The organism is Actinoplanes sichuanensis, from assembly GCF_033097365.1.
GTDB lineage: Bacteria > Actinomycetota > Actinomycetes > Mycobacteriales > Micromonosporaceae > Actinoplanes > Actinoplanes sichuanensis.
The window spans coordinates 5181959-5239629 of record NZ_AP028461.1 but is presented as its reverse complement, the minus strand read 5'-3'; the positions used below and the strand labels follow the sequence as shown (position 1 = coordinate 5239629).

General features: G+C 70.8%; 50 protein-coding genes (2 of these 50 running past the window's edge). 19 read left to right on the top strand and 31 right to left on the bottom strand.

Annotated elements, in window-relative coordinates:
• Positions 1-69, top strand: the 3' end of a protein-coding gene (locus tag Q0Z83_RS24100) for a helix-turn-helix transcriptional regulator (protein WP_317796248.1). 777 nt of this gene lie to the left of the window's left edge; only the last 69 of its 846 coding nucleotides appear in the window; its start codon lies beyond the left edge, outside the window; its stop codon occupies positions 67-69.
• Here the strand turns inward: Q0Z83_RS24100 and Q0Z83_RS24095 are convergent.
• Positions 59-2650: an ATP-binding protein gene (locus tag Q0Z83_RS24095; protein WP_317796247.1), complete on the bottom strand. Its 2592-nt coding sequence runs from the start codon at positions 2648-2650 to the stop codon at positions 59-61. The two genes, Q0Z83_RS24100 and Q0Z83_RS24095, sit on opposite strands and share 11 nt — an antisense overlap.
• A gap of 63 nt (positions 2651-2713) precedes the next feature.
• On the opposite strand from Q0Z83_RS24095, the gene Q0Z83_RS24090 reads away from it, so the two are divergent.
• Positions 2714-2971 carry a CBU_0592 family membrane protein gene (locus Q0Z83_RS24090; protein WP_317796246.1) on the top strand — a complete coding sequence of 86 codons (258 nt, stop codon included), beginning with the start codon at positions 2714-2716 and terminating at the stop codon, positions 2969-2971.
• 86 nt (positions 2972-3057) lie between these two features.
• Complete coding sequence (locus Q0Z83_RS24085; protein WP_317797124.1) at positions 3058-4590, top strand: PstS family phosphate ABC transporter substrate-binding protein; 1533 nt, start codon at positions 3058-3060, stop codon at positions 4588-4590.
• Here the strand turns inward: Q0Z83_RS24085 and Q0Z83_RS24080 are convergent, their stop codons facing one another.
• Positions 4591-5427, bottom strand: a complete 837-nt coding sequence (locus tag Q0Z83_RS24080; protein ID WP_317796245.1) for a YihY/virulence factor BrkB family protein — start codon at positions 5425-5427, stop codon at positions 4591-4593.
• 86 nt (positions 5428-5513) lie between these two features.
• Here Q0Z83_RS24080 and Q0Z83_RS24075 point away from each other — a divergent pair, with 86 nt between their 5' ends.
• Positions 5514-6182, top strand: coding sequence for a M15 family metallopeptidase (locus tag Q0Z83_RS24075; RefSeq protein ID WP_317796244.1), 669 nt, complete (start codon positions 5514-5516; stop codon positions 6180-6182).
• Positions 6183-6205: 23 nt separating this feature from the next.
• Here the strand turns inward: Q0Z83_RS24075 and Q0Z83_RS24070 are convergent, their stop codons facing one another.
• The 14 genes from Q0Z83_RS24070 to Q0Z83_RS24005 form a co-directional block, all read right to left on the bottom strand.
• Positions 6206-7015: an SAM-dependent methyltransferase gene (locus Q0Z83_RS24070; RefSeq protein ID WP_317796243.1), complete on the bottom strand. Its 810-nt coding sequence runs from the start codon at positions 7013-7015 to the stop codon at positions 6206-6208.
• Between the two features lie 51 nt (positions 7016-7066).
• Positions 7067-7648, bottom strand: coding sequence for a hypothetical protein (locus Q0Z83_RS24065; protein WP_317796242.1), 582 nt, complete (start codon positions 7646-7648; stop codon positions 7067-7069).
• Positions 7649-7716: 68 nt separating this feature from the next.
• Positions 7717-8184, bottom strand: a complete 468-nt coding sequence (locus Q0Z83_RS24060; RefSeq protein ID WP_317796241.1) for a DUF3592 domain-containing protein — start codon at positions 8182-8184, stop codon at positions 7717-7719.
• Positions 8185-8201: 17 nt separating this feature from the next.
• A complete protein-coding gene (locus tag Q0Z83_RS24055) occupies positions 8202-9290 on the bottom strand; it encodes an acyltransferase family protein (RefSeq protein ID WP_317796240.1) in 1089 nt (362 codons plus the stop codon).
• Entirely contained in the window at positions 9287-9772 is a 486-nt protein-coding gene (locus Q0Z83_RS24050; protein WP_317796239.1) for an SRPBCC family protein, read from the bottom strand. The genes Q0Z83_RS24055 and Q0Z83_RS24050 overlap by 4 nt, the downstream gene beginning before the upstream one ends.
• A gap of 93 nt (positions 9773-9865) precedes the next feature.
• On the bottom strand, positions 9866-11083 hold the full coding sequence (locus Q0Z83_RS24045; protein WP_317796238.1) for a hypothetical protein: 1218 nt from the start codon (positions 11081-11083) through the stop codon (positions 9866-9868).
• A complete protein-coding gene (locus tag Q0Z83_RS24040) occupies positions 11076-11618 on the bottom strand; it encodes a SigE family RNA polymerase sigma factor (protein WP_317796237.1) in 543 nt (180 codons plus the stop codon). The genes Q0Z83_RS24045 and Q0Z83_RS24040 overlap by 8 nt, the downstream gene beginning before the upstream one ends.
• A gap of 180 nt (positions 11619-11798) precedes the next feature.
• Positions 11799-13397, bottom strand: a complete 1599-nt coding sequence (locus Q0Z83_RS24035; RefSeq protein WP_317796235.1) for a carboxylesterase/lipase family protein — start codon at positions 13395-13397, stop codon at positions 11799-11801.
• 113 nt (positions 13398-13510) lie between these two features.
• Positions 13511-14674, bottom strand: a complete 1164-nt coding sequence (locus Q0Z83_RS24030) for a glycoside hydrolase family 1 protein (protein ID WP_317796234.1) — start codon at positions 14672-14674, stop codon at positions 13511-13513.
• A gap of 57 nt (positions 14675-14731) precedes the next feature.
• Positions 14732-17812 carry an alpha-L-rhamnosidase gene (locus tag Q0Z83_RS24025; RefSeq protein ID WP_317796233.1) on the bottom strand — a complete coding sequence of 1027 codons (3081 nt, stop codon included), beginning with the start codon at positions 17810-17812 and terminating at the stop codon, positions 14732-14734.
• Positions 17809-19059 (bottom strand): ABC transporter substrate-binding protein, encoded by a 1251-nt coding sequence (locus Q0Z83_RS24020; protein WP_317796232.1) that lies wholly within the window; start codon positions 19057-19059, stop codon positions 17809-17811. Before Q0Z83_RS24020 ends, Q0Z83_RS24025 begins: the two co-directional genes overlap by 4 nt.
• 26 nt (positions 19060-19085) lie before the next feature.
• Entirely contained in the window at positions 19086-21707 is a 2622-nt protein-coding gene (locus Q0Z83_RS24015; protein ID WP_317796231.1) for an alpha-L-rhamnosidase, read from the bottom strand.
• Entirely contained in the window at positions 21704-22525 is an 822-nt protein-coding gene (locus Q0Z83_RS24010) for a carbohydrate ABC transporter permease (RefSeq protein WP_317796230.1), read from the bottom strand. Before Q0Z83_RS24010 ends, Q0Z83_RS24015 begins: the two co-directional genes overlap by 4 nt.
• Complete coding sequence (locus Q0Z83_RS24005; RefSeq protein WP_317796229.1) at positions 22522-23415, bottom strand: carbohydrate ABC transporter permease; 894 nt, start codon at positions 23413-23415, stop codon at positions 22522-22524. Before Q0Z83_RS24005 ends, Q0Z83_RS24010 begins: the two co-directional genes overlap by 4 nt.
• Positions 23416-23685: 270 nt before the next feature.
• Here Q0Z83_RS24005 and Q0Z83_RS24000 point away from each other — a divergent pair, with 270 nt between their 5' ends.
• From Q0Z83_RS24000 to Q0Z83_RS23980, 5 genes are all read left to right on the top strand, one after another.
• Positions 23686-24723, top strand: coding sequence for a LacI family DNA-binding transcriptional regulator (locus Q0Z83_RS24000; RefSeq protein ID WP_317796228.1), 1038 nt, complete (start codon positions 23686-23688; stop codon positions 24721-24723).
• A 40-nt stretch (positions 24724-24763) separates the two neighbouring features.
• The gene (locus tag Q0Z83_RS23995; RefSeq protein WP_317796227.1) at positions 24764-25792 is read left to right on the top strand and encodes a LacI family DNA-binding transcriptional regulator; all 1029 of its coding nucleotides are present in this window, start codon (positions 24764-24766) and stop codon (positions 25790-25792) included.
• A gap of 148 nt (positions 25793-25940) precedes the next feature.
• Positions 25941-26033, top strand: coding sequence for a hypothetical protein (locus Q0Z83_RS23990; RefSeq protein ID WP_317796226.1), 93 nt, complete (start codon positions 25941-25943; stop codon positions 26031-26033).
• 373 nt (positions 26034-26406) lie between these two features.
• Positions 26407-28650 carry a right-handed parallel beta-helix repeat-containing protein gene (locus Q0Z83_RS23985; protein WP_317796225.1) on the top strand — a complete coding sequence of 748 codons (2244 nt, stop codon included), beginning with the start codon at positions 26407-26409 and terminating at the stop codon, positions 28648-28650.
• An 85-nt stretch (positions 28651-28735) separates the two neighbouring features.
• Complete coding sequence (locus Q0Z83_RS23980; protein WP_317796224.1) at positions 28736-29488, top strand: hypothetical protein; 753 nt, start codon at positions 28736-28738, stop codon at positions 29486-29488.
• Between the two features lie 3 nt (positions 29489-29491).
• On the opposite strand, the gene Q0Z83_RS23975 is transcribed toward Q0Z83_RS23980, so the two are convergent.
• Positions 29492-30523, bottom strand: a complete 1032-nt coding sequence (locus Q0Z83_RS23975) for a TolB family protein (RefSeq protein WP_317796223.1) — start codon at positions 30521-30523, stop codon at positions 29492-29494.
• 142 nt (positions 30524-30665) lie between these two features.
• On the opposite strand from Q0Z83_RS23975, the gene Q0Z83_RS23970 reads away from it, so the two are divergent.
• Positions 30666-31754: a metallophosphoesterase family protein gene (locus tag Q0Z83_RS23970; protein ID WP_317796222.1), complete on the top strand. Its 1089-nt coding sequence runs from the start codon at positions 30666-30668 to the stop codon at positions 31752-31754.
• Complete coding sequence (locus Q0Z83_RS23965) at positions 31745-35746, top strand: hypothetical protein (RefSeq protein WP_317796221.1); 4002 nt, start codon at positions 31745-31747, stop codon at positions 35744-35746. The genes Q0Z83_RS23970 and Q0Z83_RS23965 overlap by 10 nt, the downstream gene beginning before the upstream one ends.
• Before the next feature lie 4 nt (positions 35747-35750).
• On the opposite strand, the gene Q0Z83_RS23960 is transcribed toward Q0Z83_RS23965, so the two are convergent.
• A complete protein-coding gene (locus tag Q0Z83_RS23960) occupies positions 35751-36767 on the bottom strand; it encodes a hypothetical protein (RefSeq protein WP_317796220.1) in 1017 nt (338 codons plus the stop codon).
• A gap of 235 nt (positions 36768-37002) precedes the next feature.
• Between Q0Z83_RS23960 and Q0Z83_RS23955 the strand changes: the two genes are divergently transcribed.
• A complete protein-coding gene (locus tag Q0Z83_RS23955) occupies positions 37003-37488 on the top strand; it encodes a GNAT family N-acetyltransferase (RefSeq protein WP_317796219.1) in 486 nt (161 codons plus the stop codon).
• Between the two features lie 109 nt (positions 37489-37597).
• Here Q0Z83_RS23955 and Q0Z83_RS23950 read toward each other — a convergent pair whose 3' ends face one another.
• Positions 37598-38161, bottom strand: a complete 564-nt coding sequence (locus Q0Z83_RS23950) for a hypothetical protein (protein ID WP_317796218.1) — start codon at positions 38159-38161, stop codon at positions 37598-37600.
• A gap of 129 nt (positions 38162-38290) precedes the next feature.
• On the opposite strand from Q0Z83_RS23950, the gene Q0Z83_RS23945 reads away from it, so the two are divergent.
• Positions 38291-39196 (top strand): CHAP domain-containing protein, encoded by a 906-nt coding sequence (locus Q0Z83_RS23945; protein WP_317796217.1) that lies wholly within the window; start codon positions 38291-38293, stop codon positions 39194-39196.
• 1309 nt (positions 39197-40505) lie between these two features.
• On the opposite strand, the gene Q0Z83_RS23940 is transcribed toward Q0Z83_RS23945, so the two are convergent.
• The gene (locus tag Q0Z83_RS23940) at positions 40506-41171 is read right to left on the bottom strand and encodes a tetratricopeptide repeat protein (RefSeq protein ID WP_317796216.1); all 666 of its coding nucleotides are present in this window, start codon (positions 41169-41171) and stop codon (positions 40506-40508) included.
• Between the two features lie 216 nt (positions 41172-41387).
• Between Q0Z83_RS23940 and Q0Z83_RS23935 the strand changes: the two genes are divergently transcribed.
• Complete coding sequence (locus tag Q0Z83_RS23935; RefSeq protein ID WP_317796215.1) at positions 41388-42578, top strand: MFS transporter; 1191 nt, start codon at positions 41388-41390, stop codon at positions 42576-42578.
• Between the two features lie 99 nt (positions 42579-42677).
• Positions 42678-45281: a LuxR C-terminal-related transcriptional regulator gene (locus tag Q0Z83_RS23930; RefSeq protein ID WP_317796214.1), complete on the top strand. Its 2604-nt coding sequence runs from the start codon at positions 42678-42680 to the stop codon at positions 45279-45281.
• 68 nt (positions 45282-45349) lie between these two features.
• Here the strand turns inward: Q0Z83_RS23930 and Q0Z83_RS23925 are convergent, their stop codons facing one another.
• Positions 45350-45583 carry a nuclear transport factor 2 family protein gene (locus Q0Z83_RS23925; RefSeq protein WP_317796213.1) on the bottom strand — a complete coding sequence of 78 codons (234 nt, stop codon included), beginning with the start codon at positions 45581-45583 and terminating at the stop codon, positions 45350-45352.
• An 11-nt stretch (positions 45584-45594) separates the two neighbouring features.
• Positions 45595-46170, bottom strand: a complete 576-nt coding sequence (locus Q0Z83_RS23920) for an AAA family ATPase (RefSeq protein ID WP_317796212.1) — start codon at positions 46168-46170, stop codon at positions 45595-45597.
• Positions 46171-46409: 239 nt separating this feature from the next.
• Between Q0Z83_RS23920 and Q0Z83_RS23915 the strand changes: the two genes are divergently transcribed.
• Positions 46410-47210: a DUF2071 domain-containing protein gene (locus tag Q0Z83_RS23915; RefSeq protein WP_317796211.1), complete on the top strand. Its 801-nt coding sequence runs from the start codon at positions 46410-46412 to the stop codon at positions 47208-47210.
• On the opposite strand, the gene Q0Z83_RS23910 is transcribed toward Q0Z83_RS23915, so the two are convergent.
• Entirely contained in the window at positions 47150-48199 is a 1050-nt protein-coding gene (locus Q0Z83_RS23910; RefSeq protein ID WP_317796210.1) for an MBL fold metallo-hydrolase, read from the bottom strand. The two genes, Q0Z83_RS23915 and Q0Z83_RS23910, sit on opposite strands and share 61 nt — an antisense overlap.
• A gap of 144 nt (positions 48200-48343) precedes the next feature.
• On the opposite strand from Q0Z83_RS23910, the gene Q0Z83_RS23905 reads away from it, so the two are divergent.
• Complete coding sequence (locus Q0Z83_RS23905; protein WP_317796209.1) at positions 48344-48934, top strand: TetR/AcrR family transcriptional regulator; 591 nt, start codon at positions 48344-48346, stop codon at positions 48932-48934.
• Positions 48935-49115: 181 nt separating this feature from the next.
• Here Q0Z83_RS23905 and Q0Z83_RS23900 read toward each other — a convergent pair whose 3' ends face one another.
• Together Q0Z83_RS23900 and Q0Z83_RS23895 are read right to left on the bottom strand one after the other, a co-directional pair.
• Entirely contained in the window at positions 49116-49442 is a 327-nt protein-coding gene (locus tag Q0Z83_RS23900) for a branched-chain amino acid transporter permease (protein WP_317796208.1), read from the bottom strand.
• On the bottom strand, positions 49435-50082 hold the full coding sequence (locus tag Q0Z83_RS23895; RefSeq protein WP_317796207.1) for an AzlC family ABC transporter permease: 648 nt from the start codon (positions 50080-50082) through the stop codon (positions 49435-49437). Before Q0Z83_RS23895 ends, Q0Z83_RS23900 begins: the two co-directional genes overlap by 8 nt.
• A 74-nt stretch (positions 50083-50156) precedes the next feature.
• Here Q0Z83_RS23895 and Q0Z83_RS23890 point away from each other — a divergent pair, with 74 nt between their 5' ends.
• Entirely contained in the window at positions 50157-50603 is a 447-nt protein-coding gene (locus tag Q0Z83_RS23890; protein WP_317796206.1) for an Lrp/AsnC family transcriptional regulator, read from the top strand.
• A gap of 18 nt (positions 50604-50621) precedes the next feature.
• Here Q0Z83_RS23890 and Q0Z83_RS23885 read toward each other — a convergent pair whose 3' ends face one another.
• Positions 50622-51071, bottom strand: coding sequence for a hypothetical protein (locus Q0Z83_RS23885; RefSeq protein WP_317796205.1), 450 nt, complete (start codon positions 51069-51071; stop codon positions 50622-50624).
• Positions 51072-51135: 64 nt separating this feature from the next.
• On the opposite strand from Q0Z83_RS23885, the gene Q0Z83_RS23880 reads away from it, so the two are divergent.
• Positions 51136-51975, top strand: coding sequence for an alpha/beta fold hydrolase (locus Q0Z83_RS23880; protein WP_317796204.1), 840 nt, complete (start codon positions 51136-51138; stop codon positions 51973-51975).
• On the opposite strand, the gene Q0Z83_RS23875 is transcribed toward Q0Z83_RS23880, so the two are convergent.
• The 5 genes in view from Q0Z83_RS23875 to Q0Z83_RS23855 are tightly spaced (at most 53 nt apart) and all read right to left on the bottom strand, a layout consistent with a single transcriptional unit that may run on beyond the window.
• Positions 51945-54002, bottom strand: a complete 2058-nt coding sequence (locus Q0Z83_RS23875) for an iron ABC transporter permease (protein WP_317796203.1) — start codon at positions 54000-54002, stop codon at positions 51945-51947. The two genes, Q0Z83_RS23880 and Q0Z83_RS23875, sit on opposite strands and share 31 nt — an antisense overlap.
• A complete protein-coding gene (locus Q0Z83_RS23870; RefSeq protein ID WP_317796202.1) occupies positions 53999-55057 on the bottom strand; it encodes an iron-siderophore ABC transporter substrate-binding protein in 1059 nt (352 codons plus the stop codon). Before Q0Z83_RS23870 ends, Q0Z83_RS23875 begins: the two co-directional genes overlap by 4 nt.
• The gene (locus Q0Z83_RS23865; protein WP_317796201.1) at positions 55057-55881 is read right to left on the bottom strand and encodes an ABC transporter ATP-binding protein; all 825 of its coding nucleotides are present in this window, start codon (positions 55879-55881) and stop codon (positions 55057-55059) included. Before Q0Z83_RS23865 ends, Q0Z83_RS23870 begins: the two co-directional genes overlap by 1 nt.
• Positions 55882-55934: 53 nt before the next feature.
• Positions 55935-56804 carry a helix-turn-helix domain-containing protein gene (locus tag Q0Z83_RS23860; protein ID WP_317796200.1) on the bottom strand — a complete coding sequence of 290 codons (870 nt, stop codon included), beginning with the start codon at positions 56802-56804 and terminating at the stop codon, positions 55935-55937.
• 13 nt (positions 56805-56817) lie between these two features.
• Positions 56818-57671, bottom strand: partial view of a hypothetical protein gene (locus Q0Z83_RS23855; RefSeq protein ID WP_317796199.1) — the 3' portion only. 214 nt of this gene lie beyond the right edge of the window; only the last 854 of its 1068 coding nucleotides appear in the window; the start codon falls outside the window, past its right edge; it ends in the stop codon at positions 56818-56820.

Genomic DNA, 57671 nt, shown 5'->3' with positions numbered 1-57671 from the left:
GAGGCCCGGGAACGCCTCGATCTGCTGCGGGTGCTCGGCGTCGAGGAGTTCCCCGCGTTCACACCGTGACCGGGGCGGGCAGCGGTCGGCCGGCGTACGGCATCTCGATGATCATGCAGGTGCCGCCGCCCGGATTGTCGGCGGCTCGGATCGTGCCGTCGTGCCGTTGCAGCACCCGCTTGCAGATCGCCAGGCCCAGCCCGGTGCCGTGGTAGGACTTGGTGTGTGCGGCGACCCGATGGAACTGGTCGAACACGTGCGGCTGCTCCTCGGCCGGGATGCCGATGCCACGGTCGGCGATGGTGATCCGGATCGTCGCCGGGTCACCGTCCGGATGGCTCGCGGCGATGTCGATCCGGGCCGGCTCGCCGGGCCTGGTGTATTTCAGGGCGTTGCCGATCAGGTTGTCGAACACCTGCCGGATCATGCTGGCGTCGGCGTCGATCACCGGCAGCGGGCCGACCGTGATCTCCGGGGGCGGGCCGCCGCCGTCGGCGACGTGCAGGTGCAGGGTCCGTTCGGTGACGATGTCGGCCACCACCTCCTGCAGGTCGACATGCTGCAGGCTGATCCGCGCGTCCCGGGCCGTCGCGTAGGCGAGCAGATCGTCGATCAGCTGCTGCATCCGGCGCACCCCGGCCCCGATCCGGGCCACCGTCGGGTGCATCGACTCCGGGTCGGCCCCGTCCTCCAGATCCTCCTCCAACAGGGCCGTGTACCCGGCGATCACCATCAGCGGAGCCCGCAGATCGTGCGCGGCGACCCCGGCGAACGCGGCCAGATCCGCTTCCCGCTCACGCAGGGCGGTGATGTCGTACGACGAACCGACCGCGCCGATCCGGGCGCCGGTCCGGTCCACCAGAGGTTGGGCGTTGAGCACCACGGCCCGGGTGTGACCGCTGCCGAACCGGACCATCGCCTCCAGCCGGATCGCGTCGGCACCCCGCAACACCCGCGGAATGGGCATGTCGGCGAGAGCGATCACCTGCCCGTCCATGTCGGTGACAGTGATCCCCGAGCTGACCTCGTCGATGTGCCGCCCGGTCATCGGCGCGCCGACCCGGGCGCCCCCGGTGGCGTTGGTGTGCACCAGCATCCCGTCGGTGTCACACGTGACCACCGTGATCTGCAACGCGTCGAGCACCTGGGTCAGATAGTCCTTCTGCGCCGCCAGCTGGTCGCGGGCCGCCTCGATCGCGGCCATGTCGGCCTTGCGGGCGGTGATGTCGTGGAAGACGGCGACCGCGGCCGCCCGGCCACCCTGCAGCCGCAGCGGACGGGCCGACACACTGATGGTGAGCCCGTCCGGGTGGGTGACGTTACGGATCAGCATGTCGACGAGATCGCACTGCTCCCCGGCCAACGCCCGGACCAGCGGCAGCTCCTCGGTCGGGAACGGGCCGCTGCCGTCTACCCGGAAGATGCCGTAGTGCTCCTGCCAGTTCTGCGGGCCGCTGCGGTCCTCGGCGATCCCGAGCATCGACTTGGCGGCCGGATTGTGCAGCAGGAACTCGCCGCTGTCGTCGACCACCCCGACCCCGTCGCTCATCGCGTCCAGGATCGTGGTCAGCAGGAACGCCTGCTCCCGGGCCCGGGACTCGGCCGCCGCCAACTCGGTGGTGGCCTGCTCGACCGCCCGCCGGGCCCGGGCCCGGCCGGTGGCCAGCACGTGCACCAGCGCGGCCAGCACCAGACCGAGCGCCAACACCGAGACCGCGACCACCCGGGGCAGGGCTCTGGAGCCGATCAGTTCCCGGCGGGCGCCGCCGATCCGTAGATACCAGGTGCGGTCGGCCACCGTCACCGTCCCGGAATCGGACATGTCCGGCTCGTGGGCGTCGGCTCTCGGATAGGCGGCGACCAGCGGTCCGTACTCCTCCGGTGACGTGGACAGGGAGACCTCGCGCAGCCCGTCGCCGAGCGCGGGCAGCACCGTGCCGAGGAAGTTGCGGCTGCGCAGGCTCATCGTCACCCAGCCCTGGAACTCGCGGCTGCCGTCCGGGGCGGCCAGCCCGTAGACGGGTGCGGCGAGGGTGAACGACAACTGCCGCTGGGCGGGCGGCAGATTCTGATCGACGACCAGACCGTACGGCTCGGAGATCGCCGGCCGGCCGGTGTCGCGGGCCGCGCGCAGCGTGTCCCACAGCGGCCGGGACTGGGTGGCGTCCAGGCCGGCCCGGGGCACCAGCAGCGCGTCCAGCACACGCACCATCACGGTGAAGATGTGCTCCCCGGAACCGACCGGCCGGAGCAGCAGATCGGTGACACCCCGGTCCCGCCACAGCCGCTGGGTCTCGGCGATTCGGTCGTCGGGGACCGGCAGCAGGAACCCGACAGCCGTCGCCCCGGACAGCCGCATCCCCGACAGCGGGGCGCTGAGCTGCAGAAACTTCGCGTTCGTGAGGGTGTCGTGGGCGCCCGCCGCGGCCGCTGTCGTGCTGAGCGCGTCCAGATACCGGTTGACCTCGCTCTGCACGGCCGCGGTGACCTGACTGGCTCGCCGCTGCAGCAGCCGCCGCGCGGTCTCGTCGTCACCCCGGGTCATCGCCGCGAACGTGGCCCCGGCGATCATCAGGGTCACTACGATGACCGCAACGGTCAGCGTCCCGGCCGAGCGCAGCCGTGCCCCCACCGCGCTCGTTGCTGTCACTGAGTACCCATCGTCAGTTTCACCCGCGCGCTGAGCGCCGCCGGCCAGGGTTACCGTCGCCCGATGATCCAGACACTGTCGCTGATCGGCGCGTTTCTCGTGCTCACCGCGTTCGTGGGGCTCCAACTCGGGCGGCTCGGCGTGGACACCGTCACCTACCAGCTACTCAACCTGGTCGGCGCGGCGCTGCTCACCACCGTCGGTCTGCTCTCCACCACGTGGGGGTTCGTCATCCTCAACGGCGTCTGGTCGATCGTCGCGGTCGCCAAACTGTGGCAGCTCGCCCGCCGCGGCCGCCGGACAGGTGCCGCCGATGTGTGATTCCCCGTTAACCTGACGCATCCCCGCAGCTCACATCCACCGAGGAGAGTCGATGGATTGACGTGCCGAGGGGAGTGCCGGTGGCGATGTCGGTCCTGGTCGACTGGCTCAGTGCCCAGCAGGGTGTCAGCAGTCTCATCGCCGCGCTGATACTGGCGGTCGGGCTCACCCTGTTCAACCAGTTCCAGGCCCGGCGCAGGCGGGTGCTGTCGTTCCGGGTGCGGTTCAACTCACCGCTCGGGTTCAGCCCGGCCTACGCCCGGCTGGTGGCCCGGGTGATGGACCAGGAGAACACCCACATCGAGCAGCCGGCGCTGGTCGTGGCCCGGGTCAAGAACGTCGGGCGGACCTCGATCTCCAAGCACGACTACAAGACGTTCGAGCTGGACTTCCCGGACCGCCGCACGATCGCGGCCGGCCTCACCGAGGAGAAACCGGAGGCGCTGGCCGGCGAGTTCAAGGGTTTCCGCTGGCAGCTCGGCCAGTCGACGCTGGAACTGCCACGCGTCGACCTGAACCCGAACGAGGAGTACAAGGTCGTCGTCCTGCTCTCCAACGACGGTGCGGGCCCGAACCCGGCGGCCAAGGCGATCGGTCGGCTCGCCGAGGGCGGTGTGGTCACCCAGGCCGACACGCCACGCACCCGCCGTACCACCATCGCCGGTGCCGCGGTGAGCATCCTGCTGGCCGGTGCGCTGGTCGCGACGCTGCTGTTCGCCAGTTCCGACCGCAAGGCGGGCACCGGGGCCGGCGCGCCGGTCTGCGCCTCCGGCGAGCTGACCGTGGAGGGGTCGAGCGCGTTCGCCGGGATCGCCGCGCACCTGGCCGAGCAGTACATGACCTACTGCGACGACGCGAAGATCACCGTGGTCGCGGCGGGCAGTTTCGAAGGGCTCGACCACCTGCAGAACGTCGCCCCCGAACAGCGCCCCAAACGGCTCGCCCTGGCGGACGGCAAGTTCATCGGGTTCGCTGATCTGGTGCCCAGCCGAGGGTTGGCCGTCGTCCCGTACAGCATCGTGGTCAACAACGGGGTGACGGTGACTGACCTGCCTGCCGAGACCCTGCGCCGGATCTTCCGGGGTGAGGTCGCCGACTGGCGGGACGTCGATCCGGCGCTGAACCCGGGCCCGATCCGGGTGGTCGCCCGCGACGACCGGTCCGGCAGCCGCCGCGCGTTGGAGACGTTCGTGCTGAAGGGCCGTCAGGCCGGCGCCACCAGCGACTCGTGCGACGTGCTGCGTGAGGGCGTGCCGCGTGACCAGCCGGTGATCTGTGAGCAGACCACCACCAGCGACGTGCTCACCAAGGTCCGCACCCGGGCCGGCGCCATCGGCTACGTCGACACCCCGAACGCGCTGCTCACCGCCGGAGTCGACCAGGTGCGGCTGGGCGGTCAGGCGGCCACCGTCGACGACATCCGGGCCGGCTACCCGTTCTGGACCGTCGAGTACCTGTACAGCTACGGCGACCTGGACCGGACCGACCCGCTGACCCGTTCGTTCGCGAACTACCTGGTCGGGGTGGAGGCCCGGTCGATGATCGCGGCCCAGCAGTACGCCCCGTGCGTGCGCACCGACGGCACCCCGGAACCGCTGTGCACCACCCCGCGCGAGTGATCAGCTTCGGACGGCCAGGTCGGTGGCACGGCCCACGGTGCTCGTCGCGGTCAGCGCGGCGGCGAACAGCATCACCTGGTTGACCAGGTTCAGGAAGACCAGTAACCCGACCGAGCCGGCGACCAGCCCGTACACCGGATTGGCCTCGACCGCCCGCACGTAGAACCCGCCGAGGGTCTTCAGCAGTTCGATGACCACGCCGGTCAGCAGCGCCGGGCCGATCAGCCGCCGCCACGACATCCGCACCCGCGGCAGCCCGGCCAGCGCGCCGCAGGCCAGCGCGGTGTTGACGCCGGTGCCGGCCAGGAACCCGACCACCTCCAGCAGCACCCGCGACAGCGTGTCGCCCGCGTCGGCGACCTCGGCGATCCGGCCTGCCACGACCGTTGTCGCATACGCGCCCGCCACCGATGCGACCAGCAGCACCGCGAGGCCGGCCAGCACGGCCAGGTCGGCCAGGATCCGCCCGACCAGCCGGCCCGGATATTCCGGCAGCTCCCAGATCCGGCGGATCGACGACCGGAACGCGTCGGTCCAGAACCATCCGGTGACCGGCAACCCCACGAAAGCGACGACCCCCACGGTGGTACGGGCATCGCGGATCGCCTCCACGTCGACGCTCGGCAGGTCCTGCGCCAGATAGTGCTCGACCTCGCGCAGTACCTGCGGGTCGTCCAGCACGAATCCGAACACCGCGAAGCCCAGCAGCCAGGCCGCGAACGTGCCGAAGAAGGCGTAGTACGTCACGGCGGCGGCCAGGCGCCCACCGTCGGCCTGGTCGTACCGTCGCGCCGCCCGCACCAGGTGATCGACCCATTCACGATCCCGCAACCACACGCGTCGTCCCTTACCCGGCAGCGAGTTGCGCCGAACAGATCAGGTACCGCAAGGTACTGCAGGAACCCGCCCACGGATGGAGTTAAATGCCGCCCGAGCCGTACGTCCTGCTGTCCGACAGTCGCATCGACGCCATCGCGCTGGGGGAGTCCGAGGAGCCCCTGGTCGACCTGCGGGACATACCGGAACTACGGCTCGACGGGCGGTACGCCGACGCCGACGGTGCGTACGGCCACCTCCGCGAGGGTGTGGTGGCGCGGCTACTGGACGCACAGGCGAGCCTGCCCGACGGGCTGCGGTTCCTGATCACCGAAGGGTACCGGCCGCTGGACCGCCAACAGGAGATCTTCGACGGCTACCTCGACGAGCTGGCCGCCCGGCACCCGGAGTGGGACACCGAACGGGTCTACGTCGAGGCCACCAAGTTCGTCTCGCCGGTGCACGTGGCCCCGCACAGCACCGGCGGCGCCGTCGACCTGACCCTGTGCGACGCCGACGGTGCCGAGGTCGACATGGGTACACCGCTGGACGCGACCCCGGTGGACAGTGCCAACGCCTGTTTCACGGCCGCCGAGAACATCCCGGACCGGGCCCGTCGCCATCGGCGGACCCTGATCACCGCGCTGACCTCGGTCGGACTGGTGAACTATCCGACCGAGTGGTGGCACTGGTCGTTCGGCGAGCGGTACTGGGCGTTCACGACCGGTGCCGGCCGCACCCGGTACGCCCCGGTACGGCTGGCCCTGCCCGCCTGACGTCGTTCTACGGTTTGCGGCTTCTACGGTTTGCGGCCGACCAGCGCGTTGCACATGACGTCGGCGGCGGCCGCACGGGCCGGGTTGTCGTTGTGCCAGTCGGCGACCGAGACGACGCCCGGCTCGACGATCTCGATCCGGCCCGCGAACAGGTCGGCGAACCGGTGGCCGTCACGCGGCACGAACCGGCCGTCCCGGTTCGACTTCTGCAGCTCGGCGACCACGTGCTCGGGGGTGTGCTCCCAGGTGGCGTGACTGGCCGCGACCCAGCTGCCGGCCGGTAAGCGGTCCAGCAGTTGCGCCACGACACCGTCAGCGTCCTCGTCGTCGCGCACGAAATGCAGCACCGCGATCAGCAGCAGCCCGACCGGCTCGCTCAGGTCGAGCAGTTTGTGCAGGTCGGGGTGGTCCAGGATCGACGCCGGGTCGCGCAGGTCGGCGTCCAGGTAGGCGATCGTCCCGGGCGTGCCGGCCATCAGCGCGCGGGCATGCGTCAGCACGAGCGGGTCGTTGTCGGCGTACACGATCCGGGCCTGCGGGTCGACGGCCTGGACGATCTCGTGGGTGTTGCCGGGCGCCGGGATGCCGGTGCCGATGTCCAGGAACTGCCGCACGCCCTGCCGCGCGATGTGTCCGGCGGCCCGGCCGAGGAATGCCCGGTTCTCCAGCGCGGCGGTCCGGATCGACGGCATCACCGCGGCGATCTGGTCTCCGGACTCCCGGTCCGCGGCGAAGTGGTCCTTACCGCCGAGCCAGTAGTTGTAGCGGCGGGCGGGGTGCGGCCGGCTCGAGTCGATTGCGGGTGGTCTCGACCCGGCTGCGTGTTCCGTCACCACTTCGTCCTTCCCATCCCATTGATGCCCAGGGATGGTAGCCGGTGTGGGTCAGGCGGCGGGTGCCTCCTCCTGGATCTTGGCGGTGATCAGCCCGATGTGACGCAGCCACCGGTTCGCCAGCCGGACCATGCGGTGACCGTCGGCGTCGCGGTGTTCGGACAGGTGGGTGTGCGTCAGGTGGCTGTCGTCGCCGCTGGAGCGCCGGCCGAGCCGGTCCCAGCGGCGGACCGTGCGGCCGTCCGGGCTGTAGATGACCTCACGCAGGTCGCGGGTGTCCGGGTGGTCCGCCTTGCACAGTTCGACCAGCCAGGCGTTGAAGTCGTACAGATCGAAGGTGCCGCGCGGCGTACGGACCTTGAAGAACCCGATGTCCATCGCCGACGCGTGATCGTCGAGCCCGTCCCGGTCCCGTCGCGACTCGTCGACCGAGTACCGGTCCCGGCCGGCCCGCGCCCGGATGCGGTCTTTGCCGAGGTGGTAGGAGTCGCCGCCGGCCTTGTGTGCGGCGTCCCCGACGATCCCGGCCTCATGCGGATCAAGATCGTTCTTGACGGTACGGTCCGGATGCCGATCGAGATGGTCGAGCAGCAGCCGCCGCGCCTTCAGGTGATTCGGTTTAGCGGCCGTCATCGAGCATCCTTCTTCCGCCGGTCGGTACTGCCTTGAACAACGGGGCCGCCGGCGGTTGGTGATGTTCCCTATCGGCGTATCCGGCGGTCCCGCCGCCGCCGGCTCAAACGGTCCAGGGTGAGCAGCGCCATGGACACGAACAGCACGAACCCGACCACCCCGATACCGCCCTGGACGCGCCCGCGATGCCCGCTCAGCACCCCGAAGTCGGTGACGAAGTCGCTCGGATCGGCGGGGCTGACCCAGATCGCCACCGGCGTGCCCGCCGGATGACAGACCTGCTCACAGGGAACCTCGGTCCAGTGCCGGGCGCCGCCCGCGTCGTACCGCAGATGCATGGTGTTGCTGTTGCGGGGTTGATGTTCGAGGTCGTAGACGACCGCTTGAGCCGGCGCACCCTCCTGGCGGAGCCGTTCGCCCCAGGCCACGTTGTCGAGATGGGTCTGATAGGGCAGCCAGACCATCAGCAGCCCGGCCACCGCCCCGAGCCCGTAGAACGGGAGACGCAGCTCCCACCAGCTCCGCACGAAGTCCACAGTGGGTCATCATGCCCTCATCCGCGTGGTGCCTGAAGCCGGGCGGCGATCGGCTGTTCGGCGTAGCGGTTCACCAGGACGGCGACGGTGATCAGGACGGTGAGGATCAGGGCCAGCAGGGTGATCGGGCCGATCGGGGTGTGGTGACGCAGGAAGTGGACGGCGGCGAAACCGGCCACGTAGTGCAGCAGATAGAACGGGTAGGTGGCCGTGCCCAGGACGGCCAGCGGACGCCACCGGATCCAGTCGAGGCGGTGCGTGGCCAGCAGCGCCAGAATGACGAAACAGAGCGTCACCAGAACACTCGACGGGGTGTAGGACGCGCCGTGACTCGCCTGCCACGGGTTGCCCTCGTAGTAGTGGATCGACAAGGCCCAGCTGAACGCCACCAGCAGCCACGGTTCCAGCCGCGAACCATGACGGTAGAGCAGGTAGAACGCGATTCCCGCGACGAAGTAGTGCGAGTTCCCGCGCATCACCAACGCGTCCAGCCACGGGCGTTGCAGCTCGGCGGCCACGATCGAGGCCGCACTCCAACAGAGACAGAAGGCGACGACGTTGCGGTACGTGAGACCGATCCACACCACGGCCAGGAACAGCAGGTAGAACTTGAGTTCCAGCCACAGCGTCCAGTACACGTCGTCGACGCGGGGCACCCCGAGCGGGTCGGCCAGCAGGAACAGGTTCGCCGGTAGGGCGCGGAACGGCACCGGGCCGAACACCCTGGGGTACGCGGCGGCGACCATCGTGGTGATCGCGATGCACACCCACAGTGCCGGGAACAGACGGACGAACCGTGACCGCAGGTACTGCCCGGGGGTGCGGCCCCAGGCCGTCATGCAGATGACGAACCCGCTGATCATGAAGAAGAACGGCACGCCGACCCAGCCGTACGACGCGACCGTGTAGAGGCTGCCGAACACCGCTTCGGGTGGGTCGCCCCAGATCCGTACGCCTCCGGTGCCGGCGACCGCGACCAGGTGGAAGACGGCGACGCCGAGGGCCGCGGTGAACCGGAAGAGGTCGAGCGCCGGCAGGCGCGTACCGCGGCGGTGAGGTGGTTCGGCCGGGCGGCTCGCGGCGATGGCCGGCATGGTCATCGTCATCGGGCGGTCTCCGCGGGCCGGGTCGGTCTGATCGCGTGCAACAGCTGCACCCACAGCGATCGGCGGGCCGGGCGGCGGACCGTGCCGGTGGCGGCGCGTTCGGCGTTGTCCAGCAGGTCGGCGACGAGCGCCTGGTGGAGCCGGCGTTCGGCGAGTGGCCAGAGCAGCAGCATCGCGCCCCGGGACTGGGCGACCAGGATGTGCACCATCTCGGCCCGGTCGTGGGTGATGGCGCGGACCCACAGCTCGTGGTACCCGGCCAGCGGCGAGTCGGCCGGGAACTCGAACCGCACCCGCAGACCCGGCTGGTAGGCGGTCACGGTGTAGCGCCACGTCCCGTGGCCGCCGTTCGCGCCGGTGTCGAGAGGGCGGTCCAGCCACAGCGGTTCGTCGTGAGGCCAGAGGGTGTCGTTCGGGCCGGCCAGGCGGTCGAGCATCTCGCCGAGGACGGCCACGGGTGCGGCGATGACACGTCGTTGCATGTTGATCATGAGAGCTCCGTACGGGCATGGCGAAGCGATTCGCCACCGAGGGTGGGAATGGGGGTGTCGTTCGGGCGGGCCGGGGCCCGGGTGTCAGCCGCTGGTGGCGGGCAGCGCCTCGCCGAGGACGGACCAGGTGGAGGTGTCGTCGGGATCGGCGATCCGCATGCCGCGCAGCACTTTCAGCAGCTCGGTGCCGTCCGGCTCGGCGGTGGCCGTCGCCTCGACGACGTACGCCCCGTCCGCGGTGACCCGGTAGCAGACGCTCTGATCCGGCACGCAGAACGGCTCGACATCGGTTGCCGACGGCGGTGTGTGCGAGGGCTCGTAGGTCGGCCAGTGGGACGGCTCGAAGGACGGCTCGTAGGACGGCTCATACGAGGGCCAGTCCGAGACGCCGGGGGAGGGGTCGAAGGACGGGCCGCCGGACGGGTCGGCCTGCGCCCCCGCCCACAGGAAACCCGTCAACTGGGACTCGGCGACCCAGCGCGGGTAGACGGTCACCCGCAGGTTCGACAGGCCGTCGCCGGTCAGCGGCTGCGTCAGGGAGGCGTACTCCTCCGGCTCCTTGGTGAAACGGGCGGCACCCCGCTGCAGCTGGTCGCCGGTCACCGCGAAGTCGGGATTGGTCCCCATCGAGCTGAGGTGGTAACCGGCCGGCAGGTAGGTCATCCGCCACGGCAGGGTGGCCGGACGGTCCGGCGTGGTCCGCATCGCCGCGGCCAGCCGGAGCATGTCGGCCTTGCTCAGATGACCCTGCCCGGAGTGGATCACGGCCCAGGCGCCCGGCGCATACTGCCAGGCCAGCGAGCGCTCGTCGGCGGAGTACCGGCCGGCTTCCGAACCGACGGCCACCGACTCGGCGTCGCCGAACCGGGCCGGATCGAAGACCCCCGGACGGTAGACGGTGAGAACCGACTCGCTTTTCGGAACCTGCTCGGTCAGGCCGTCGCCCCGCTCGTATCGGGTCGCCTCGCCGACCCGGCGGATGGCCGACTGCTGATAGCCGGGCGTGACGTTCACCGGATCGCTGACCTCGATGTCGCTCACCTCGAAGGCGCTGATGCTCTGGTTGAACGCCGTCACCGCGTAGAACATGACCGGCCGACCGCTCGCCGGGACCGTCCGGTTGCCGACGATCATCTGCGGTACGAACGTCACCGCGGCCATCGCCAACACCGTCCCCGCCGCACTGCCGACCCAGGTCATCCGCCTGCGGGTGCGCCGCCGCCGGCCGCCCGTCACGAAGTCGTCGGTGCTGTGCCGCATCGGCGGCTCGCCCTCGTGCGCCGACGCCAGCAACTCATGCATGTCGAGAGGCATAGCGCTCCATCCCGTTCGAATCGTCGGCGGACAGGTCGGCGTCGACCCCGAGAACGTCACGCAGCGTGCGCAGGCCGCGGACGGTGTGGCTCTTCACGGTCGCCTCGGGGCAGTTCAGTGCCTCGGCGGTCTCCTGTACCGAGAGCCCCTCGAAGTAGCGGAGCACCAGCACCGCCCGACGACGGGCGGGCAGTTGGGCCAGCGCCGCCCGGATCCGCAGACGCTCGTCGACGTCCGGGGCGGTGTCCGCGCCGACCTGCTCGGGAATCGCGTGCCCGGCCGGATGCTCCCGGCGCCACCAGGGCCGGCGGACCTCGTCGATGGCGGCCCGGACCACCATGCTGCGGGCATAACTCTCCGGCCGGTCCACCCGCCGCCACCTGTCGTAGAGCTTGGCCAGGGCGGTGAAGACCGCGTCCTCCGCGAGTTGCCAGTCACCGCAGGTGAGGTAGGCGAGTCTGCGCAGGGCATGTGCCTGCGCGTCGACGAAACTTCGGTAGTTCGCCTCTTCATCACTGTTCACCAGCCGGGGCTCCTGTCTGTCCGAGGACTAGACGGCCGCCGGACCGCACAGCGGATGCAAAGTGACCGAACTTTTTTCAAAAACTTTCCGCTCCCGCGTCACGAGCGCCGCACTCTACCGCCTCGGCTCCGTGACGCGGCGTGCCGCCGGCTCCGGGGATCCCGGAACCGGCGGCATCGGTCACGCCCGCCTTTCCCAGTACAGCCGTTCGCTCCGGTCCGGGTCGTTGACGATCTTGCAGGTGGCGTCGATCCACATGGTGGCGCGGTCCCGGCGGTGGTAGGCGGGCCAGTGCGGCACCCCGGGGGCGTTCGGGTGGCCGTCGCGGGCGAAGCCGGCCCAGAGCGCGCTCATGTGCCGTGCGGTGGCCCGCTCGCCCGCGGGCTTGTCCGAAGCGGTGTTGGCGAACTTGAGCGGGATGTCGGAGGCGTGCGGCGAGCCGAGGGGGAAGTCGGTGCCGGGCACCAGGGTCGGGTCGGGGTAGGCGAGCTGGTACATGTACACCGGCGCACGGCGCTGTGCCGCCTTGGCTTCGGCGATCTTGATGGCGTCACGCCAGATCGGTGACGTGGTGATCGCGAAGTACAGCTGCGCCGGGGTGGCTCGCGGCCGTGACCGGCGGAACGTGGCGATGATCTCGTCGAGTTCGGCGCCCTGGTAGGTGCCGCTCAACCGGCTACGCAGACCGGCGTCGTCGATGCCGAAGACGTCCTTCGGGCCGAACAGGCTGAAGAACACCGTCTCGTCGCGGGTGGTGCCGACCATCAGCGGCTTGTCGGCCGAGAACGGCGCTGCGCCGTCGGCGAACGGATGCCGGGGGATGATCCGGCCGTCGACGAAGGCGCCGAAGCCGGGCAGCACCGGGTCCGGGTCGCCCCAGGGGGCGACACCGTTCGCCGCCTCGGACACCTGGACCTCCAGGAGCCGGGCGGCCGGGATGTCGTGCAGCGTCCGGATGTCGCGGCGGGTCAGCCCGAGCAGGTGCAGGGTGCGGTCGGCGCGGTTGACGGCGCCGTCGCGGGTGGGGAACCGCAGCGGTGCGGCGCTCTCGATCGACGCCTTATGGAACAGTCGGGAGGCCGCCGGCATGGTGTAGACGGCCGCGGTCTTCGCGCCGCCGCCGCTCTCGCCCCAGACCATGATGTCGTCCGGGTCGCCGCCGAAGTTCTCGATGTTCTCGGCCGTCCATCGCAACGCCGCGAGGATGTCCTGCATGCCCTGGTTGGCGGCGTATCCGTCCTGGAGGAAGCCGAGATACAGGTAGCCGAGCAGGCCGAGCCGGTGGTTGGACTCGACCACCACCACGTCGTACCGGCGCGCCAGGTTGCCGCCGTCCTGCCCGGTGGCGGAGCCTGAGCCGATCATGTAGCCGCCGCCGTGGTTGTAGAACATCACCGGCCGGCGCTTGCCGTCGACGGCCGGGGTCCAGATGTTCAGGTAGAGGCAGTCCTCCGACGGCGCCGGCATCCGGCCGTTGCCGGCGGGGCCCATCTCGCCGCCGGCGACCTGGTAGGCCGGATTCGGGAAGTCGACGGTGTCGCGGACGCCGTGCCAGGGTTTCAACGGCTGCGGTGCCCGGAACCGGAGTTCACCGAGCGGCGGCATGGCGTAGGGGACGCCGAGGAACTTGACGATGCCGCCCTCGCGGCGGCCACGGACCCGGCCGTACCGGGTGGCCGCCTCGTCCTTCCCTCGGCCGCGGTGGGCCTGTGCCGGCGCCGCGGCGAGGGCCGTGGCGGCCACCGCCAGCGATCCGGTGAGCAGAGTTCTGCGCTCCATGAACGATCAAACCTCCTTCGACAGGCGCACCGCGTGCGCCAGGTCGGGATCGGAAAGGCCCGGACCGGGAACGCGGTCCGGGCGGTGAGCGGCCTTCTCCTCGCGAGTGGGATTCACCGGCGGGTTCCTTGTCGGATGAGGTCGGCGAAGGCGTACGCGCTGGGTTTGGGGTGGCGGGTGAAGTCGTCACCGACGGCGATCAGCCCGAACGTCGGCCGGTACCCCTCGGACCACTCGAAGTTGTCGAACGCCGACCAGTGCAGGTAGCCGCGCACGTCGGCGCCTTCGGCGATGGCCTGGGCGGTGGCGGCTACGTGCGAGCGCAGGTAGGCGATGCGCTCGGTATCGTCCTCGGTGGCGATGCCGTTCTCGGTGACGTACAGCGGTAGGCCGGTCTTCGCGGCGCGGTGCAGGATCTCGCGCAGCCCGTCGGGGTGCACGGCCCAGCCCATCTGTGTCACCGGCACAGCGGGCGGTGGCGGCGCGAAGAAGAACGGGGACGACGCGTCGACCCACTGTTTGCGGTAGTACTGGACGCCGAGCCAGTCGCCGCCGTCGACGCCGGTCAGGCCGTCGAGGTAGCGGTCGACGATCTCGTGGCGCATGAGTTCGAGGAAGGTGCCCTCGCCGGCGAGAAGGGGCAGTTGCACCGCGAGGCCGATCCGGGTGCCGCCGGCGGCGCGGATCGCGGTGACCGCCGCCAGGTGGGCGTCGAGCAGGACACCGCCGACACGCCGCCACAGGGCCGGGTTGGTGACGCCGGGTGGGTGGTAGCCCTCCAGGTAGCCGTGCAGGGCGATCATCTGCGGCTCGTTGATGGTGCAGAGGTACGGCATCAGGTCGCCCAGCTCCGTTGTCACGCGCGCGCAGTACCGCGAGAAACAGGAGATCGCGTCGGACGCGAGCCAGCCGCCGCGAGCAGACAACCAGCGCGGCAGGGTGAAGTGGTGCAGGGTGACGAAGGCGGTCATCCCGGTGCCGGCGAGCGCGGTCAGGACCCGCCGATAGTGGGCGATGGCGGCGCGGCTGAACTCGCCGGGCGCGGGTTCGATCCGGGACCATTCCAGCGACAGCCGGTGTGCGGTGTGTCCCAGCGAGGCCAGGAGCGCGAAGTCATCGGCGTACCGGTGGAAGTGGTCGATGCCGTCGCCGGACGACCATCTCGCGGCAGACGCGGGGTTCTGTTCGAAGTCCCACCAGTCGTTGTTGTGGTTGCCGCCTTCGACCTGGTGGGCCGAGGTGGCGCTGCCCCACAGGAAGCCGTCGGGGAATCTCACGCGGGTCCTCTCGGGCGAGCGGCCCGGCCTCCAGGGGGCAGAGGCCGGGCCGCTCGGTCAGGTCGTGCTGAAGGTGTAGGTGCCGGACGGCACCCGGTAGACGGCGTAGCCGTCGGCGTTGCGCAGGAACTTCGCGCGGTGCGGGATGCCGGTCACCCGTCCGCCCAGCGTCGGTACGTGGACGGTGGCGGTGGTGTTCGGCGGGACGGTGACGGCCAGCCGCAGCCGGTCGCCGTCGCGCTTCCACTCCGAGCGGGCGGTGCCCTGCGGGGTGGTGTAGTGGCCCTTGACGAAGGTGAGATCTCCGACGACCTTCGGCTGGACGACCAGGTCGCGGTAGGCGGTGGTGCCGTCGGCGGCCCGGATGCCGGCCAGGCCGGCGTGGAACCATTCCTCGATCTGGGCGAGGATCATGTGGTTCTTCGAGTCGCCGCGGGTCCACCGTTCGCCCATGGTGGTCATGCCGCCGGGGTTGGCGACCGTGGACGCCATGAAGTGGCCGTAGCCGGGCTGTTCGTCCTCGTGGATCAGATCCCAGAGCACGTCGTCGCGGCCGCCGGCGGACAGCACCCGCACGGTCGGGGCCATGCCGATGGTGCCGCCGCTGAAGTGCGGGCCGTCGCCGTCGGGGTGGAACGCGTAGATCATCGCCACCAGGCCGTCGAGGACCGCCTGCCGTTCGGACTCCGGCACCAGTCCGGCGTCGAGGGCGAGCGCCTGCGCCGACTGGGACACGGCGCCGCCGTCGGCGTAGAGCTTGCGCGTCGGGTCCCAGAAGGCCTGGTGGAACGCCGCCTTGATGTCGGCCGCGAGCGCGGTGTACTTCGCGGCGTCCGCGGGTGGCGCGAGTCTCGCCAGCTCGCTGATCATCATGTAGTAGCCCCAGGTGCCGGTGATCTTCCCGGAGACCGGTTCGGCCGACACCCAGTCGGCCAGGGCCGCGTCGACGATGTTGCCGACTGCTTTCTGCCGGGCGATGTAGTCGGCGAAGCGGACCATCGGCTCGTAGTAGCGGGCCGCGGTTTCGGTGTCGCCGTAGAGCTGCCGCAGAAACCCGGGGACCAGGATGATCGCGTTGCCCCAGTTGATCTCGTCGCCGAAGCGCCCGGTGTAGCCCCAGTCGTAGACCGGGGTCTTGAGCGCGACGTTGCCGGCCATCGGGGTGTCCGCGATCGACTGACCTTCGACCAGGTGCCGCTCGTGGGTGCGCAGGTAGGCGTCGAGGTCGAAGTTCCGGTGGATCGACCCCATCGGCATGGTGTAGTCGGCCGGGTAGGACAGTTTCTCCCGTCCCGGGCAGTCGGTGAAGACGCTCATGATGTTGCCGGCGAACGAGTACCAGGCCATCCGGTGCAGCCGGTTGACCCGCGCGTTCGACGTGGTCACCGCGCCGGCCGACGGGGTCTCCGCCTGGACCCGCAGCCCGGTGATCGTCTCCTTCGTCGGCACATAGCCCTCGGGAAGGCCGGTGACCTGCACCCACTGCATGCCGAAGTAGTTGAAGTCCGGCCGCCATCGCTCTCCGCCGCGCAGCCCGGCCGTGGTGTAGGTGTTGAACAGGTCCACGCCCCGGCTGCCGCCACCGCCTCGGAGCGACGCCTGGTCGACGGTGCCGTCCGCGGCGAGGGACTCGGCCGGCGACACCCGGACCGTGGTGCCGGCCGGCAGTCCGCCGGTCAGCGTCAGCAGCGGGAACCCGACGATGTTCTGCCCGAAGTCGAACACCCACGTGCCGGGCACCGGGTTCGTCACGGAGACGGGCTCGTACCGGTCGGCGATGGTGATCGGCGGAGCCGTCCGTGCCACCAGCCTGGTGGCGAGGTTCGGCGGCGGTGCGAACCCGGCGGCGATCCACCCGGTGGGCGTGCCGTCGCGCCGCTTCGCGGTGGCGGACAGGTCGGACTTCGGCTGGTCCCAGCCCGGCTGTTCGCGACGGGCGTCGAAGTCCGACCCCGAATACCAGGCGTCGGTGATCAGCGGGCCCAGCGCCGTGCGCCAGGTGCGGTCCGAGACGATCACCGTCTTGCGGCCATCGGTGTACGAGATCTCGAGTCGCGCGATGAACCGGGGTGTCACGGCCGCCCCCGCGCCGGCGTCGCTCGCCGCGATGTTGTTGCCGGATCCGGTGACCGTGACGCCGGCCGGGTGCGACCTCGACAGGCCCGGCGTGAAGGTGATGCCGTCCGCGCCGATCGCCGTGATGACCCGCGATTCCAGGTCGTCGCCGCCACCACCGGTGTCGACGTTGACGGTCCCGCCGACGTGATAGCCGGTCACGCTGCTCACCGTGACCGTGGTGGCCCCGGCCTCGGCGCCGCCGACCAGGGTGCCGTTGCCCTTGAGTTGGCTCTGCCACCACGAGTACGGCGCGGTCCGTCCGACGGCCGGGTTGGTGACGCTGCGCCGCACGTAGGCGGGGCCGCTGCCCAGCCGTACCCCCACGGTGTTGTGGCCTTTGTGCAGTCGGTCCGTGATGTCGTAGACGCGGTACTCGCTGGAGAGCTGGTAATTCGAGTAACCGGGCGCGAGCACCTCGTCGGTCAGCGTGCGGCCGTTGACGGTAGCCAGGTGCATGCCGACCCCGGACAGGTAGAGCCGGGCCTGGTCGACCTTGCGGTGGCCGTCGACGGTGAACTGCCGGGCGAAGATCGGCATCGGCTGCGTCTCGGTGCGGCCCGGGTATTCGATCCAGCGCGCACCACCCCAGTCACTCTGCTCCAGCAGGCCGGTCTCCCAGGTCGACGCCCGGCTCCAGTCGGTGGCCCGACGGTTCGCGTCCCAGGCACGGACCCGCCAGCTCAGCCGCTGCCGTGAGGTCAGCGCCGTACCGTCGTAGCGGACCCCGGATTGGACGGCCGTATAGACCTTGCCGGAGTCCCAGAGCAGCCGGTGACGAGCCGTGTCGTAGACCCGGATCTGATAGGCGGTCTGCCGGTCCGCGGCCGGCGCGGAGGTCTCGGCGAAACGCCAGCCGAAGACCGGGTTCGGGCTGTCGAGGCCTGACGGCTGGTCCTCGCGGCCGTCGACGCGTAACCCGACCACACGCAGGCGGGGGGCGCCGGCGAAGGCGGGACCAGGAGTCAACAGGGCCGCGGAGGGGGCGGCGATGGAGATCCCGAGTGCCGTTCGCCGTTTCACGCGCCGGCCTTGTAGTCGGTGTCCATGTCCTTCAGGACCTCGTCGGCGGTGGCCTGGTTGCTGAAGATCTCCTGCAGGCCGCTGAGCATGGTCTGCTGGACCTTGGCGTTCGGCCACAGCTGGTCCATGAACGGCACGGTCTTGTCGCCTTCGACGAACGTGGTGAGTTCGGCCAGGCCCGGGTCGACCGTGGTGCCGGCGCCCGGCAGCGTCGGCAGGCTGCCCTGCGCCTCGTTGAACGTCTTCATGCCCGCCGGGCTCATCACGAACGTGATGAACTTGAGCGCGAGGTCCTTGTTCTCAGCCTTGGCGTTGACGCCGTACCCGGCGCCGGCCGCGGCGGGCATGATGAACGATGCCGGGTCGTCGGTGGCCGGCAGTGCCTTCATGGTGAACGTGCCGGTCGGGTTCTTCTGCTTGAGCAGCCCGATGATCCAGTTGCCCTGGATGATGCCGAGAGTCTTGCCGGTGGCGGCGAGGGTCTGGCTGGCCTCGTAACTGGTGCCGAGCGGGTCCTTCTGGAAGCAGCCGGCGCTGTTCATCTCCTGGTACTTGGCCATCGCGGTGGTCCACGGCGACCCGGCGAAGGTGGCCTGACCGGCGGCCATCTCGGCGTCGAAGTCTTTGTCGCCGCTGTAGACGGTGGTGGCGACCAGGCCGTACAGCGCGATCTGGGTGACCCAGTTGTCCTGGATGCCGAGAGCGAAGGCGGGGGTGCCCTTGCCGGCGGCGGCCCGGCAGAAGGCGAGCAGGTCGGTCCAGGTGCCCGGCGCTTTCAGGCCGGACTTGGTGAGCGCCTCGTCGTTGTAGACCGCGCCGATGCCGTTGAGTCCGAACAGTGCGTTGTACGTCTTGCCTTCGTACTGGGCGACCTTCTTGAACGCGTCCGGCAGTTGGGCGGCCCACGGCTGGTCGGACAGGTCCAGCAGGTAGCCGGGCTTGGCGATCACGTACGTGGCGCCCGGGTTGCCGTTGCCGGGCCACACGGTCATCACGTCGGGGGCGGTGCCGGAGGCGAGTTGGGTGCGGATCTGCTGCTGGTACTGGTCGGCGCCGCTGGTGGTGAGGTTGACGGTGATGCCGGGGTTGGCGGCCTTGAACGCCTCGACGACCTTCTCGATCGAACCCTGGTCGACCGAGGCGATCGTCAGGGTCTTGTCATCACTGGAGCTGGAACCGGAGCCGGTGCCGCTGGAGCACGCGGTCAGAAGGGACGCTGCCGCGACCGCGGCGAGGACTTTTCGCATTGATCTTCTCCTACGTTGGAGACGAGTCAGAGGGGGGTGGTGAAGGTGTATCGGCCGGACGTCAGCCGCAGGGTGAGCCCGGCGGAGGACGGTTCGGCCCGCTGAACCCCGGGCGTTCCGGCAGCGTGCACACCGCCGGGGTCGCTGGTGGGGAGCAGAAGGACGGCGGTGCTTCCCGGCGGGATCGTGGCGGTCACGGTCAGCCGGTCGTCTTCTCTGCGCCAACCGCACTCGACCAGGCCGCGGGCGGTTTCCTGGGCGGCGCGGGCCCAGGTCAGGCGGCCGGTCGGATCAGGGGTGGGGCGCAGCAGCAGCTCGGAGTAGGCGACCGAGGTGGGCGTCTGGTCGATGCCGGCGACCCGGCCGTAGAGCCAGTCGCCGACGCTGCCCAGGCTGTAGTGGTTGAAGGAGTTCATGGCCGCGGACTGGAAGCCGCCGTGTTCGGTCCAGCCGTCCCAGCGCTCCCAGACGGTGGTGGCGCCGTGCCGGATCGAGTAGCCCCACGACGGGTATTCGTCCTGGTGCAGCAGTGCATAGGCGAGATCGGCGCGACCGTGTTCGGCGAGCACCGGGCACAGCAGCGACACGCCGACGAATCCGGTGGTCAACCGGTTGCCGCGGCTTTCGATGTCGGCGGCCAGGCGATCAACGGCCGGGGGTACGAGGTCCGGCGGCAGAAGTCGGAAGGCGAGCGCCAGCAGGTACGCCGTCTGGGTGCCGCCCTTCACGCTGCCGTCGTCACCGACGAACGCGTCGATGAACGCGTCCCGGATCGCCGTGTGCAGCTGCCGGTACCGTGTCGACGGGCGGCCCAGCACGTCGGCGGCGTCGGCGACGATCCGGGCGCTGTGCGCGAAGTAGGCGGTGGCCAGCACGTCACGGGGGGTCTCGGCGTCGATCTGGAGCCAGTCGCCGTAGGAGTTGCCGGTGCGGTGTTCCCACAGCAGGTCGGGGTTGTGCCGGTGGATGTGCTCGACCCAGGCGGCCATGGCGTCGAAGCTGCGTTCCAGCACCCGGCGGTCGCCGTAGGTGCGCCACAGCAGCCACGGGATGATGACACCGGCGTCGCCCCAGGCCGGTGCGCCCTCCCGGTCGAGGACGATGATCGGGGCGATGTCGCGGAAGGCGCCGTCGTCGTCCTGGCCGTCGACGACGTCGCGCATCCAGCGGGCTAAGAACGCCGACACGTCGGCGTTGCGGGTGGCGGTCGGCGCGAACACCTGCGCGTCGGCGAGCCAGCCGAGGCGCTCGTCGCGCTGCGGGCAGTCGGTGGGAACCGCGATGAAGTTGCCGCGCTGTCCCCAGCCGATGTTGGCGTGCAACCGGTTGACGGTCGGGTCGGAGGACTCGAACCGGCCGGTCCACGGGGTGTCGGAGTGCAGGACCCGGGCGGTCACATCGTCCGGGTGCGGCCGGTGGCCGTCGACTTCGGCGTACCGGAAGCCGTGGAAGGTGAATCGTGGCTCGAAGACCTCGATCGGCAGGCCGGCACAGATGTAGGTGTCGGTGGCGGCGGCCCGGCGCAGGTTGTCGAGGTACAGCGATCCGTCGGGGTTGAGGACCTCGGCGTGACGCAGGGTGATCCGCTGTCCGGCTTCCGCGTCGCGGATGGTCAACCGGACTCGACCGACCAGGTTCTGCCCGAAGTCGAAGACGCCGTTCTCGAACGTGATCGCGGGCACCTCGGCGGTGACCCGGATCGGCTCGTCCGGCTCGGCGACCAGCGGGCCGGGCTCGGTGTCCAGGACCGCGACCGGGCGCGGGGCGGACAGTTCGCGGCGGCCGTCGGTGAACTGGCCCATCAACAGGTCGGCCGAGCGGATCGGGCCGTCATGCTCGGTCCAGTCGCCGCCGGTGGCGACGACCTGCCGGGAACCGTCGGCGAAGTCCAGTACGAGCTGGGCGAGCAAGCCGGGGGCGTCGCCGTAGTGACGGGCCGGGCGGCGGGGGTCGAAGCCGACGTAGCCGCTCCACCAGCCGTCGGCGACGGTCGCGGCGATCGTGTTCTCGCCCGCGTGCAGCTGCCCGGTGACGTCATGGGTCTGGTACTGGATCCGGTGGTGGTACTCGGTCCAGCCGGGCGCCAGCTCGTGGTCGCCGACGCGTTCGCCGTTGAGCTGTGCCTCGTAGACGCCGCGGGCGGTGACGTAGAGCCGGGCGCGGATCGGTCGGTCCGCTACCGCGAAGGCGTGCCGCAGGTGCAGTGCTGCTTCGGTCGGGCCGGGCGAGGTCAGGTCGTCGTCGGTCGGTGGGTCCACCAGCGGCAGCCGGCGGGGGTCGCGGCCGATCCATGCGGCTGTCCAGTCCTCGCGGTGCAGCAGGCCGGTCTCGAACCAGGTCTGTGCGGTGCCGGCGGGTGATCCGGTCTCGTCGAACACCTCGACGCGCCAGTGGTACCGGGTGGCCGAACGAAGGGCCGGCCCGTCCCAGTCGATCAGCAGGGTCTCGTCGCTCGTCCGGCGGCCGCTGTCCCAGATGAGCCGGGCCGGGTCGTCGAGGTCGTCGGCGCGTTCCGCGGCGACGATCCGGTAGGCGCTCTGTGCCGCGCCGTGCCGGTCGGCGCGCAGTCTCCAGGACAGGCGGGGGCTCGTTTCGCCCAGGCCGAGGGGTTCGGTGCGTTGTTCGGTCTGCAAGCCGTAGGGGGTCATCCCTTCAGCCCTCCCGCGAATCCGTTGATGATGCTGCGCTGCAGAGACAGGTAGACGGCGAGGACCGGCACGATGCTGATCAGCAGGGCGGCGAAGATGAGGTTCCAGTCGGAGACGAACTGGCCGACGAATCCGGCGACCGCGACGGGCATGGTCTGCTGGTCGCTGCCGGACAGGTAGAGCAGTGGGGTGAAGAAGTCGTTCCACACGCTGACGGTGTTGAGGACCAGTGCGGTGACGGTGATCGGTTTGAGCATCGGCAGGATCACGTAGCGGAACGCGGTCAGCGGTCCGCAGCCGTCGATGGTCGCGGCCTCCTCGAAGTCGCGGGGCAGCGCCCGCAGGAAGCCGACGTAGAGGAACGTGGTGAACGGGACCTGCAGGCCGGCGTAGAACAGCACCAGCGACCAGACCGAGCCGAGTAGACCCAGGTCGCGGATCGTCTGGTAGAGCGGCAGCGCGGCGAGCTGGAACGGCAGGATCAGGCCGAGCATGATCAGCAGGAACGTGCCCCGGGACCAGTGCGCGGTCGACCGGGCCAGTGGATAGGCGGCCAACGACGACACGGTCAGGACGATCAGCACGCTCACCGCGGTGACCAGCACGCTGTTGATCAGGGCGCCGCCGAGGCCGCCCTCGCGCCACGCGTCGGTGAAGTTGGCCAGAGTCGGGCTCTGGGTGAGCGCGATCGGCGAGGAGGTGTCGCTCGGCGCTCGGAAGGCGAGGTTGACCAGCACGTAGACCGGGAACGCGAAGACGATGGCAACGGCGATCATCAGCATCTCGAGGGCGAACGTCTTCGTCGTGTAGCGGTTCATGAGGCCGCCTTCTCGTTGCGGTTCAGGACCGTGTACTGGCCGGCGGAGATGACCGCGACGATGGCGGTGAGCACGACGGCCAGCGCGATGCTGTAGCCGAACTCGCCGAGGGTGAACGCGTCCTTGTAGATCAGGGTGGAGATGGTGTCGGTGGCGTGCCCCGGACCGCCCCCGGTCAGCGCGTACACCTGGTCGAACAGCTTGATCCCGCCGATGATCGACAGCATCAGGTTGATCGTGACGGCGGGCGCGAGCAGCGGCCGGACGATCGACCAGAACCGGCGGACCGGTCCGCTGCCGTCGATCGCGGCGGCCTCGTAGATCTCCTTGGGGATCGACTGAAGACCCGCAACGAAGATGACCATGGAGTAGCCGGCGAACTGCCAGACCACCACCAGGACGATCATCCACAACGCCAGGTCCGGATCGCCGAGCCAGTTCCGGCCCTCGACACCGAACACCCCGAGCAGGCTGTTGACCGCACCGTCGGGGCCCAGCAGGTTGCGCCACAGGTACGCGGTGACGATCGGCGTGACCACGGCCGGCGCGAACAGCAGCACCCGCAGGAGGTTGCGGCTCTTGATCGCGGTGTTGACGCCGAGCGCCAAAAGCAGGCCCAGGCCGTTCTGCAGCACGGTGATCGCGACCGCGATCAGCAGGGTGTGCCAGATGGCCTGCAACGCGTCCGGGTCGTCGGCCATGGCGGTGAAGTTGTCCAGGCCGATGAACGCGAAGTCGGGGTCGAGGCCGTCCCAGTCGGTGAAGGCGTAGTAGACGCCTCGGGCGCTGGGGACGAGCACCACGAAGGCGAACAGCAGCAGCGCCGGGAGGGTGAACCACCAGGGTGGCGCGGCAGATGTCCGGCGGCGCGGTTGGAGATCGGTTGTCACGGGAAACCCACCTTGCTGAATCGTTTCATAGACAGGTGGAACGGCCGCGGCGTCAGCGCCGTGGCGAGGCGGCCGGGGCGGCGCCGGAGTGATGTGGGCAACGTTTTCCAAATGTTTCGCCGACCTTACGAGCGCGTGCCGAACAGCGTCAAGGGTTTGGTGGCCAGCAATATCGGCTCGTACTGGAGCTGCTCCACCCGTCGGCAACCGCTTCCCTGAGAAGCTGATCATCTCTATGGTGGGTAACGTTTCACTAAGCAGGGAGAGTTCATGCACCATCAACCGGCCACCGTCCGGAGGGTGACGATCGTGGACGTGGCCCGGCACGCTGGTGTGTCGACGACCGCGGTGTCCAAGGTGCTGCGCAACGCGTACGGGACCAGCTCGCAGATGCGCAGCCGGGTGAACGCCGCCGTCGACGAGCTCGGCTATCGGCCCTCGGCCGCCGCACGGGCCCTCCGCGGCCGGACATGGACCCTCGGCGTGATGCTGCCCGACGTCCGGAACCCGTTCTTCGCCGACATCCTCGACGGCGTCGCCGAACACCTCGACGGCACCGAGTACCAGCTGTTCATGACGTCCGGCTGCGACGACGTGACGAGCGAGGCGCGGGTCACCGAAGCCATGATCGACCGCAGCATGGACGGCCTGATCCTGATCGCCCCGGTCTCCCGCCCGGCACACCTGGAACGCGTCGGGCGTACCGTGCCGACAGTCGTGATCGGCCGGCACAGTCGCTCGACGGGATTCGACACCGTCAACGACGACGACTTCGCCGGTGCCGGGCTGATGGTGGCGCACCTCGCCGGGCTGGGACACCGCCGCATCGCCCACATCGAGCACCGCGAGACCGACCCGGTCCGGCTCGCCGAGATGCCCAACGCGCTGCGCGCCGACGGCTACCGCCACGCCATGCTCTCGCATGGCCTCGGGGAGCACATCGACATCGTCTCGACCGGTTACACCCGCGACGGCGGCTATCACGGTGCCCGGATCCTGCTCGATCGCCCGGTACCGCCCACCGCGATCTTCGCGGGCGCCGACGTGGTCGCGTTGGGTGTCCTCGACGCGCTCACCGAGGCCGGTCTGTCGGTGCCCGGTGACATCTCGGTCAGCGGGTACGACGACATCACGCTGGCCGGTTTCCGGCCGATCTCGCTGACGACCGTGGACCAGGGCGGCCACCGGATCGGCACGACGGCGATCCGGCTGCTGCTGGACCGCATCACCGATCCCGGCCGTCCGGCAGCGCGGGTGAAACTCGCCCCCACCCCGGTCGTCCGGGCCACGACCGGTCCGCCACGCTGATCAGTACGCTTTGCGGAACCCCGACCACGAAGGAGACCTGGTGGACAAGCCGACGCCCCGTCGCATCACCATCGTCGACGTCGCGCGGCACGCCAGCGTGTCCACCACAGCCGTCTCCAAGGTGCTGCGCAACGCGTACGGCGCCAGCCCGGCCATGCGGGAGAAGGTGCAGCAGGCCATCGACGAGCTGGGCTACCGGCCGTCCGCCGCCGCCCGGGGACTGCGCGGGCAGACGTACACCATCGGCGTGATGCTTCCCGAGCTGCGCAACCTGTTCTTCGCCGACATTCTCGACGGCATCACCACCCAGCTCGGCGACACCGACTACCAGGTCCTGCTCGCACCCGGCTGCAACGGCGAGAAGGCCGAGGCCAAGGTCATCGACGCGATGATCGACCGCAGCATGGACGGCCTCGTCCTGATCGCCCCGGTCTCCGCCAAGAAGCGCCTCAACGAGGTCGCCGCCGCCGTACCGACCGTGGTCGTCGGCCGGCACGGCTCCTCACCCGCGTACGACAGCGTCACCGACGACGACATCGCCGGCGCCGCCCTGGTCGTCGACCACCTGGTCGGCCTCGGCCACCGGCGGATCGCGCACATCGAACACCACGAGACCGATCGGGTGCGGCTCGCCGAGATGCCGAACGCCCAGCGCGCCCACGGCTACCGGCAGGCGATGATCGCCCACGGGCTGGAAGCCGAGATCGACATCGCGTCGACCAGTTACACCCAGGCGGGCGGCTACCTGGGCGCGCAACAGCTGCTCGCCCGCCCGGTGCGGCCCACCGCCGTCTTCGCCGGCGCCGACGTGGTGGCGCTCGGCGCCCTCGAGGCGATCGCCGAGGCCGGACTGTCGGTGCCCGGCGACATCTCGGTGGCCGGCTACGACAACAGTGCGCTCGCCGCGTTCGGGCCGATCTCGCTGACCAGCGTCGACCAGGACGGCCGCCAGATGGGCGCCAACGCCGCCCGTCTGCTGGTCGAGCGGATCGGCCGACGGGACCGCCGCACCGCCCAGGTGAAGCTGACCCCGACCCTGGTCGTACGGCGTACCACTGCGGCGGTCTGACCCGGCGGAAGGCACTGCGTGGACATCAGGATCGAGAACCGGCGGACCGTACGGCCCGATACCCGTACGCGTCTACACGCCGTCGAGAGAGACCAGGACCGGACTCGTCTGGGCGCATAGCGGCGCCTTCTTCGGCGGTGACCTCGACATGCCGGAGAGCGACTGGGCCGCCCGGCAGTTCGCCGAACGCGGCATCGCGGTCGTGGCCGTGGACTATCGCCTGGCGCCGGTCCTGGACTGACCACCGGCAGCGCCGGACGGCAGGGTTTCCACTATCCGGTCGCCTCCGAGGAGGTCGGCGTCGCCTTCGCCTGGGCGTGCTCGCGACCCGCGGCGCGGCGCTGGGCGATCGGCGGGGCCAGCGCCGGGGGTGCTCTGACCGCCGGCGCCACCTTGCGATTACGCGACGACGGCACCCGTCACGGCCACCTCAACGAGCCGGACAACCCGGCCGCGGTCCGCGGCATCGAGCGCATGGCGGGGTGGCTGTCGTCGGTCGCGGCCTGACGTGGTCCTGCGCTCCGCTTGAGCCGGGCTTGAGGCGGCGGGCCGATGCTTCGGTCATGCCGTCGTCATTCGCCAGACCCGTGCGCCGGGCCGTTGGAGCAGGACTGTTGTCACTGGTCACGGTTCCGATGCTGGCCGCACCGGCACGGTCCGGGGAGGAGCCGCCGAGCGGTTACTCGCTCGCCGCCACGGTCAGCCCGGCACCGCTGACCGCCGGCCAGTGTGCGGCCGACCCGAACTGTGTGGTCGCCCCGGCCCCGGTCGCCGACAGCAGGGTCAACCACACCGCGCTGACCGACACCATCGAGGCGGCCCGGGTCCGGACCGGTCTCGGTGCCGACGGTTCCATCGGGTCCGGCCCGGTGCCGGTGACGGTGTTCCTGCCGGCCGGGGAATGGCTGATCAACCGGGGTCTGCGGCTTCCGCCGTACGTCAGCCTGCGCGGTGCCGGCATCACCGCGACCGTGCTGCGGATGGATCCGTCGATTCCGGCGAACTGGCTGTACAGCAGCATCATCCGGCACAACGACGTCACCTCGCCGGGCAGCACCCAGCTGATCTCCGACCTCACCGTCAACGGCAACTGCCGGACCGGGGCGGGCGCCGCGGTGCCGACGGCCCTGCCGGCCCGACCCGGGCAGGACTGCGACTTCCGGCGCCTGCCGGGCGCCACCACCAACATGGGCGGCGGCGTCAGCGCCGGCGACGGCTGGACGGTCCGGCAGGTCCGGGTCACCAACGTCGAATACTTCAAGATCTGGGTGTACGACGCCGAGAACGTCCGCCTGGTCGACAACCGGTTCGACAACTGGGGTGGCGCGGAGTCCGGCGACGAGGACAACATCGGCGGCGGCCAGAACGAGAACCTGATCATCGAACACAACCAGTTCGACCGGACGATCCGTGGCAACGGCGTCGACCTCACCAACGCGCTGCGGCCGACCATCCGCAACAACTCGATCTTCACCGACCGGGCGGTGGCGGCCGCCCGGTCGGTGAGCGACTACGGGACCATCTACCTCGAGGGTGTGCCGGAGGCGTCGGTCACCGGCAACGTGCTGCACGGCGCGCACGTCGTGCTCCAGTCGAACAGCGGCTACGAGCACGTCGGCGCGAACCGGGACATCACCAATCCGCGGGGATCGGTGGTCTCCGGCAACCGTATCGTCGACTCGTTCGACGCGGGCGTCACCATCACCTACGGCGACTACAGCGGTCAGAGCCACATCGTGCGGCCCGGCGGTGGCAACGTCGTGCAGGGCAACACGATCGTGCGGCCGGCCGAATCCGGGGTGATCGTCACCGGGCGGGCGGACCGGCTCAAGACCGCGCCCGACACGATCACCGGCAACCTGATCGAGAACGCGGGTACGGGCGGATCGTACGAGTACAACACCGGTGCCGGAACGTTCGAGACCAGCGGCATCGCGGTCGGTATCGGCGACGGCGACCGGATCTACGGCAACACCGTCGTCGACCGGATCGACGAGAAGCACCGCACCCCGACCACCTGGTTCGGTGTCCAACTGGGCGGTCGGTCGGCGCCCAGCACGGTCCGCAACACCGTGCTGACCGGCCCGAACGGCGCGGCCAACGTGGCCATCGGCGTGCTCGGCCACCTCAACCGCGGCCTGGCCGTCCCGGTCGCACCGGGCAGCCCGGCGGCGGCCCCCGGCGCCGTCACCTGGGCCGAGAGCGACCCGCAGGCCGGTGTCCCGATCGCCGGCTACCGGGTGTTCCGAGACGGGCGGGCGGTCGCCGACCTGCGTACCGGCAGCGCCGTGGTCCCCGGCAACCTGATGCCCGCCGCCGACTTCGCGGCGTTCACCCCGGTCAGCGGCGCCACCGTCGCGCGGTACACCGGTGCGGGCGCCGTCGGCACCTCGTCGCTGGCGCTGACCGCCACCACCGCCGGAACCGTCGCCGCCGCCGGCCGGCCGGTCGCGGTCGTCGCCGGCCGTAACTACACCGCGGTCGCGTCGTATCAGGTGCTGACCGGGCGCGGCCGGCGGGCCCGCACCGGCGTCGAGTTCTACAACTCGAAGATGGTGCTGGTCGCCCGGCTGGCCACCGCCAACATCGGCTCGGTGGAGACCCGCGGCAACTGGATCACCAGCTCGTACACGGCTGTCGCGCCACCCGGGGCGGCCTACGCCAAGGTGTACGTGTCGGTCGACGACACGCTCAAGGGCGACGTGCACCTGGTCGACCGGATCGGTCTGGTGAGCGGCACCCGCACCGAGCAGTTCGCCGACCCGGGCGCACCGGCCGGCACCACCTATCACGTGGTGGCGTATCACCAGAACGGCGACTTCGGCGCGATCACGGAGGTCCGGACGGTGAAACCGTGACGGATCCAGAACCGCGCTTGACCAGGCCTTGAGATTCGGCCGTCAGATTAGTCGGGTCAACACGGAACAACACGGGGTAGTGATCATGAAGTTCTGGCGTCATACCGCAATGCTGGGCCTCGCCGTCGCCGGTGGCCTGCTCGCCGTGCCGCACGCGGCGTCGGCGGCCACCGTCTCCGCCGCCGAGGTGCCCACCACGCCGATGGGTGTGCAGCAGGTCCGGTCCACGGTCAACGCGGCCCAGACCGACGTCTACTGGAAGCCGGCCGCCCACGCCACCCGCTACCGGGTCAAGGTCACCGACGGCAGCACCGTCACCAACTACCTGGTGCAGGCGACCGCGGCGCAGGTCGACGGCCGGTACAAGCTGACCGTCGCCACCGCCGACAAGTGCGCCACCTACCGGATCACGGTCCGGGCCGAGGACAGCATCGGCCAGGGCGCGTCGGTGACCGTCACCGAGAAGACCCTCGCACCGACGATCGTCACCAAGGCCCGCGCCTACCGGGCCGCCGACCGCACCCGGGCCACCTTCGAGATGGCCGCACCGCAGTGGAAGGGATACCTCGGCGGGCCGACCGGCGGCGCCCAGTCGGACAACCTGAAGGCCCCGACCATCGGCGTCACCCTCAACCTGCAGCTCGTCCGGATCATCGACAAGAAGGTCATCACGACCACCACCGCCACCCAGACCGGCTGGACCAACGCCAAGTTCTCGAAGATCTTCACCGGCCTCGACCCGAAGCGCGCCTACTACCTGAAGGTCACCACCGCCAACGGCTGGGGCACCTGCACCCGCCAGGACGGCAAGATCAAACTCAACGCGGTTCCCAGCTGACGATCACCGTACGACGGCGGGCGACCAGGCGTTCTCGATGAACAGCCGGGGCGACCCGCCGCCGTCGGCGTCAGCGGCCCACACGTCGGACCGCCGGTTGCCGACCGGGCCGGTCTGCAGCCCGTACAGGACGTGCTCGTCATCGAGCCACTCCGCCTGGTCGTCGACGCTGCGGGTCTCCGACAGCACGGTCTCGCGCCCGGTACGCAGGTCGAGCACCGCCAGTCGCCACTGCCCGTCGGGCAGGTCACCGTGCTTCTTGTAGGCGACCCGGGTGGCGTCCGGGGACAACGACGGACACTCCACATCCGGATGCAGAGCGGTCAGGGTACGCGCCGACAGGCTGCCCCGGACCAGCCACGTCCGGCCGGCCGAAGCCGCGGTGGCGTAGAACGTGTCGCCGTCCGGGGCGAAGGTGACACCCCAGAAGTTGCGATCGCTGCGCTTGTTGACCCGCCCGTCGACGCGGAACTCGAAGTCCTCCAGCTCCACCCGGCCGGCCCCGGTCACGTCGCTGATGGTGGTCCGGGTGGAGAACCGGCCCGGCTCGTTGTACGAGTCACCGAAGACGAACGCCGTGGTCGCCACGTGTGCCGAGTCGCGGGCCAGCCGGGTCCGGCTGGACAGGCCGGGAAAACTGTCCAGGTCACGCTCGCCGACCCAGGCCCGGTCGAGCAGGCTGACCCGGTAGGTGCGGCTGACCGCGGTGGCCGTGGCGGCCAGGCAGACGGTGCGGGCGCGGGTCGCGTACACCCGGTCGCAGACCGCCGGGGTGATCGCCCGGGCCCCGCCCGGCGCGTCCAGCGTGACCAGGGCGACGTGCCCCGCACCCGGCCCGGCGGCGGTGTTACGGAACACCACGTGCGGCTTCGTGGCGACGGCCGCCGGGTCGCCGCCGGTGTCGCCGACCGCGCCCGTGGCGGCGTCGATCCGGTCGCCGTACGCGTCGGCGACATACCCGACCGACCCGGCCAGGGTGATCGCGGTGAACGCCACGAAGGCCAGCATCCGCACGCGGCCCGAGCTGATCGTCATGCGTACCGACTCTGCCGGTCCGCGGGTGTGCCCGGGTCACCCGCGAGTTGCCGGGCAGGAGTTCCGGCGGCGCCGGGCACGGCAACCCGTTTGCACCCGTACCCGTGCCCGGCCGGCCACCGGCACCGCTGATCGTGCTGGGGTGGGTTTCGAACTGAGCCGGCGGCGCCGGCGTCATACCGGTCTGATCGCCGGGCTGCTGGCCGCCGTACTCCTGCCGACCGCCGGTTATGCCGCGCTGAGTGGGGACTCCGACCCCAAGACCGGCCCGACCCGCACCGCCGTGCCACAGGTCGCCGCCGACGCCGACGGGGAACTCATCGCCGCCGTCGGTGACATCGCGTGCGCGCCCACCAACCTGGTCTACCGGGGTGGCGAGGGCAGTCCGGCCGGCTGCCGGGAGAACAAGGTCGCCGACCTGCTCGCCGGTCAGCGCCTGGCCGCCTTCCTGCCACTCGGCGACCTGCAGTACGAGAAGGGCAAGGCCGAGGAGTTCGCCAACGTGTACGACCAGTTCTTCGGCCCGTACAAGGCGATCAGCCGGCCGGTCCCGGGCAACCACGAGTACCAGACCGCCGAGGCCGCCGGCTACTACGGCTACTTCGGCAAACAGGCCGAGCAGGAGAACACGTACGGCGTTCCCGGCGCCTACAGCTACGACATCGGCAGCTGGCACATGATCGCGGTCAACTCGAACCTGTGCAGCCCACAGAACCGCTGTGACAAGGGCAGCAAGATGATGACCTGGCTGAAGGACGACATGGCCGCCCACCCCAACAAGTGCACGCTCGCCTACTGGCACCACCCGCTGTGGTCGGCCGGCCACCACGGCGACTACGCGCCGCTGACCCCGGTCTGGAACGCCCTGCTCGACGGGGGCGTCGACGTCGTCCTGGTCAGCCACGACCACAACTACCAGCGGTTCGAGCCGCTCGGCAAGGCCACCGCGAACAGCGACACGGCGATGGCGCCGCCGGTGGTCGTCCCGGAGGACAAGGGCATCCGCCAGTTCATCGTCGGCACCGGCGGCGCGAACAACTACGACGTCGCCGACGAGCACGAGCGGCCCGACCTGGCCGGGCGGATCGCGGCCAAGTACGCCGGCACCTCGATCGCCCTGTTCGGCATGCTGTTCATGCGTCTGGCCGAGGGAAGCTACACCTGGGAGTTCGTCCAGGCCCAGCCCGCCCCGATCGACTTCCAGGACGCGGGTACCGGAACATGCCACTGATCCGTGCCGGGTACCGGCGCCCCGCCGCGTACCTGCTGATCCTGATCCTGGCCGCCGTCTTCGGGGTGGCCGCGCAGGCTCTGGCCGCGGCCGGCATCGCGCCGCCGACCAACTTCACCGCGGTCGCCGGCGACGGACGGGTCACCCTGACCTGGACCCGGGCCGCCGGGTCGGCGGGCGTCGACATCATCCGCAACGGGGCCGTCTTCGCCAAGCAGGTGCCCGGCGGCAAGTGGACCACCGAGGTGGTCCGCAACGGCGCCACCTACAAGTTCGCGCTGCGCAGCGTCGACGCCAAGGGCAACCGCTCGACCAAGAGCGCCACCAAGACGGTCACCCCGCAGGCGCCGCCGCCGGCTCTCAACGGCGTCGCCGTCCGCAACCAGAACGGGCAGGTCACGCTGACCTGGCAGCAGCCGAAGAACACCATCGCGGCGACCGTCCAGGCCCGCGTCGACGGCGTCCCGGCGGGCAGCGCCAAGGCCTCCGCGACGACGCTCACCGTCGGCAATCTGGTCAACGACAAGTCGTACCTGATCAGCCTGGCCGCGGTGAACCGCAACGGAAGCGCCGGCAAGGCGGTCCAGGTCACCGCCATCCCCACCGAGGAGGACCAGCGGTCCCCGTTCGGGCTCGTGGCCACCGCGGGGGCCGGCCGGGTCGACCTGAGCTGGCAGCCGGTGCCCGGCGCGCAGCGCTACCACGTCTACCGCAACGGCGAGATGATCTCGACGGTCGCCGCACCCACGGTCAAGGCGACCGACACCGGGCTGACCGACAACGTCACCTACAAGTACCAGGTACGGGTCATGGTCTCCGGGCAGCTGTCCGGGCCGTCGCCGATCAAGGTCGCCACCCCGATGGCGATCCCGGCCGCGCCCGGCCCGGTCACCGCCCAGCCGCGCGACGGCGCCGTGCTGCTGAGCTGGCCCGAGCCGGAGGACCCGGTCGCCGTCTACGAGGTGTACCGCAACAACGCCAAGGTCGCCGAGGTGCCGGGCACCATGCTCAGCCACACCGACACCGGACTGGTCAACAAGAAGGCGTACCAGTACCAGCTGCTGCCGTACAACGCGAACAAGGCCGCCGGACCGCGCAGCGCCGTGGTCACCGCCGTGCCCGGCCCCGCCCCCGGCGCCCCGGCCGCGCCCTCGGCCACCGCCGGGGACAGCAAGGTCACCCTCTCCTGGCCGACCGGCGGCACCGGCCGCTGGGTCCTGCTGCGCGACGGCTCGGCGCTGGGCGGGGTGCTCACCGGCACCGGCTTCGTCGACACGTCCGCGGTCAACGACATCACCTACCGGTACGCGCTGGTGGTGGTCGGCGCCGACCAGCAGTGGTCCACCCCGTCTGCGGCCGTGGCGGCCACCCCGCGGGCCATCCCGCCGAACCCGCCGACCGGCCTGCGTGCCGTCGCCGGAAACACCGAGGTGACCCTGACCTGGGACATGCCGCTGCCCGCGGCGGCCCGCTACCGGGTGTACCGCGACGGCACCCGGGTCGCCGAGGTGCCCTCGTCGCCCGCTCGCGACGGTGCCCTCGACAACGACACCACCTACGAGTACTGGGTGACCGCCCTGGACGCGCGTGGTGTCGAGTCGGCGCCGTCGGCGCGGGTCCCGGCCCGGCCCACCCCGCCCGCCGAGGACGCACCCACGGTCACCGCGATCGGACAGCACGAGGCGGCCCAGCTGACCTTCACCGCCCCGAAGGGCCGAACGGCGGCCCAGTGGCGGGTGCTGCGCGACGGTGTGGAGATCACCCGCACCACCCAGTCGGCGAACACCGACCGGCAGCTCACCGACGGGCGGGCGTACCGGTACCAGGTGCAGAGCGTGTACGACGACGGCAGCCTCTCGCCGCTGTCGGTGGTCGCGGTCGCGGCACCCCGTGCCCCCTGGCAGTCGGTGTCGGTCGGCAGCGCGTTCGCCTGTGGTGTCCACCAGTCCGGTACCGCCCGCTGTTGGGGCGCCAACGAGAGCCGGCAACTCGGCGACCTGTCCACGGTCAACTCCACCGCGGCGCCGGTCATCGTCACCGGACCGACCGGGGTCACCCAGGTCGCGGCCGGCACCCGGCAGGCCTGCGCGGTCACCGACCGTGGCGCGCTGTGGTGCTGGGGCGCGGTGCTCGGCGGGAAGCCCGACCAGACCACCCGTCCGGTCCCGGTGGCCGGGCTGACCGGGGTCACCGCGGTCGACACCGACGGCGGTACGGCCTGCGCGGTCGCCGGTGGTGCGGTCTGGTGCCTCGGCGACGGCAGCCGCGGGCAGCTCGGTGGAGCGGCGTCCAGCGCCGGCCCGGTCAAGATCAGTCTGCCGGAGACCGCCACGGCGGTCACGGTCGGCGGCGGGCACGCGTGTGCGCTGCTCACCGGCGCGACGATCGCCTGCTGGGGCACCTACGGGACGTCGGCGCCCCGTACCCCCGCGAAGGTCCCGGGTTTGACCGGCATCTCGGCGGTCTCCGCCGGAACCGATCACACCTGCGTCCTGACCGGCATCGCGGTGTCCTGTTTCGGCGCCAACGACGTCGGCCAGCTCGGCCGCACCGTCGCCCCGACCGGCGACCCCGCCCCGGTGAACGTGCCGGCCGCCGTCGCGGTCAGCGCCGGAAACCGGTACACCTGCGTCACGCTGCTCTCCGGGCAGGCCAGGTGCTTCGGCGCGGGCCGGGCCGGGCAGCTCGGCGACGGCGCCGGGCTGGACTGGGCGGTGCCGATGACGGTTCTCAACCTGGACACCGCCACCAGCGTCGCCGCCGCCGGTGGCACCGGCGCCACCAGCTGCGCGCTCACCCGCGACGGGTCACTGTGGTGCTTCGGCGCCAACGGGTCCGGGCAGCTCGGAACCGGTGCGGACAGCCGCTCGTCGCGACCCAGCGAACCCATCGCCGGGCTCGGCGGCACCACCCGGATCGCGCTCGGCACCGACGCCGGCTGTGTCATCCGGGACACCGCGGTGTGGTGCTGGGGCGACAACCGGTTCGGCGCCGCCGGGGGAGTGCCGGGTGTGCCGGTCGCGCACCCGGCCAAGATCCCACTGCCGGACGGGGTCAAGCCGCGCACCGTCGCGGTCGGTACCGGGACCAGCTGCGTGCTGTCCGAGGCCGCCGAGGTCTACTGCTGGGGGGCCAACGCGTCCGGGCAGGCCGGGCAGCCCGCGGCGGCCACCGTCACGCCGGCCCTGGTGCCGATCAAGGGTGCCGGTGAGATCGCCGTCGGTGATCAGGTGACCTGCGTGCGGCGGGCCAACGGGAGCCTGTGGTGTTTCGGGCGGGCCGACCTGCTCGGTGCCGGGCTCACCGACCGGGCCCCGCACCCGGAACCGGTCCAGGTGGTCGACGGGACCGGGCAGCCGCTCGTCGCGATCTCGCAGGTGGCGGTCGGGCCGGGGCACGTGTGCGCCGCCGAGCGGTACCTCGAGTCGGCGCCCACGTCCGGCGGATTGTGGTGCTTCGGCGCCAACAGCGACGGCCAGCTCGGCATGGCCGGTCCGGCGTCGCCGGTCGCCCGGAAGGTCCCCGATCTGTACGGGGTGATCGCGCTCGGCGTCGGCCGCGCCCACACCTGCGCCGTCGCTCTGCTCCCGACCCGGGCGCTGTGGTGCTTCGGCGCCAACGAATCCGGACAACTCGGACTCGGTGACCTGAAGGGACGCACCACACCCACCGTGGTCGAGGACGTCAAGGCCTCCCGGCTCGCCGTGGCCGGAGACCTGACCTGCGTGAAGAGCCCCAACCCGCAGGGGTGGTGCTTCGGCGTGGGCGCGGGCGGGCAGACCGGCAACGGCCTGTTGCGGGCCGGGGAGCCACTGGCCCAGGTGCTCTACGACCAGACCGGGATCATGCTCGTCGCGCACCTGGCCACCAACGGGACGACCAGTTGCGCGGCCCGCATCGACGGGGCCGTGAGCTGTTGGGGCGCCCGGACCCTGACGTCGTTCGGCGAGGGGCCGGTGCTCGGCTATCCCAACGAGCACGTGGTCGACTGACGGTTCACCGCACCTGCGTCGTGAAGGCCGCCACGTGCACCCGGCCGGCCAGCTGGAACTCGGCGAACAGCCGGTACCGGCCGGGTCCCGGCGGGGTCCAGCGGAAGCGGGCCGCGCCGACTTCCGCGTGGGTGTGCAGGTAGGCGACGTCGCCCTCGCTGAACGCGATCAGGTGGGCGGCGGCGCCCAGATACGGTTCGAGTTTCGCCGGGCTGCCGTCCCGGGCGGTGACCTGGATCGTCAGTTCGCTCTCACGACCGGCTGTGGGGGCGCCGTCCAGGCGTACCGCCAGACCGTCGGTCTCCACCCGCGTAGCCGGCGGCGGAAGGGGGACCGGGACCATCCGACCGCCGGCGACCGTCAGGTCGACGCCCAGCGACACCGGCAGCGGTTGGCCGCCGACGATCGCGGTGAAGTCGGCTATCGCGCGGTAGGTTCCCGGCTTCGGCAGGGTCAGGTCGACGCTCCAGGTGCCGTCCGGGGCCATCGTCGGGTGCAGGTGCTGGAAGCCGGTCAGATCACGCCGGATCACGACCAGGTGCAGTGGCCGCTCATGCACCGTCGGGTAGCTGGTGACCGGCGCCCCACCGGCCGCGACGACCCGAAACCGGAACGCCTGCCGCCGGTCGGCCTCGAACGCCGTCGTCCCGGAGTCGAGGCTGAGCCCGCCGGCACTGCGCGCAAGCCCGGCAGTATCGCCGCCGCCGGAGGCGGTTCCGTGCTGATGAGTCGGCGCGCCGGTCACGTAGAACACCGAATCCGGGGTCGGCGCCGCCCGCGCGGTGGACGCCGCCGTTCCGGCCGCTCCCGCCTGTTCTGCCGCTCCCGCCCCTGCCGCCTGTTCCGCCGGCTCCGCCCGGGGGATGGGCGAGTCGACGAACCGGCCGCCGACGAAACCGACGACGAGGGCGATACCGAGCGCGGCCCCGGTCCGGAACCCGGACCAGCCACCCGGCCCCTCCTCCTCGACCGAAGCCGGCCCGGTCGCGTCCGGCACGTCCTCGGAGTCGCTGTCGGGCATCGGCACACCCCGGAGGTTCGGCGATCGCTTACCTCCCCAGAGTGGTCGACGTCCCGGCGCCGCCGCCGCCGATTCCAGGTTTCGCGGCGGGCCGGCCCGCCCGTTCCGTCGTCGACTTTCGGGTTTCGCGGTGAGTCGGCCTCACCGCTCTGTCGTCTCGTCCCCGTTTCCCCGGTGTGGCGGCCCGATCGAAACTCGAGCGCTTCCCTCGAACGGTGATGGCATGATCCGGCGCGTGACGAAGACGCACATCTACGTGGCCGAGCCGGGACTGCATCTGGCCGAGGCGGCCGCCATCTGGGCCCGGGCCACGGCGGCGCGTGACAACGACCCCGAGGTCGCGCCGTTGAGTCTCGCTCTCCCCCTGATCGAGCGGGTGATCGAGAGCTCTCCCCGGGCACGACTGTTGATCGCCGAGGCGGATGGTCGGATCGTCGGCTTCGCGGCGGTCGAACCCATGCCCGCCGACGAGTCGACCGCCCACATCCGCTACCTCGGCGTGGACCCCGAGAATTGGGGGAGCGGCGTCGGCCGCCACCTGACCACAGAACTCCCGACCCTGCTCACCACGATCGGCTACACCCACGGCGAGCTGGAGGTCTACCTCGACAATCCGCGGGCGGTCGAACTCTACGAGGCCCTCGGCTGGCTCCCGCACGGCGACGCCGCCCCTCACCCCCGCAGCGGGCGCCTCGAACAGCGTTACCGCCTCACCTTCTGAAACCACCTCCCGGGCTGGATCGAGGGCTCAGCTGCTTGCCCGGGGAGAGGTCGAACGGTCGGACCCGGACCGAGGTCGAACGGTCGGACCCGGGCCGAGGGCGTTCGCGTCAAGGCACGGTGGCCAGTTGATCGGCCACGTGTTTTCGGAGCGCCGGGTCGACCTGGCGATCGCGCATGGCCCTCAGCAGCAGCGAGTGCTCCCCGCCGTACCGTCGAATGTGGGTCAGAAGGGGTTTGAATCTGTCGGGGCGGTTGCGGACCAGCTCGGTGACCAGGCGCAACTCCAGGCTGACGACCGGGACCCGGCGTGGGCCGAGCTCGACGAGGTCGTAGTGCGCCCATGGACCCGGGCCGGCGCACTCGAGGGTGTCGGTGTCGGCCGGCCACTCGACGGTGCTGATCTCCAGGGCGATGCCGTCGACGGTGAACGCGGCGAAATACTGACGGGCCTCGGGCAGCCAGGTCGGCGCGACGCGGCAGGGCAGGTCGGTCAGCGCCGCCGCGATCGTGTCCACATCGCTGCGTCGCCTCATCAGGACGTCGACGTCGCCGACCGACAGGGGCACCCCGCGGGCGACCGCCGACGCCGTCCCGACCAGCCGGAACTCGGTGTGTGCGGGAACGCGGTCGAGGAACGGAACGAGCACGGACTGCAGACGCCTCCGGTTCATGCCCACATCCTGCCGCCCGGGTATGACACTTTCCCGCACCCCGGCTGCACCAGCGCTCCCACCAGTAACCGTCGGCCCACGCCGACAGGAAGGGGGACGAACACACGTCGCAATCCTGAAGGAGACCGCATGTCGAAGCGCCAGTTGACCCGTTCGCTCGTGGTGGCGGGCGTCGCGGTGGGTGCAGCCCTCGGCCTCGCCGTTCCCGCGCAGGCCGCGGGCGCGACCGGCTACCACGTGACGGGCACCGGCTCGAAAATAGTCAACGACCCCCGCGTCGCCGGCCCGGTCACCGTGGGCACGCTCACCCGCGGCACCGCGATCACCATCGACTGTGGCATCCGCGTCCGCCGGGGCGGCCGCGACGTCGTCTGGCACCACATCACCGCGCCGGTCAGCGGCTACCTCCCGGCCTGGCAGACCGACGTCCCCCGTCCCGACCGATTCCTGCGCGGCGAGCCGACCTGCGGCACCACGGTGACCCCCGCGCCGCCGGTCACGAAGCCCCCGGTCACGACCCCGCCGGTGTCAACGCCCCCGCCGGTCTCACCGCCGCCGGTCACGACCCCGCCGGTGTCAACGCCGCCGGTTTCGACCCCGCCCGTCTCGACGCCGCCCGCCACGACCCCACCGACCACCACGCCGACGACGCCCGCGCCGTCCACCCCGAGTGCGCCTCGCGGCGCGACGATCAACTACAACCAGGGGTACGGCGGGTCGTGCGCCTACTACGCCTTGGACCGCTTCCACCAGCTGACCGGCGTGTACCCGAAGGCGTTCGGTGACGCCAAGTACCTCGCGGCCAGCGCGGCGTCCAACGGGTGGTCGGTCGGATCCACGCCGCGGGTCGACAGCATCGTCATCTTCCAGGGCGGGCAGAACGGCGCGGGGATGGAGGGCGGGCACGCCGCCTGGGTCGAGAAGGTCTCCGGCAACCAGATCTACGTGGCCGAGATGAACTTCCCGAACGCGTGGACCGTCACGAACCGCTGGCTGACCCCGGTCGCCGGAGTGCAGTACATCTACGCCTCCTGATCAGACGGTCGCGGCCCGGAACCGGCACGAGAGAGAAGCCGGATCCGGGCCGCGACCGTGTTTCACCGGGTGCGGATCACCGGGTCGACACGGTCAGCCCGGTCCGGGTCCCGCCGCCACCGCTGTTCCCCGGCCCCCACTGGCCGCCACCGCTGGTCCCGGGCCGGCCGTTGCTTCCCGGTCCCCACTGGCCGCCACCAGTGGAGCCGGGCCGGCCAACGCCACCCGGGCCCGGTTGTCCCGACCAACCCGAACCGGGTCGGACGCCGCCGCCCGGCTGTCCCGCATTACCCGACGGCGACGGCGACGGCTTCGGCTGAGTAGCGTTGCCGGACGGCGAGGGCGACGGTTTCGGTTGAGTCGCGTTGCCGGACGGCGACGGGCTGGGATGAGTCGCATTGCCGGAGGGCGACGGCTTCACCCCGCCCCCGCCCGGCTGGCCCCCGCCCGGCTGGCCCCCGCCCGGCTGGCCCCCGCCCGGCTGGCCCCAGCCCGGCTGGCCCCCGCCCGGCTGGCCCCCGCCCGGCTGGCCCCCGCCCGGCTGGCCCCAGCCACCGTGGCCAGGCACGCCCGGCCCGGGGGCGGAATGACCGCGACCGGGATATCCGGGCGTGGTTTCATAGTTCGGCCAGAGCGGCTGCGGATGACCGGGCCGCACCGGACCGGGATACGCCGGCCGATTCGGATACCGCCGGAGCCGCGGGTCGTATCGCAGTCGGCCGTGTCCCGGCACGACCAGCAGCGCCCACGTGCTGCCACCCGGCCCGAGAAGAGCGTAGCCACAGACGTAGTCGTTCCAGCGACGGAATTTCGCGCCACTCAGCCCGGTGGCCTCGCACATTCGCCACGAGGGGAAATAGCCGACCGCGTATCCCCCGAACGGATCGCGCGGGGAGTGCCCCCAACCATGTCCGGGATGGGCCTGAACCGGACCCGTCGCGACGCTGAGCGCCGCGAACAGCCCCAGGCCGGCGGTGACGATCATGCGCGACAGTGTCTTCATCCGTGTCCCTCCAAGCGCTTTCGGTGAGTGGTACGGCGACAGCGAACACGCACCTCACCGCACCCCGCAAACGCGAAGGACAGTTGTCAACCGCAAGGCCGACGACCTGCCCGGTAGGTAACCACGAATTTCGTTCCGACAGCCCACCGAAAAGTATGAGACGCCTCGTAGAATCGTTTTCTGCCCACCACATCCGGCATGCGGATATCAATTCCGACGAGGTCGGTAGACAAACCGATCCGCGACGATCATTCACTTAGCCGTCGGTAATCCGAAAGCATGTCACCGATTGTCATATCCGTCGGTTCATGCACCCGCCTGGATCCCCGCCCGGACCTCCTCGATCTGCCGCACGACGGCATGGGCGCCGGCCGACCGGGCGATGACGAGAGCCTCGTCGAGGATCGGGTCCGCGGGCCGCCCCTGAGCGGTGGCGATGACGGCCAGCCCGATCATGTTGGCCGCCACACCCGGGAGCACTCCGGCCGCCCGCCACCGCCGCGACGACTCCTCCAAGCGCTCACGTGCCTCGTCGAGCCGGCCGGCGCCGTGCGCGGCGATGCCGAGATGGCGCAGCGCCTCGGCCTGGGTCGCCTTGTCGTCGGCCCGTGTCGCCAGCTGGAGGGATCGCTCCAGCAGCGGCACCGCGACGTCGTCGTCGCGCCGGACCACCTGGTGCAGGCACCCCATCCAGAACAGTGCTTCACCTTCGCCGCGTACATCGCCCAGTTCCCGGTACGTCGTGGCCGCACGCTCGAAGAGTGCCAGTTCGGCCGGGTCCTCGACGGGTGTGGCCCGGTCGGCGCGCGCGCTCAGGAACCGCGCGTGCAGCAACCGGCCCCGGGCCAGTGCGATGTCGGCCTCCATCGCGTCCAGTCCTCGTTCGGCCCCGTCCAGTCCGCCGGTGTCACCGGCGAAGACGGCCTGCTCGTACGTCGTCCCTGCTTGTTGGATCCGTTCGTCGATCCGCATGGCAACCCCCGCTCGTATGGACCAGTGCCGCAGCGTAGCCAGGGATCGAGGGTGCGTGGTGCGGAGATGATCGGGTCACCCGGCCGCTCTTTCTGCCGTGACCATGCAAGTTTCTTGACATTCGCAGCATCTCGGCAGCTCAGGGGTATTGAAGAGGGTTGCGCTCTCGGCGAGGATACGGACCGTCGACTGAACGATGAGGACGGACGGGGCGGCATGGCGACAACCCGGCAGGTGATGGCGCCTGCCCAGACCGGCAATCGGGTGATGCTCGGTCTCGCTGTGTCCGGGTACCTGCTGACCTCCTGGGCGTGGACTCTGCTCGGGCCGCTGGCGCCGATGTTGCGGGACGCGCTCGGGCTCTCGCCGATGCGGCAGGCGCTGGTGGTGGCGGTTCCGGTGGTGGTCGGCGCGCTCGCGCGGGTGCCGGCGGGGGCGCTCACCGATCGGCTGGGCGGGCGCCGCGTACAACTGCTGATCCTCGGTTCGACGGTTCTGGCCCTGCTGGAGTTGGCGCTGATCGGGCATCGCTCGTTCGGCGGGCTGCTGGTCGGCGGGGTGCTGCTGGGGGCGGCGGGCGCCATGTTCGCGGCGAGTGTGGCGTTCGTCGGCGGCTGGTTTCCGCCCGGTCGGCGGGGGCTGGCGTTCGGGGTGCTCGGGCTGGGGCTGTGCGGCGGGGCGCTGGGTGGGGCGAGTGGGGTGCGGCTGGCCTCGGCGTACGGTCTGGCGGCGCCGTTCCTGGTCACGGCGGTGGCGGTCGGCCTTTTCGGGCTGATCGCGCTCACTCTCCTGAGGGACCCACCGAGCCGTTCTGCTGATCAGGTTCGGCCACGGCCAAGGGAAGCGCTGCGGCTGCCGATCACTCGGCAGGCGGTCGCCTGGTACACGGTCAACTTCGCGGTGTTCGTGACGTTCACGTCGTTCCTGCCGGTGTACCTGGTCAACGCGTACGGGATGGCGGCCGACCGTACCGGCGATGTGATGGCCGTGTTCATGCTGGTCGCGGTGCTGATGCGGCCGGTCGGCGGCTGGCTCGCGGACCGGTGGACGCCGGCGCGGCCGCTGGTCGCGGCATTGACCCTGGTGGCGTTGGGTACCGCGGTGCAGGCGACCACACCGCCGCTGCCGGTGTTGCTGATCGGTACTCTGCCGGCGCTGGCACTCGGGGTGGGTGTGGCCAGCACCGCGGTGTTGGCGCAGATCGGCCGGGTCGCGCCGCCGGACATGGTCGGGCTGGTCACCGGCTTGGCCAGTGCGGCCGGTGGGTTGGCCGGGTTCGCCTGCCCGTTGCTGATGGCGTACGCGTACCAACTGTTCGGTGATTACGGGCCGGCTCTGGGCGGGCTGGCCGCCGGTGCCGCCGCGGCTGTGATTCATGTCGCGATCAAAGTCGGACACAGCCGATGAGCGTCCGGTATGGACTTCAACGCTTCATCATGTTTCGCTGACGCATACGGCGTCTCCGGGGGGATTTCGATGGACTTGAGTGGGATGGGGGCTGTCCAGATGCCGTTTGTGCCGGTCAAGATCGCGCAGCCGCGGGTCGCTCGTGCCGGCGTCGACCGGCGCCGGTTGTTCGACCTGCTCGACGCCGCGATGGACACGCCCGTGACGGTGGTCAGCGCGGGCGCCGGCTGGGGCAAGACGATGCTGGTCTCGGCCTGGGCGCGGGCCGGGCAGCACCCGGTCGCCTGGCTGAATCTGGACAGGCATGACAACGAATCGCAGACCTTCTGGGCGTACGTGGTGGCCGCCCTGCGTTCAGCCGGCCTGATCCGCCCGGAGAATCCACTGGCCACGATCACCACCGTGCCGGCCTGCGAGCAGGAACGAATACGCATCCTGGCGGCCGGATTCAGCCGGCTTCCGGACCCGTCCGTACTGATCCTCGACGACTTCCACGAGATCGACGACCCAGTCGTGCTCGATGAGGTCAGCGAACTGTTCCGACATCCACCCGCACCGTTGCGACTGTTTCTGATCGGCCGGGTCCAGCCCACCTTGCGACTGCACCGGCAGCGGGTGGCGGGACTGGTCACCGACATCCGCGCCAGTGACCTGGCGTTCACCGAGGCCGAAGCGGACGCCATCGTCCGGGGCCACCGGGTCACTCTCGACGCCGCCGACCTGACCGACCTGGTTCGGCGTACCGAGGGCTGGGCGATCGGCCTGCACCTCGGCGCCGGATTCCTGGCCGGGGATCCCACCCGTACGGTCACCGAGTTCAACGGCGACGGTCGGGCCGTCGAGGAGTACCTGACCGCCGAGGTCCTCACCGGCCGTAGCGGCCGGCAGCGGCGCTTCCTGTTGCAGACCAGCATCTGCGAGCGGGTCTGCGCGGGACTGGCCGACGCGATCACCACCGGCAGCGACGGCCAGACACTGCTGGAGCAGATCGAACACGACAACGACTTCGTGATCCGGCTCGGCGACCGTCCGGTGTGGTTCCGCTACCACCACCTGCTCCGCGACGCGCTCGGGCATCGGCTGCGGGCGGAGACCCCGACCGTGATCGCCGAGCTGCACCGGCGAGCCTCCCGGTGGCACGCCGCGAACAACTCGGTGATGGAGGCCCTCACCCACGCCGTGTCGGCGGGCGATTGGGCGTACATCGGCAAGCTGGTGACCGGCCAGGCCGCGCCGCTGATCCTCTCCGCGCACCGCCCCGCGCTGGTCCGGCTGCTGCGGCAGGTGCCCGAGGACCGGCTCGGCGGCAGCGCCGAACTGATGATCTGCGCCGCCGTCCTGCTCTTCCACGACGGCGACTACGAAGCCATCCCGGCCCGCCTCAACCATGCGCGCCGGCTGCTCCGCAGGCGTCCCGGCGACGAACACCGGCCCGTCGAACTGATGCGGCTCACCCTGCAACTGGCCGCCGACCGGGCGGTCGGCGACATGCCCGCGGTCCGTGCCGGGTGCACCGAACTGCTGGCCCTGCTCACCGACGACGGCGCCGCGGGGGGCGCCGCCGTCACCCGGCAGCGGGCGATCGCCCTCAACAATCGTGGACTCGCCCATCTGTGGAGCGGTGACCTCGGTGCGGCCGTCCGTGATCTGTGGGCGTCGGCCGGCGCGTCCCGGGCCGCCGGTCTGGAACTCGCCGAGATCAACGCCACCGGACACCTCGCCCTGCTCGAAGTGATGGCCGGGTCGGTCGCCGAGGCCGCACGACTGGCCGGCGACGCCCGCGAACTCGCCGAGCGGCGGGGCTGGCAGCGGACCGTGCAGTCGGTGGCGGCGCACCTGGCGATGGCCCTCGTCCACCTGGAGCGCGGGGAGTTCGCCGACGCCGACGCCGCGCTGGAGATCGGCAGGCAGGCGCACTACAGCGAACCGGAGGCCGCGCAGCGTGTCGTGCTGCTCGGAGCGCAGGCCAGGCTGGCCGTGACGCGGGGTGAGCCGGCCAAAGCTCAGATGTTCCTCGAAACGGCCCGCGCCGAACGAAGCCCGCGAACCCGGATTCCGTGGCTGGACCGCTGGCTGGGGATCATCGAGATCGAAGTGGACCTGGCGATCGGGCGGCCCGTTCCGCCGCCGGCAAGCATCCCGATCGTCGACGGTGATCTGGCCCAGCAGGTGGTCCAGGCTCGGGTCGCGCTCGCCTACAAGGATTCCCGGCGCGCCGGGCAGCTGCTCGTTCCCGGTCCCGGCACCCGTACCCACACCGCCGCCTCGGTCGAAGCGGGTCTGCTCATCGCCCTGATCGCCGACGCTCGCGGGCAGGCGGGCCAGGCCACGGACCTGCTCAGCGACGCCCTTCAGCTGGCCGAACGCGAACAGATCCGCCGCCCGTTCCTGATCCACGCCGACGGTCGCCTCGACGATCTGATGCACCGTCTCCAGCTGGCCGCGCCGGAGAGCATGTTCCTGGAGGAGCTGCGCTCGGAGATCCGCTCCATGCGCAAGACCCCGGCCACCGACGTGCTCAGTGAACGCGAGGCCGACGTGCTGCTCCATCTGCCGACGATGCTGAGCGCCGCCGAGATCGCCGCGAACCTCGGCATCTCCGTCAACACCGTCAAGGCGCACATGCGTGCGATCTATCGCAAACTTGGCGTCGCTCGCCGCAGCGAGGCCGTCACCCAGGCGCGGGATGTCGGCCTTCTCTAGCGGTACGCCGTACGCCCACCGGATTCTCCCCAAGGCAGTCCGGCCGCATCGTCGGCGCCGAGGATCGGTCAGGAGGTGGTGATCTTGCCGTAGACGTCGCCGAGCACCGGACCCTCGCCGGGACCGATCTGCCCGGCGAAGATCTCGACCACCGCGTCTCGGCCGCGGACGGTGGCGGCCGGGCCGTCCCAGGCGTTCGGGCAGAATGCGACGTCGTCGTCGAGTGCCGCTGACACCGCTGCCAGATCGCCGCGCAGCCAGGCGTCGTTGAATCCGTCGATCAACTTCCGGGTATCCGTCACGACAGCCGACCCTAGGCGACGGCGTCCGTTCCCGCGGGGCCCCGCGCACGGAGCCCGAGTTCAGTGAGTGGCGGCCAGTGATCGATGGCCCATGCGAGCCAGTCGGACCAGCCCTCCGGTGCTGCGGGTATCTCGCCGCCGCAGAGTTCGGCCTGGTCAGGGGCTTGAAACTGCTCGCGCCAGAGATCGACTTCGGTCTCGCTCATCGGAAACGTCGTCGACGGTTCGGTCGCCTGCCGGTGCGCGATCCGGGCGAGCTGGACCTCCCGATCGACGGGCAGATAGTCGATGACGCAGTCGGCGCCGATCGACGTGATCAGCCAGCGCAGGGCGGACCGTTCGTCCCGGCCCCACAGCCCGAAGTCGAGCACGACGTCGGTTCCCAGCCGCAGCGCAGGCAGGGCGACCAGGATCAGCCGGCCCTCGAGAGTCCAGCGCTTGCCGTCGGCGTAGGAGTCGCCGAAGAGCGGGATCATCCAGTCGTCGGGCGTGAGCCGCAGTGCGGCGTACCCCCGCGCTCTGGTGGTCTTGCCGGCCCCGGGAAGGCCGACCATCAGGACGGCGCGGGCCGTCGGATTGCGGGTCATCTGGTTTCTCCGGATCGTCGAGCGTGATCCGGCAGCGCAGGAGGAAGCGCGCCGGCAGGACACTGATCCGGCGTTACCGCTGTCGCGATACCGCCGCTACGCGGCGGCGCGAATGTTCATGGCGGCGAAGCAACCCATGGCCGCCACTCTAGCCCCCTCGTCTTGAGCGGTCGCTCAATTTGATGTGTTAGCGTTTGAGCAACCGCTTAAAAGGATCGCGAAGGAAGGAGAATGTCCTGATGAAGGCTCCCCGTATGGCGAGCATGATCGAGCGGCGCCTCCTGGTGAACTACCGCACCGACCCGGAGATCACCGCGCGCCTGCTGCCCGCCCCGCTGCGCCCGCGGATCATCGACGGCTGGGCGGTCGCCGGCATCTGCCTGATCCGGCTGGGCGCCGTCCGCCCGGCGTCGATGCCGATGCCGGGCGGTCTGCGCAGCGAGAACACCGCGCACCGGATCGCGGTCGAGTGGGACACCGCCGACGGCATCGCGCACGGCGTCTACATCCCGCGCCGCGACACCGATTCGGTGCTGACCACCTGGGCCGGCGGCCGGATCTTCCCGGGCCGTCACCACCGCGCCCGATTCGACGTCCGCGAGAGCACCGACGACGTCCAGATCAAGGTCGACAGCCACGACGATGCGGTACGGATAGAGGTCCACGCCCGCACCACCGCGGCCCTGGAGGGCAGCCGGCTGTTCCCCGGCACCGCCCAGGCGTCCGGTTTCTTCCGGTGCGGTGGCGCCGGATATTCGGCCACCCCGGATCCGGCCCGACTCGACGGCGTGGACCTGGTCGCCGAAGACTGGCAGGTCACCCCGGTCGAGTTGACCTCGGTGCACTCGAGCTTCTTCGACGACCCGGCACGCTTCCCGCCCGGCTCGGCGATCCCGGACTGCGGCCTGCTGATGCGCGACATCCCCGCCACGTGGCTCCCACTGCCACCGATGGCGGTCCAGCCCGCCCCGAGCCGGAGTCAGACGACCTGCTGCCACCAGGCGTCGATCTCCGGCGGGTTGTCCACGTCGACGCGCTGACCGGGCCGCGGGATGGCCAGCTTGACGTCGCGGGCCTTGGCCTCGCGCCAGGCACGTTCGGCCGGTTCGGACCAGTGGTGCGGGGCCAGGTCGAAGGTGGCCCAGTGCACCGGGATCATCACGCCACCACGGACGTCGACGTGGGTGGCGACCCCGTCCTCGGGCACCATGTGGATGTCCGACCAGTCGTTGCCGTACGCCCCGACCTGCACCAACGTGGCGTCGAACGGGCCGTACGTCGCCCCGATCTCGGCGAAGCCGGGGAAGTAGCCGGTGTCGCCGGAGTAGAAGACCTTGCGGGTCGGCCCGTTGATCACCCAGCTGGCCCAGAGGGTCTCGTCGCGGGTCAGGCCGCGGCCGGAGAAGTGCCGGGCGGGGGTGGCGACCAGTTCGAGGCCGGCGACCCGGGTCGACTCGTGCCAGTCCAGTTCGGTGATGCGCGACTCGGGCACGCCCCAGCGCTCCAGGTGGGCGCCGATGCCGAGCGGCACCACGAACATGGTGGTCTGCAGGTCGGCCAGGATCTGAATGCTGGGCATGTCGAGGTGGTCGTAGTGGTCGTGGGAGATCACCACGGCGTCGATCGGCGGCAGGTCGCGCAGGGCCACCGGCGGCTGGTGCAGGCGCCGCGGGCCGGCCAGCGGGGTGGGGGAGCAGCGGTCGCTCCACACCGGGTCGAGCAGGACACGATGGCCCTCGATCTCGACCAGGGCGGTCGAGTGGCCGTACCACGTGATGTGCAGTCCCTGAGCGTCGCCGCCGGCAGGGGCCTCGGCGAGCGGAACCGGCCGGTGCGGTCGCCGGGCGTCGCCGCCGGTGAAGGCGGCGACCGCGACCCGGGGTACGGCCGACAGCGAGATGCCGGTGCTGGTCGGGACGTTGTTGCGGAAGCGGCCGTCGGAGAACTGCGGCGACGCCTCCATGCGGGCGCGGCGGGCCCCGGTGGCCTTCCCGCCGATCTGTGCGGCGATGTTGAACCGGTTGTCCATGAGCGGGCGACTCCTTCTGCTGGGCCTGTCCGTCAATCGGCTACGGCGGCGGGACCTGTAGGCTGCTTCGAATGTAGGCAGCGATAACAATGTAGTCAACGCCCACAATGTGTTCGTCGCCTACATCACGCTAGGATGGGGATCATGAAGGCCCGCCCTTACCATCACGGAGACCTCCGCGCCGCCCTGCTCACGCTCGCCGAGGACACCCTGCGCGCCCGCGGCCCGGCCGAGCTGTCGCTGCGTGAGCTGGCCCGTGAGGCGGGGGTCAGCCCGGCCGCGCCGAGCCGGCATTTCAAGACAAAGCAGGTGCTGCTCGACGCGCTCGCGCTGGAGGGCTTCCAGCGCCTCACCGCGGCCATGGACACCGCCCTCGACCGGGCCGGGGAGACCTTCGCGCATCGGCTGGAGGCGCTCACCCGCACCTATCTCGACTTCGCCGCCGCCAACGGGGCCCTGCTCGATCTGATGTATGGCCGCAAGCACGAGCCGGACGCCGGCGCCGATCTCGTCGCCGCCATGCACCGCTTGAAAGACCTGGCCACCGACCTGATCGCGGAGGGCCAGCGCCGCGGCGAGGTCCGCGAGGGGCCGCTCGACCTGCTGGCGTTGCCGCTCTTCGTCGCCCTCCAGGGCCTCACTCAGCTGGCGCTGAGCGGCGGGTTCCCCGCCGGGGAGATCGAGGCGGGCGTCGACGAGACGATCGCGTTCATCTTGCGCGGTTACGCCCCTTGATTCGGTACGCCGTAGGCAGCCTTGCCACACCACGCCGCCCGTGGCGGCCACGCGACGCAGGCGACAGTCGAAACCGAAACGCGACCGCCGGGCTGAATCCGCCGGTCACCGTCTGGTGAGGCTTCTTGAGGGCGTCACCTCGCAAGATCGACGGTGGGTCGGCCTCGACTCCGGAGGCGCCTCAGAGAAGCAGATTCGCCAGCAGGATGTATGTGGTGGTGCCGCCCAGGATGCTGAGGAGGGCGCTGCGCCGCCACAGGTGCAGCCCGGCGGTCACGGTGACGCCCAGGAGTGTCGCGAGGAGTCCGGTGCGGTCGGCCCGCGGCAGGTCGCGCAGGCAGTAGGCGGCCAGGATGATCATGACCCCGGCCGGCATGACGGTGGCCAGATGGGTGACGACCGCACTGGTCCGGAGCCGGGCCAGGAGCGCGAACGGCAGCGCCCGCAGCCCCCATGTGACCGCGGCCGACACGACGACCGCCCCGATCAGATAACCGGTGTCAGGCACGGGCCACCGTCCGCCGGGTCAGCATCGCCAGGGTGAACAGGACGAACGCCACGAGCAGCATCTGCTGTGGAAACGCCAGGAGTGCCGTCAGTGCCGCGAGCAGGGCGATCACCGGAGTGGTGACGTCGTGCACCGCTTCCACGGCCAGCACCACGAACAGTGCGGTCAACGCGAAGTCCAGCCCGACGACCCGGTCGGGGATGAGTGAGCCGAGCAGCGCGCCGGCGGTCCCGCCGACCACCCAGTACAGGTGCAGGAACACCTGGAGCCCGACGATCCGGCGACCCGGCCACTGCTGCGCCTGGTCGCTCGTGGTCATCGCGTACGCCTCGTCGGTCAGGGCGAACGTGCTGTACACCTTGCCGGGCCGGCTGCGCACCCGGTGTAGCGGAAACGACAGCGCGTAGAACAGATGCCGCACGTTGACCAGCAACGCGGTCGTCACCACGGTGGCCAGCGGCGCCACCGCGGCAACCAGGCCGACCAGCACGAACTCGAACGACCCGGCATACACGACGGCGGTGAAGACGGTCGCCCACCACCACGGCAGGCCGGCCTGCACGACCAGGACACCGAACGCCACCCCGAGCGGACCGAGCCCCAAACCGACGGACAGCGAGGTTTTGAATGCCTCTTTCACGAAGCAATTCTATTTCCGATCGTACCTAATATGGTTTCAATTTATTGCTCTAGGGTTTGGATGTGGGAAATGAAATGCGACTCGATGCCGTTGACCATGAAATTTTGTTTCACCTGTCCCGGGATGGCCGGCTGAGCAACGTGGAGCTGGCCCGACGGGTCGGCCTGACTCCGCCGCCGTGCCTGCGCCGGGTCAAACGGCTCGAGGACGCGGGTGTGATCGCCGGCTACCGCGCGATCATCGACCCGGCCGCCACCGGTCGCGGCCTGGAGGTCCTGCTGGACATCGAGATCCAGGCACAGGACCTGAAGACGGTCCAGGAGTTCGAGACCACGGTCGCCGCCTTCGACGAGGTGATCGAATTCCGCCGGATGTTCGGCCGCCCCGACTACCTGATGCGCGTCGCGGTGGCCGACCACGCGGCCTACGAGGCCTTCATGAGCGGCAAACTGATCGGGCAGCCGGGCCTGCTCCGAGTCGAGTCCCACCTCACCATGAAGGTGATCAAAAACAACCGCTGATCCTGGGTCTGGCACATGTCAGGCCAGTTCCAGGAGGTGCAGGTCGCCGCCTCGGATCATCCAGTCGTCCCAGTAGCCGAGCCGGCCGCACGCCACACAGCGGCTGGTGATGGCGAGCGCCCGGATGCCGTCGCCGCCGTCGTAGAGGGAGTAGCCGACGGCCAGGTTGAAGTCTTCCTCGTCGGCGTCGCCGTCGCACTCGCAGACCATGACGCCCGCCTTGCGGTCCTGCCAGTACTCGCCGCTGTCGGCGATGAAGTGCTCCGCGCCGCATCCCCGGCAGGTGCGCCTGGCCGTGTGTTCCGTCAGGTCGCCGTCGAGACCGAAGACCCGGCCGCCGCACGACGCGCACCGGCACAGCCGCACCTCGTGCACGTCGTATCCCTCGGCGCCCTCGGCTTTCGCGTATTCGGCGAGGTCGTCGACGTTCAGCCCGACCTGCCATCCGTCGATCTCGCTGATCGCCATGACGCCATTGCACCATCCCGGCGATCAAGCGGTGCCGCCGGTGCCGGTCGGTAGGATCCGGCGGGTGGCGTACCTGCGGATCGGTGATGGCGACCTGTACAGCGAAGTTGCCGGAGCGGGTGAGCCGGTCCTGCTGTTGCACGGCGGGTTTTGTTCGCTGGAGTCGCTGCGGGCTCAGTCCGATGTGCTCGTGGCCGGCTATCAGGTGTTCGCGTTCGAGCGCCCGGGGCACGGCCGGTCGGCTGACATCGACGAGGAGTTCGGGTACGAGCGTGGGGTCGCCGACACCGTGGCCTATCTCGACGCCGTCGGTCTGGAGTCGGCGCATGTCGTCGGTTACAGCGACGGGGCCATCATCGGGCTGCTGCTCGCCCTCGACCATCCGGGGCGGGTTCGCTCTCTGACCGCCATCAGCGCGAATCTCGACCCGACGGCGTTCACGGGGAGCGGCCAGGAGACGGAGAGCGGTCAGGCGGCGGAGAGCCGCCAGGCAGCGGAGAGCGGTCAGGCAACGGAGAGCCGCCAGGCAGGGGAGAGTAGCCCGGCGGCGGGGGCCGAGCCGAAACCGGATGTCGAGCGCATGCACTACGACCGGCTCTCGCCGGACGGCCCGGAGCACGCGGACGTCGTACTCGCGAAGCTGTTCCGCCTGTGGACCACCGAACCGAACATCGACCCGAAGGATCTGGCCCGGATCACCGCGCCCACGCTGATCATGGCGGCCGACCGGGACACGATCCGCCCCGATCACACCCTGCTCATCGCCACGTCGATCCCGGGCGCGCAGTTGTGCATCGTGCCGGGTACGACACACGGCCTGGTCGCCGAGAAACCGGATCTGATCAGCACGATCATCCGGGACTTCCTGGACGGTCAGCCCCGGCGCAGCAACCAGACGAAATAGGGCGCCCCGATCAACGCCATCATCAGCCCGGCGGGTATCTGCGAGGGCGCGATGACGGTACGCCCGATCGTGTCGGCCACACAGACCAGCAGACCGCCGAGCAGCATGGCGACCGGCACGACCCGCCCGTGCCGGACCCCGACCAGGTTGCGGGCGATGTGCGGCGCGACCAGGCCGACGAATCCCACCACCCCGACCGCGACGACGCTGACCGCGGCGGTGACCGCGGCCAGCGTCAGCAGAGCCAGTCGCGCGCGGTCCCGGCGTACGCCGAAGATCTGTGGGGTGTCCTCGTCGACGGCGAGAAGATCGAGCTGGCGGCGCATCGCCAGCACCACCGGCGCGGCGAGAACCAGCACGATCAGCACCGGAAGGACATCGGCGAACGTGCGGCCGTAGGTGGTGCCGGACAGCCAGGTCAGGATCCGCGGGGTGTCCCACGGATCGGCCCGGAGCAGCAGAAACGTGGACACGTCGGTGAGCGCGTAGCCGCAGCCGATACCGATCAGCAGGAACCGGTCCGGCATCAGCCCGCCCCGCCAGGCCAGCACCGCGATGACGGCGAAGGTGAGCAGCCCGACCACGACCGCGGTCACGATCAGGATCGGACGTCCACCCGATACGGCCGAGGTGACCACGATGACCGCCCCGAGGCCCGCCCCGGCGGTGATCCCGAGGACACCGGGTTCGGCGAGCGGGTTGCGGACGGTGCCCTGCACGACGGTTCCGGCGAGCGCGAGTGCCGCACCGGCCACCACCGCGGCCGCCACCCGTGGGGCTCGATCGTCGAGGGCCGGGCCGATCAGATCCGGCGCCGCACCCTGCACCCAGAGCACGATGTCGCCGGTGCGCAACCACAGACCACCGAGCAGCAGCCCGGCCAGCGAAGCCAGCGCCAGCAGCACGGCCGAGACGATCAAAATCAGCCAGAAACGGCGACGCGATCGTACGGCCACCCGCCCCCGAGGCGTCTCCCGCCCGGCTCCGACGTCCCGCATCCGCAGCGCCAGAACCACGATCACGATCGCGCCGAGCAGTGAGGTGGGAATGCCGGTGGGGATCGACGCGGCCGCCTGCGCACCCATGACCGCCCGTAGGACGGCGTCGGCGAGCAGCACGAGCAGTGCCCCGGCCAGCCCGCACGCCGGGATGAGGAAGGCGTGTCGGTGGAGGGCGCCGATCCGGTGGGCGGCGAGGCGTACCGCGACCGGCGCGGCCAGCCCGACGAACGCGATCGGACCGGCGAGGGTCACCGAGATGCTGGTCAGCACGACGGCACCGAGGATCGCGAGGACCCGGGTCGACCGGACCGGCACGCCGAGGGAGGCGGCAGTGTCGTCGCCGAGGCCGAGGACGTCGAGTCGTCGGGACAGCAGCAGCGCGGCGACGATCCCGGCCACGACGACCGGCGCGGCCCGGGTGGCGGCGTCCAGATTGAGCTGCGCCAGGCTGCCGCTGCCCCACGCGTACAACCCGGTGGTGTTCTCTTGGAAGAGGATGAGAAGCGTCGCGGTGGCGGCGTCCAGGGCCATCGCGACCGCCGACCCGGCGAGGATCAGTCGGGTGGTGCCGACGCCGGCTCCGGCCAGTCCGAGGACCAGGCCGGCGGCGAGCAGCCCGCCGGTGAAGGCGACCGCCCCGGACGCCCACAGCGGCACGGCCAGGCCGAACGCGGCGACCGCGCAGAGGGTGAAGTAGGACCCGGCGGTGACGGCGAGCGTGTCCGGCGCGGCCAGGGTGTTGCGGGTGACCGACTGGAGCAGGGCTCCGGCGGTGCCGAGCGCGACACCGACGGCGATGCCGGCGAGCATCCGCGGCAGCCGCGATCCGGTGAGGACGTCGGTGACGGGTACGCCGCCGACCTGTTCCCGCGCACCGAGGAGGTAGCGGATCAGGTCGGCGAATCCGATTCCCGAGGTGCCCTGGGTGATGTGCCACAGGCCGGTCACGACGACCGCGGTGAGCAGGACGGCCAGCACTGCCGTCCCGCTCGTGCCGCGACCGAGCCCGATGCGGGGGCTGCTCACCCCTTGGTCAGGATGTTCACGTAGGCGTCGATGGCCTGCTGGTTGGAGAGCGGGCCGCCGGCGCCCCACACGCCGGCCGGGAAGGCGTACGCCCGTCCGTCCTCGACCGCCGGGAGGGCCGTCCAGATCGGGCTCTTGCGCAGCTCGGGGACGTAGCTTTCCGGGGTGGCGTCGTCGGAGTAGAACAGGGTCGCGCTGCCGACCGCGGTGAGTCCTTCGATGTCGGTCTGTGCGAGTCCGTAGGCGGGGTCGACGCCGCCGCTGCCGTAGGTCGCGTTGATCTGTTCGGTCCACGCCGCGGTGAGTCCGAGTTGTTCGCCGAGTTCGGTGAAGAGGGCGCCCTTACCGTAGGGGCGGATGACGACGTTGCCGCCCTCGATCCAGCCGTCGAAGAACAGGAAGTCCTTCGCGGTGACGCTCGCGGTCAGGCTCGCGGTGGCGACCTTCTGCTTGGCGGCGGCGAGGTGTTCGTCGAACTGCGCGAGGACGAGGTCGGCGCGTTCGGTGCGGCCGGTGGCCGTACCGATCATCGAGAAGACCTTCTTCATGTTGGCGATCTGGCCGCTCGCGTCGGCGCCGACGGTGGCCAGCACCGGGACGCCGCGTTTCTCAAGCTTGCCGATGATCTCGTCGTCGGCTTTGAACGCCTCGACCACGATCAGGTCGGGCTTCTGCGCGTAGATGGCGTCGAGGTCGGGTTCACCGCGCTGACCGGCGTCGACGACGCTCGCGGGCAGGGCCTCGGCCTTGACGTAGGTGCCGTAGCCCTCGGGGTCGGCGGCGGCGACCGGGGTCAGGCAGAGCGTGAGCAGGTCCTCGGTCTGCTGCCATTCCAGCACGGCGACCCGCTCGGCGGGCTTGGCCAGCTCGACCTTGCGGCCGACGCCGTCGGTGATCGACACCGGGCCGGTCGCCGTCTTCGTGGTGTCGTTCGCGCAGGTCTGCGACGTGGGCGTGGACGCGACCGGGGCGGGTTCGGCGACGGTCGTGGTGCCGCAGGCCGCGACCGCGGCGAGGGCCGCGGCGGTTGCCGCGACCTGAAGGAGGCGTTTCATCAGGGCTTCTTTCCGAGGGTGGTACGGGTACGGGCGGAATGCCGCCCGACAGGGTCGATGCGCAGTCGGCCGGTGCGTGGATCGGTTTCGACGTCGACGCGCAGGTCGTAGACCTCGCTGAGGTGCTCGGCGGTGAGTACCTCGTGCGGGTGGCCGGCGGCGTGGATGCGCCCGTGGTGCAGGAGCACCAGGGCGTCGGCGACCCGGGCCGCGTGGTCGAGGTCGTGCAGGACGACTCCGACGGCGGCGCCGTGGTCGTCGGCGAGGTCGCGGATCAGGTCGAGGGTCTCGATCTGGTAGCGCAGGTCGAGGTGGTTGGTGGGTTCGTCGAGCAGCACGACGCCGGTCTGCTGGGCCAGGCAGGCGGCCAGCCAGACGCGTTGCATCTCGCCGCCGGACAGTTCGCCGACCGCCCGTGCCGCCATGTCGTGGACGCCGGTGACCCGCATGGCGTGGTCGATGGCGGCCCGGTCGTCGGGGGAGGGGCCGGCGAACCGGCGCCGGTGCGGATGACGCCCGAAGGCGACCACCTCGGTCACCGTGAGGCCGTGCGGGGCCTGGCGGGACTGGGCGAAGAGGGTGACCTCACGAGCGAATCGGCGGGCGTTGAGCAGCGAGACGTCCTGCTCGCCGAGGGTGATCTCGCCGTCCTCGACCCGGTGCAGCCGGGCCAGTGAGCGCAGCAGGGTGGATTTGCCGCTGCCGTTGGGCCCGACGAGTGCCGTCACGTGGCCCGGGGTCAGGGTGACCGAGACGCCGTGCACCACCGCCGTCTTACCGTAGCGAAGAACCAGCTGGTCACCGCGCAGGACGGTCGGGGACATCGGACAGCTCCGGTTACTAAGGTTTGCCTTGCCTAACCGAGGCTAGATGATCATCAAGTTGTCGGCAATCCTGCACCCTGGACAGCTGATACGGGATTCCGGACATCGAGCGCGAGAACACCGGGGGTCACGTTCAGCACCCGCCGGAACGCGGCGATGAACGTGCTCGGCTGGGCGTAACCGAGCCGCTCGGACACCTCCCGCACGTCGGCGCCGCCGGACAGCAGAGCCACCGCCTCGTGCACCCGCAGCACCTGCCGCCACTGGCCGAACGACAGCCCGGTCGTCTCCCGGAACGCCCTGGTGATCGTCCGGTCGCTCAGCCCCAGCAGCGTCGCCCACTCCAGCAGCCCGCGATCGTCGGACGGGTCGGCCAGCAGTGCCTCGGCGATCGGGTCGATCCGCGGATCACCCGGCAGCTCCAGCGCGAACTGCCGCTGCGCCGGATCGAGCACGTCGAACACCACCGCCTCGGTCCGGGCCCGGGCCCCGGCGTCCAGGTCGGTCCGGGCCAGGCGCACCAGCAGCGACTCCAGCAGCGGCGTCATCGTGATCAGCGTCGGCCCGCCGAACTCGACAGGCGTGCGGTCCGGGTCGAAGAACGCGTCGTGCAGTTCGGCGCCGGCCGTCAGTCGTCCGCCGTGCACCACGTCGGCGGGCAGCCACAGCCCGAACCCGGCCGGCACCGTGACGATCCGCCGGCCGATCCGCGAGGTCAGCGTGCCGCCGCGCACCCACACCAGCTCGTGCCGCGGATGCGAGTGCGGCAGCCAGTCGGTCGCCGGCCCGGTCACCTCCGACCCGGCCACGATCGCGAGCGGTGTCAGGTCACCGGCGGGCACCGACACGGCCCGCCGGATCACGGTGCCCGGGTCGCGGCGCCAGGTGGCCAGGCCGAGATCGTCGGAGCGGGTCGTCGCCATGGCGCCGAGGGTGTCACACGGTACGCAGATCCAGCACGTGCCACCTGGTCGGGCCGCCGTCGCCGCTGAACCACCAGAGCAGGCCGTTGCGGCACTGGGCGTCGTTCGCCGTGGCGGCCACCTCGACCGTGGTCCCGGTGGTGATGTCGTAGGCGAGCAGAGCCGCCGCCCCGGGGAGCGGGTCGGCCAGGATCTCGAAGCGGCCGAGGATCGCCACGTCGGGAACGGCCGTGCGGATCGTGCCGGTGGCCATCTCGCGGCGCTCGGAGCCGTCCGGGCGCATCAGGTCGATGCGGGACAGGGTGTCGCCCTCGATGACGGTCACTCGGCACCAGGACGGGCTGCACGCCGCGAACTCCGAGCCGGCGGTCGGGACGGTGATCTCCCGGCCGGTGTCGGTGTTGCGCATCAACGTGGCCGCCACACCGCCGCCGGCGCCGTCGTCGAGCCACGGCCACGGCGCCATCGACCACTCGCCGGGCACCCGGTCGACCCGCACACGGCCGCCGGTCGTCGCCACCGAACGCACCTCGGTCGTCGTCGAGCCGTCGGCCGCGCCGGCCGTCCAATACACCCGCCCGGCGTGGTGCACCAGGTCGTGCTCGCTGCCGTGGAACACCGCGTTGCCGACATCGGCGGCCAGTCGCCGGGCCGGGCGCGGGTCGGTCACGCTCGCGGCCCAGATCTGCGGCGGTCCGTAGTCGGCGAACTCGGTCCACACCACGTCGTCTCCGGCGGAGATGACGTTCTCGAATCGGGGGTTGGCCGCGGCGTCCAGTCGTCGCAGCTCCCGTGGTGTGCCGTCGGCGCCGCGCAGCAGCAGCCGCAGGTGCCGGTCGTCGTTGCTGGTCGCGACGCCCACGACAG

What these genes read in the sequence shown, in the direction of transcription:
- Q0Z83_RS24015 (WP_317796231.1), bottom strand. Translation starts at nt 21,707, where the DNA reads ATGACCCCCTACGGCTTGCAGACCGAACAACGCACCGAACCCCTCGGC.
- Q0Z83_RS24035 (WP_317796235.1), bottom strand. Translation starts at nt 13,397, where the DNA reads ATGGAGCGCAGAACTCTGCTCACCGGATCGCTGGCGGTGGCCGCCACG.
- Q0Z83_RS23920 (WP_317796212.1), bottom strand. Translation starts at nt 46,170, where the DNA reads ATGACCCGCAATCCGACGGCCCGCGCCGTCCTGATGGTCGGCCTTCCC.
- Q0Z83_RS24000 (WP_317796228.1), top strand. Translation starts at nt 23,686, where the DNA reads ATGCACCATCAACCGGCCACCGTCCGGAGGGTGACGATCGTGGACGTG.
- Q0Z83_RS23865 (WP_317796201.1), bottom strand. Translation starts at nt 55,881, where the DNA reads ATGTCCCCGACCGTCCTGCGCGGTGACCAGCTGGTTCTTCGCTACGGT.
- Q0Z83_RS23990 (WP_317796226.1), top strand. Translation starts at nt 25,941, where the DNA reads ATGCCGGAGAGCGACTGGGCCGCCCGGCAGTTCGCCGAACGCGGCATC.
- Q0Z83_RS23980 (WP_317796224.1), top strand. Translation starts at nt 28,736, where the DNA reads ATGAAGTTCTGGCGTCATACCGCAATGCTGGGCCTCGCCGTCGCCGGT.
- Q0Z83_RS23930 (WP_317796214.1), top strand. Translation starts at nt 42,678, where the DNA reads ATGCCGTTTGTGCCGGTCAAGATCGCGCAGCCGCGGGTCGCTCGTGCC.
- Q0Z83_RS23960 (WP_317796220.1), bottom strand. Translation starts at nt 36,767, where the DNA reads ATGCCCGACAGCGACTCCGAGGACGTGCCGGACGCGACCGGGCCGGCT.
- Q0Z83_RS23885 (WP_317796205.1), bottom strand. Translation starts at nt 51,071, where the DNA reads ATGGCGATCAGCGAGATCGACGGATGGCAGGTCGGGCTGAACGTCGAC.
- Q0Z83_RS24020 (WP_317796232.1), bottom strand. Translation starts at nt 19,059, where the DNA reads ATGCGAAAAGTCCTCGCCGCGGTCGCGGCAGCGTCCCTTCTGACCGCG.
- Q0Z83_RS24050 (WP_317796239.1), bottom strand. Translation starts at nt 9,772, where the DNA reads ATGCAACGACGTGTCATCGCCGCACCCGTGGCCGTCCTCGGCGAGATG.
- Q0Z83_RS23935 (WP_317796215.1), top strand. Translation starts at nt 41,388, where the DNA reads ATGGCGACAACCCGGCAGGTGATGGCGCCTGCCCAGACCGGCAATCGG.
- Q0Z83_RS23950 (WP_317796218.1), bottom strand. Translation starts at nt 38,161, where the DNA reads ATGAACCGGAGGCGTCTGCAGTCCGTGCTCGTTCCGTTCCTCGACCGC.
- Q0Z83_RS24010 (WP_317796230.1), bottom strand. Translation starts at nt 22,525, where the DNA reads ATGAACCGCTACACGACGAAGACGTTCGCCCTCGAGATGCTGATGATC.
- Q0Z83_RS23870 (WP_317796202.1), bottom strand. Translation starts at nt 55,057, where the DNA reads ATGAAACGCCTCCTTCAGGTCGCGGCAACCGCCGCGGCCCTCGCCGCG.
- Q0Z83_RS24045 (WP_317796238.1), bottom strand. Translation starts at nt 11,083, where the DNA reads ATGCATGAGTTGCTGGCGTCGGCGCACGAGGGCGAGCCGCCGATGCGG.
- Q0Z83_RS23890 (WP_317796206.1), top strand. Translation starts at nt 50,157, where the DNA reads ATGCGACTCGATGCCGTTGACCATGAAATTTTGTTTCACCTGTCCCGG.
- Q0Z83_RS23860 (WP_317796200.1), bottom strand. Translation starts at nt 56,804, where the DNA reads ATGGCGACGACCCGCTCCGACGATCTCGGCCTGGCCACCTGGCGCCGC.
- Q0Z83_RS24055 (WP_317796240.1), bottom strand. Translation starts at nt 9,290, where the DNA reads ATGACGATGACCATGCCGGCCATCGCCGCGAGCCGCCCGGCCGAACCA.
- Q0Z83_RS23965 (WP_317796221.1), top strand. Translation starts at nt 31,745, where the DNA reads ATGCCACTGATCCGTGCCGGGTACCGGCGCCCCGCCGCGTACCTGCTG.
- Q0Z83_RS23940 (WP_317796216.1), bottom strand. Translation starts at nt 41,171, where the DNA reads ATGCGGATCGACGAACGGATCCAACAAGCAGGGACGACGTACGAGCAG.
- Q0Z83_RS24065 (WP_317796242.1), bottom strand. Translation starts at nt 7,648, where the DNA reads ATGACGGCCGCTAAACCGAATCACCTGAAGGCGCGGCGGCTGCTGCTC.
- Q0Z83_RS23975 (WP_317796223.1), bottom strand. Translation starts at nt 30,523, where the DNA reads ATGACGATCAGCTCGGGCCGCGTGCGGATGCTGGCCTTCGTGGCGTTC.
- Q0Z83_RS23915 (WP_317796211.1), top strand. Translation starts at nt 46,410, where the DNA reads ATGAAGGCTCCCCGTATGGCGAGCATGATCGAGCGGCGCCTCCTGGTG.
- Q0Z83_RS23910 (WP_317796210.1), bottom strand. Translation starts at nt 48,199, where the DNA reads ATGGACAACCGGTTCAACATCGCCGCACAGATCGGCGGGAAGGCCACC.
- Q0Z83_RS23905 (WP_317796209.1), top strand. Translation starts at nt 48,344, where the DNA reads ATGAAGGCCCGCCCTTACCATCACGGAGACCTCCGCGCCGCCCTGCTC.
- Q0Z83_RS23945 (WP_317796217.1), top strand. Translation starts at nt 38,291, where the DNA reads ATGTCGAAGCGCCAGTTGACCCGTTCGCTCGTGGTGGCGGGCGTCGCG.
- Q0Z83_RS24090 (WP_317796246.1), top strand. Translation starts at nt 2,714, where the DNA reads ATGATCCAGACACTGTCGCTGATCGGCGCGTTTCTCGTGCTCACCGCG.
- Q0Z83_RS24075 (WP_317796244.1), top strand. Translation starts at nt 5,514, where the DNA reads ATGCCGCCCGAGCCGTACGTCCTGCTGTCCGACAGTCGCATCGACGCC.
- Q0Z83_RS24085 (WP_317797124.1), top strand. Translation starts at nt 3,058, where the DNA reads ATGTCGGTCCTGGTCGACTGGCTCAGTGCCCAGCAGGGTGTCAGCAGT.